At 53.3% G+C, this 57,671-nt stretch carries 49 protein-coding genes (2 of these 49 running past the window's edge); 29 read left to right on the forward strand and 20 right to left on the reverse strand.

Annotation, left to right across the window (positions count from 1 at the left end; translation table 11 throughout):
* The 7 genes from RAC89_RS24080 to RAC89_RS24110 form a co-directional block, all read left to right on the forward strand.
* On the forward strand, positions 1 to 366 hold the 3' portion of the coding sequence (locus RAC89_RS24080) for a glycoside hydrolase family 88/105 protein (RefSeq protein ID WP_306616288.1). Its footprint begins 1,800 nt before the window's first position; only the last 366 of its 2,166 coding nucleotides appear in the window; its start codon lies off the left edge, out of view; the stop codon is at positions 364 to 366.
* A gap of 94 nt (positions 367 to 460) precedes the next feature.
* Entirely contained in the window at positions 461 to 2,758 is a 2,298-nt protein-coding gene (locus tag RAC89_RS24085) for a helix-turn-helix domain-containing protein (protein WP_306616289.1), read from the forward strand.
* A 38-nt stretch (positions 2,759 to 2,796) separates the two neighbouring features.
* On the forward strand, positions 2,797 to 4,848 hold the full coding sequence (locus RAC89_RS24090; protein WP_306616290.1) for a glycoside hydrolase family 65: 2,052 nt from the start codon (positions 2,797 to 2,799) through the stop codon (positions 4,846 to 4,848).
* A gap of 71 nt (positions 4,849 to 4,919) precedes the next feature.
* Positions 4,920 to 6,062 (forward strand): glycoside hydrolase family 88/105 protein, encoded by a 1,143-nt coding sequence (locus RAC89_RS24095; protein ID WP_306616291.1) that lies wholly within the window; start codon positions 4,920 to 4,922, stop codon positions 6,060 to 6,062.
* Positions 6,059 to 8,455 carry a glycosyl hydrolase family 95 catalytic domain-containing protein gene (locus tag RAC89_RS24100; RefSeq protein WP_306616292.1) on the forward strand — a complete coding sequence of 799 codons (2,397 nt, stop codon included), beginning with the start codon at positions 6,059 to 6,061 and terminating at the stop codon, positions 8,453 to 8,455. Before RAC89_RS24095 ends, RAC89_RS24100 begins: the two co-directional genes overlap by 4 nt.
* Before the next feature lie 81 nt (positions 8,456 to 8,536).
* Positions 8,537 to 9,865, forward strand: coding sequence for an ABC transporter substrate-binding protein (locus tag RAC89_RS24105; RefSeq protein ID WP_306616293.1), 1,329 nt, complete (start codon positions 8,537 to 8,539; stop codon positions 9,863 to 9,865).
* Between the two features lie 78 nt (positions 9,866 to 9,943).
* Positions 9,944 to 12,418: a glycosylhydrolase-like jelly roll fold domain-containing protein gene (locus tag RAC89_RS24110; protein WP_306616294.1), complete on the forward strand. Its 2,475-nt coding sequence runs from the start codon at positions 9,944 to 9,946 to the stop codon at positions 12,416 to 12,418.
* 61 nt (positions 12,419 to 12,479) lie between these two features.
* Here the strand turns inward: RAC89_RS24110 and RAC89_RS24115 are convergent, their stop codons facing one another.
* Positions 12,480 to 14,657 carry an Ig-like domain-containing protein gene (locus RAC89_RS24115; protein WP_306616295.1) on the reverse strand — a complete coding sequence of 726 codons (2,178 nt, stop codon included), beginning with the start codon at positions 14,655 to 14,657 and terminating at the stop codon, positions 12,480 to 12,482.
* A 149-nt stretch (positions 14,658 to 14,806) separates the two neighbouring features.
* On the opposite strand from RAC89_RS24115, the gene RAC89_RS24120 reads away from it, so the two are divergent.
* On the forward strand, positions 14,807 to 15,697 hold the full coding sequence (locus RAC89_RS24120) for an AraC family transcriptional regulator (RefSeq protein ID WP_306616296.1): 891 nt from the start codon (positions 14,807 to 14,809) through the stop codon (positions 15,695 to 15,697).
* Positions 15,698 to 15,711: 14 nt separating this feature from the next.
* Here RAC89_RS24120 and serS read toward each other — a convergent pair whose 3' ends face one another.
* The 3 genes from serS to RAC89_RS24130 form a co-directional block, all read right to left on the reverse strand.
* The gene (gene serS / locus RAC89_RS24125) at positions 15,712 to 16,995 is read right to left on the reverse strand and encodes a serine--tRNA ligase (protein ID WP_306616297.1); all 1,284 of its coding nucleotides are present in this window, start codon (positions 16,993 to 16,995) and stop codon (positions 15,712 to 15,714) included.
* Between the two features lie 165 nt (positions 16,996 to 17,160).
* Positions 17,161 to 17,313 (reverse strand): hypothetical protein, encoded by a 153-nt coding sequence (locus tag RAC89_RS31860; RefSeq protein WP_483874693.1) that lies wholly within the window; start codon positions 17,311 to 17,313, stop codon positions 17,161 to 17,163.
* Positions 17,313 to 18,110 carry a polysaccharide lyase gene (locus tag RAC89_RS24130; RefSeq protein ID WP_306616298.1) on the reverse strand — a complete coding sequence of 266 codons (798 nt, stop codon included), beginning with the start codon at positions 18,108 to 18,110 and terminating at the stop codon, positions 17,313 to 17,315. The genes RAC89_RS31860 and RAC89_RS24130 overlap by 1 nt, the downstream gene beginning before the upstream one ends.
* 230 nt (positions 18,111 to 18,340) lie before the next feature.
* On the opposite strand from RAC89_RS24130, the gene RAC89_RS24135 reads away from it, so the two are divergent.
* From RAC89_RS24135 to RAC89_RS24150, 4 genes are all read left to right on the forward strand, one after another.
* Positions 18,341 to 19,213: an AraC family transcriptional regulator gene (locus RAC89_RS24135; RefSeq protein ID WP_306616299.1), complete on the forward strand. Its 873-nt coding sequence runs from the start codon at positions 18,341 to 18,343 to the stop codon at positions 19,211 to 19,213.
* A 107-nt stretch (positions 19,214 to 19,320) separates the two neighbouring features.
* Entirely contained in the window at positions 19,321 to 21,303 is a 1,983-nt protein-coding gene (locus RAC89_RS24140; protein ID WP_306616300.1) for a glycoside hydrolase family 36 protein, read from the forward strand.
* Positions 21,304 to 21,306: 3 nt separating this feature from the next.
* Entirely contained in the window at positions 21,307 to 21,687 is a 381-nt protein-coding gene (locus tag RAC89_RS24145; RefSeq protein WP_306616301.1) for a hypothetical protein, read from the forward strand.
* A gap of 210 nt (positions 21,688 to 21,897) precedes the next feature.
* Positions 21,898 to 22,917, forward strand: a complete 1,020-nt coding sequence (locus tag RAC89_RS24150; RefSeq protein WP_306616302.1) for an NAD-dependent epimerase/dehydratase family protein — start codon at positions 21,898 to 21,900, stop codon at positions 22,915 to 22,917.
* A gap of 61 nt (positions 22,918 to 22,978) precedes the next feature.
* Here the strand turns inward: RAC89_RS24150 and RAC89_RS24155 are convergent, their stop codons facing one another.
* Positions 22,979 to 23,998 carry a ParB/RepB/Spo0J family partition protein gene (locus RAC89_RS24155; protein WP_306616303.1) on the reverse strand — a complete coding sequence of 340 codons (1,020 nt, stop codon included), beginning with the start codon at positions 23,996 to 23,998 and terminating at the stop codon, positions 22,979 to 22,981.
* 171 nt (positions 23,999 to 24,169) lie between these two features.
* Between RAC89_RS24155 and RAC89_RS24160 the strand changes: the two genes are divergently transcribed.
* A complete protein-coding gene (locus RAC89_RS24160) occupies positions 24,170 to 25,159 on the forward strand; it encodes a glycerophosphodiester phosphodiesterase family protein (RefSeq protein ID WP_306616304.1) in 990 nt (329 codons plus the stop codon).
* Between the two features lie 9 nt (positions 25,160 to 25,168).
* On the opposite strand, the gene RAC89_RS24165 is transcribed toward RAC89_RS24160, so the two are convergent.
* The gene (locus RAC89_RS24165) at positions 25,169 to 25,297 is read right to left on the reverse strand and encodes a hypothetical protein (protein ID WP_284645495.1); all 129 of its coding nucleotides are present in this window, start codon (positions 25,295 to 25,297) and stop codon (positions 25,169 to 25,171) included.
* 98 nt (positions 25,298 to 25,395) lie between these two features.
* On the opposite strand from RAC89_RS24165, the gene RAC89_RS24170 reads away from it, so the two are divergent.
* The gene (locus RAC89_RS24170) at positions 25,396 to 26,373 is read left to right on the forward strand and encodes a D-2-hydroxyacid dehydrogenase (RefSeq protein WP_306616305.1); all 978 of its coding nucleotides are present in this window, start codon (positions 25,396 to 25,398) and stop codon (positions 26,371 to 26,373) included.
* A gap of 21 nt (positions 26,374 to 26,394) precedes the next feature.
* Positions 26,395 to 26,991 carry an AAA family ATPase gene (locus RAC89_RS24175; protein ID WP_306616306.1) on the forward strand — a complete coding sequence of 199 codons (597 nt, stop codon included), beginning with the start codon at positions 26,395 to 26,397 and terminating at the stop codon, positions 26,989 to 26,991.
* A gap of 63 nt (positions 26,992 to 27,054) precedes the next feature.
* On the opposite strand, the gene RAC89_RS24180 is transcribed toward RAC89_RS24175, so the two are convergent.
* Positions 27,055 to 27,342, reverse strand: a complete 288-nt coding sequence (locus RAC89_RS24180) for a hypothetical protein (protein ID WP_306616307.1) — start codon at positions 27,340 to 27,342, stop codon at positions 27,055 to 27,057.
* A gap of 207 nt (positions 27,343 to 27,549) precedes the next feature.
* Between RAC89_RS24180 and speD the strand changes: the two genes are divergently transcribed.
* Entirely contained in the window at positions 27,550 to 28,365 is an 816-nt protein-coding gene (gene speD, locus RAC89_RS24185) for an adenosylmethionine decarboxylase (protein WP_306616308.1), read from the forward strand.
* On the opposite strand, the gene RAC89_RS24190 is transcribed toward speD, so the two are convergent.
* The gene (locus RAC89_RS24190) at positions 28,359 to 30,113 is read right to left on the reverse strand and encodes an ABC transporter substrate-binding protein (protein WP_306616309.1); all 1,755 of its coding nucleotides are present in this window, start codon (positions 30,111 to 30,113) and stop codon (positions 28,359 to 28,361) included. The two genes, speD and RAC89_RS24190, sit on opposite strands and share 7 nt — an antisense overlap.
* Before the next feature lie 123 nt (positions 30,114 to 30,236).
* Between RAC89_RS24190 and RAC89_RS24195 the strand changes: the two genes are divergently transcribed.
* Positions 30,237 to 31,196, forward strand: a complete 960-nt coding sequence (locus RAC89_RS24195; RefSeq protein WP_306616310.1) for a D-2-hydroxyacid dehydrogenase family protein — start codon at positions 30,237 to 30,239, stop codon at positions 31,194 to 31,196.
* Between the two features lie 83 nt (positions 31,197 to 31,279).
* On the opposite strand, the gene RAC89_RS24200 is transcribed toward RAC89_RS24195, so the two are convergent.
* The 3 genes from RAC89_RS24200 to RAC89_RS24210 form a co-directional block, all read right to left on the reverse strand.
* Positions 31,280 to 31,501: a hypothetical protein gene (locus tag RAC89_RS24200; RefSeq protein WP_306616312.1), complete on the reverse strand. Its 222-nt coding sequence runs from the start codon at positions 31,499 to 31,501 to the stop codon at positions 31,280 to 31,282.
* Entirely contained in the window at positions 31,501 to 32,685 is a 1,185-nt protein-coding gene (locus RAC89_RS24205) for a Ger(x)C family spore germination protein (RefSeq protein ID WP_306616313.1), read from the reverse strand. The genes RAC89_RS24200 and RAC89_RS24205 overlap by 1 nt, the downstream gene beginning before the upstream one ends.
* 79 nt (positions 32,686 to 32,764) lie before the next feature.
* Entirely contained in the window at positions 32,765 to 34,357 is a 1,593-nt protein-coding gene (locus RAC89_RS24210; RefSeq protein WP_373430053.1) for a spore germination protein, read from the reverse strand.
* A gap of 212 nt (positions 34,358 to 34,569) precedes the next feature.
* On the opposite strand from RAC89_RS24210, the gene RAC89_RS24215 reads away from it, so the two are divergent.
* Positions 34,570 to 35,658 carry a GerAB/ArcD/ProY family transporter gene (locus tag RAC89_RS24215; protein WP_306616314.1) on the forward strand — a complete coding sequence of 363 codons (1,089 nt, stop codon included), beginning with the start codon at positions 34,570 to 34,572 and terminating at the stop codon, positions 35,656 to 35,658.
* A gap of 98 nt (positions 35,659 to 35,756) precedes the next feature.
* On the opposite strand, the gene RAC89_RS24220 is transcribed toward RAC89_RS24215, so the two are convergent.
* From RAC89_RS24220 to RAC89_RS24250, 7 genes are all read right to left on the reverse strand, one after another.
* The gene (locus RAC89_RS24220) at positions 35,757 to 35,918 is read right to left on the reverse strand and encodes a hypothetical protein (protein WP_306616315.1); all 162 of its coding nucleotides are present in this window, start codon (positions 35,916 to 35,918) and stop codon (positions 35,757 to 35,759) included.
* 27 nt (positions 35,919 to 35,945) lie between these two features.
* Positions 35,946 to 36,581 (reverse strand): bifunctional 4-hydroxy-2-oxoglutarate aldolase/2-dehydro-3-deoxy-phosphogluconate aldolase, encoded by a 636-nt coding sequence (locus RAC89_RS24225; protein WP_306616316.1) that lies wholly within the window; start codon positions 36,579 to 36,581, stop codon positions 35,946 to 35,948.
* Positions 36,582 to 36,711: 130 nt separating this feature from the next.
* A complete protein-coding gene (locus RAC89_RS24230) occupies positions 36,712 to 37,614 on the reverse strand; it encodes a Gfo/Idh/MocA family protein (protein ID WP_306616317.1) in 903 nt (300 codons plus the stop codon).
* 38 nt (positions 37,615 to 37,652) lie between these two features.
* Positions 37,653 to 39,242 carry an extracellular solute-binding protein gene (locus RAC89_RS24235; RefSeq protein ID WP_306616318.1) on the reverse strand — a complete coding sequence of 530 codons (1,590 nt, stop codon included), beginning with the start codon at positions 39,240 to 39,242 and terminating at the stop codon, positions 37,653 to 37,655.
* Positions 39,243 to 39,312: 70 nt separating this feature from the next.
* Entirely contained in the window at positions 39,313 to 40,188 is an 876-nt protein-coding gene (locus RAC89_RS24240) for a carbohydrate ABC transporter permease (protein ID WP_306616319.1), read from the reverse strand.
* Between the two features lie 40 nt (positions 40,189 to 40,228).
* Positions 40,229 to 41,176, reverse strand: coding sequence for an ABC transporter permease (locus RAC89_RS24245; RefSeq protein ID WP_306616320.1), 948 nt, complete (start codon positions 41,174 to 41,176; stop codon positions 40,229 to 40,231).
* Between the two features lie 192 nt (positions 41,177 to 41,368).
* Positions 41,369 to 43,648: a helix-turn-helix domain-containing protein gene (locus tag RAC89_RS24250; RefSeq protein ID WP_306616321.1), complete on the reverse strand. Its 2,280-nt coding sequence runs from the start codon at positions 43,646 to 43,648 to the stop codon at positions 41,369 to 41,371.
* Between the two features lie 167 nt (positions 43,649 to 43,815).
* Between RAC89_RS24250 and RAC89_RS24255 the strand changes: the two genes are divergently transcribed.
* The gene (locus RAC89_RS24255; protein WP_306616322.1) at positions 43,816 to 44,892 is read left to right on the forward strand and encodes a glycoside hydrolase family protein; all 1,077 of its coding nucleotides are present in this window, start codon (positions 43,816 to 43,818) and stop codon (positions 44,890 to 44,892) included.
* Positions 44,893 to 45,083: 191 nt separating this feature from the next.
* Here the strand turns inward: RAC89_RS24255 and RAC89_RS24260 are convergent, their stop codons facing one another.
* On the reverse strand, positions 45,084 to 46,022 hold the full coding sequence (locus RAC89_RS24260) for a DUF4434 domain-containing protein (RefSeq protein ID WP_306616323.1): 939 nt from the start codon (positions 46,020 to 46,022) through the stop codon (positions 45,084 to 45,086).
* Positions 46,023 to 46,319: 297 nt separating this feature from the next.
* On the opposite strand from RAC89_RS24260, the gene RAC89_RS24265 reads away from it, so the two are divergent.
* The 10 genes from RAC89_RS24265 (at position 46,320) to RAC89_RS24310 (ending at position 57,482) form a co-directional block, all read left to right on the forward strand.
* Positions 46,320 to 47,453: a mandelate racemase/muconate lactonizing enzyme family protein gene (locus tag RAC89_RS24265; RefSeq protein ID WP_306616324.1), complete on the forward strand. Its 1,134-nt coding sequence runs from the start codon at positions 46,320 to 46,322 to the stop codon at positions 47,451 to 47,453.
* 35 nt (positions 47,454 to 47,488) lie between these two features.
* Positions 47,489 to 48,349, forward strand: a complete 861-nt coding sequence (locus RAC89_RS24270) for a MurR/RpiR family transcriptional regulator (RefSeq protein ID WP_306616325.1) — start codon at positions 47,489 to 47,491, stop codon at positions 48,347 to 48,349.
* A 160-nt stretch (positions 48,350 to 48,509) separates the two neighbouring features.
* Complete coding sequence (locus tag RAC89_RS24275) at positions 48,510 to 49,856, forward strand: ABC transporter substrate-binding protein (RefSeq protein WP_373430103.1); 1,347 nt, start codon at positions 48,510 to 48,512, stop codon at positions 49,854 to 49,856.
* Between the two features lie 60 nt (positions 49,857 to 49,916).
* Positions 49,917 to 50,849, forward strand: a complete 933-nt coding sequence (locus RAC89_RS24280; protein ID WP_306617756.1) for a carbohydrate ABC transporter permease — start codon at positions 49,917 to 49,919, stop codon at positions 50,847 to 50,849.
* Positions 50,846 to 51,676, forward strand: a complete 831-nt coding sequence (locus tag RAC89_RS24285) for a carbohydrate ABC transporter permease (RefSeq protein WP_373430054.1) — start codon at positions 50,846 to 50,848, stop codon at positions 51,674 to 51,676. Before RAC89_RS24280 ends, RAC89_RS24285 begins: the two co-directional genes overlap by 4 nt.
* Positions 51,677 to 51,709: 33 nt before the next feature.
* A complete protein-coding gene (locus RAC89_RS24290; protein WP_306616327.1) occupies positions 51,710 to 53,410 on the forward strand; it encodes a DUF4855 domain-containing protein in 1,701 nt (566 codons plus the stop codon).
* A 24-nt stretch (positions 53,411 to 53,434) separates the two neighbouring features.
* The gene (locus RAC89_RS24295; protein ID WP_306616328.1) at positions 53,435 to 54,445 is read left to right on the forward strand and encodes a zinc-dependent alcohol dehydrogenase; all 1,011 of its coding nucleotides are present in this window, start codon (positions 53,435 to 53,437) and stop codon (positions 54,443 to 54,445) included.
* 267 nt (positions 54,446 to 54,712) lie between these two features.
* Positions 54,713 to 55,771 (forward strand): Gfo/Idh/MocA family protein, encoded by a 1,059-nt coding sequence (locus tag RAC89_RS24300; RefSeq protein ID WP_306616329.1) that lies wholly within the window; start codon positions 54,713 to 54,715, stop codon positions 55,769 to 55,771.
* Positions 55,768 to 56,628, forward strand: a complete 861-nt coding sequence (locus RAC89_RS24305; RefSeq protein ID WP_306616330.1) for a sugar phosphate isomerase/epimerase family protein — start codon at positions 55,768 to 55,770, stop codon at positions 56,626 to 56,628. The genes RAC89_RS24300 and RAC89_RS24305 overlap by 4 nt, the downstream gene beginning before the upstream one ends.
* A complete protein-coding gene (locus tag RAC89_RS24310; RefSeq protein WP_306616331.1) occupies positions 56,625 to 57,482 on the forward strand; it encodes a sugar phosphate isomerase/epimerase family protein in 858 nt (285 codons plus the stop codon). The genes RAC89_RS24305 and RAC89_RS24310 overlap by 4 nt, the downstream gene beginning before the upstream one ends.
* Positions 57,483 to 57,547: 65 nt before the next feature.
* On the opposite strand, the gene RAC89_RS24315 is transcribed toward RAC89_RS24310, so the two are convergent.
* Positions 57,548 to 57,671: the 3' end of an AraC family transcriptional regulator gene (locus RAC89_RS24315; RefSeq protein WP_306616332.1), read on the reverse strand. It continues 734 nt past the right edge of the window; 124 of the gene's 858 nt are visible here — the last part of the coding sequence; the start codon falls outside the window, past its right edge; its stop codon occupies positions 57,548 to 57,550.

Here is a 57,671-nt window from a genome sequence, read left to right on the forward strand (position 1 = left end):
CGCAAGCTGCAAGGAAGGCACGGCTTGTGGCATCAGGTGCTGATCGACCATGAGTCCTACGAGGAAGCTTCCTGCACCTCGATGTTCATCTACGGCTTCGCCCTCGGTGTGCGGCATGGGTGGCTGGAAGAGCAGGAGCCGTACGTCGAGGCGGTGCTTGCGGGCTGGCAAGGCCTTTGCGAGCGGGCCATTGACAAACGGGGCAATCTGTACGGCGTATGCAAGGGCTCCGGCTGGTCCCACAGCAATGCCTATTACAAGCATGATTTGGGCTGGAACTTGAACGATACGCACGGGATCGGCATTGTGCTGCTGGCCGGCATTGAGACGGAGCGCATGATCGGGGAGCTGGGAAGGAAGAGCTGACGAAGGCCGGGAATACTTGTCCGGGCGGGGTGTCTTGGGGACCAAATCGCGATATAATGAGAAGATACTCGGCATAAGGTGGGAACAATTCGTTATGCAATCCCTCAAGAAATGGATAAAGTACAATTTGGCTCATACCCAGGCCCGGCTTGTATTGATTTTGACCTTTTCCGTATTCCTTATTATTTTGGCCGTGAGCATGACCTCCTACTATACGTCCAAGTCGGTGCTGCAGGAGGAGCTTAGCGGTCCGCAGCTTCAGATGCTGCAGCTCAATATGAGCGTGATCGACGAATCGATCAAGGAAAGCGACCAGGTGGCCATACAGGTCGGTTTGAACAAAAGCGTTTATCAATTTTTTACAAGCGCGGACCAAAATTCGATTGTGAACATTTCCGACATGTATCAGCTGCTGTCCACCTTGATCAGCAATTCCAAGTATGTCAAGAGCATTTATATTTACGATATTCAGAAAGGCAGCTTCGTTGCAATCCCGCAGGGCTACAGCTCCAGCAAGCTGAACTTCATCGATTCGGAATGGATCGGCGTCGAGAAGGAATTCGGGGATAAGATGACGGTGATCCAGAAGCGGGATGTACCGGAGGGCGCAGGCCGAAACGCTTCCGACGTGACCTTGTTCCGCAAAATTATGATTCAAGGCGAGTTCCGCGGCATTGTGGCGGTCAATCTCAAGGATGAGGAATTGTTCGCGAAGCTCAGTCCTCCTTCGATCAATAATGTCAGCCGTATCCGCCTCATCATCGATACGCAGGACGATGTTCTCTACTCCTCCTCGAATTACGATTTTGACCGCGAGGCCATCCGGGAAGCGCTTACGGTTCTAAAGGAGGAGGGCAGCGGCGATCTGACCTATCATAACCGTAAGCTGCTCGTCAATCAGTTGGAATCTCCCGTCACTGGCTGGAAATATGTTTCCATCGTCGAGCAGGACAGCTTGCTGGCGAAATCCAAGAAGGTGCGGGATACGGTGCTGTTGGTCTCTATCGCAGCGCTTGCCGTGGGCGGAGCGACCATCTTCTATATCAATGCTGCAGCCTTCCGTCCGGTTCGCCGCTTGAAGCAGCTCTTTAGCGTATATGACCGTAAGGGTGTAGCCGGCGCGGAGGGAATTAATCTGGAGAAGCTCGCCGGGGAGCTGGTCAGCAATCACGCCCATTTGTCCCAGCTCGTACGGGAGACGATGTCGGAAGCGGCCTCTAAGCTGTTATATGACATCTATACCGCGAACCTGACGGGAAAACGCGACATTCAGGAAAAATGGAATCGTTATTTTACGCAGTGGAGTTCAGCCCCGATCCAGGTAGCGATTCTCTCGATCGACCGGTATGAGGCATGGTCGCGTACCTATACCGATGCGGACCGATCTCTGATGAAATTTGCACTGGCCAATATTGTTGCCGAGCTATTCGAGCCGCAGTGGCGCATCGTTTGTGCGGACTTCGGCAAGGACCAAACGGCAATTCTGCTTCAGTCCCGCGAGGACATCCCGATAGCCAAGGCCAAGGAGCGGATGGAGCGTAAGCTGGCCGAAGCGATTCAAGTCGTCTTTCATTTGTTAAAATTTAGCGTTTCTGCCGGGATCAGTACGCCGCTTACCGAAATGACCCGGCTGAGGCAGGCTATGCTCGAAGCGGAAAACGCACTAGCATACCGCGTGTACCAAGGCTACGGACAGATCATTCAGTTCGAGAAGGTATCCGCGCATGAGGTGGGAGAGCCCCTTCCGGCGGAACAGCTGCTGGAGGAGCTGACGCTCGCGATTAAGGCCGGCGACGAGAGCGCGGCGCAGGCGACGCTAAACGCGGTGTTCGAACGGCTGCGCAAGCAAGACGCTTATCCGTCTACTGTCGTTTCCTTCCTGGAAGCTGCTGCCGAGCGCATCGAACAGCTTCGTCCGGCTGAGGAGACGGATGCTGAGCCGTTTGTGGAGCAGTTCGATACGCTGCGGCTGGAGGATATTCAAGAGGAGCTGCAGCGACGGGTCGCGGCGCTGGTCCAGCGGTTTTACCGGCTTGCCCAGAGCAAGGACTTTATCATGTGCCAGCAAATGATCGATTACATGCAGCAGCGGCTTGACGAGCCGATCGGCATTCCGGAGATCGCCGAATCGATCGGCATCAGCAGCAGTCTTGCCAGTCAGGTGTTCAAACAGGAAACGGGAGAGACCATCTACAACTACCTAACGCAGCTGCGCATGGAACGGGCGGCGGAGCTCCTTTTGAAGACGGATGCCCGTATTTCGGATATTGCCGCTATGGTCGGCTATCAGCATGAGAACAGCTTTATTCGCAGCTTCCGCAAATTCAAAGACATTACCCCGGGAAAATACCGGGATGTAATGAAAACCCGAATCGATTCCCCCTTAGAGTAAGGAATGGGGAATCGGCCGGTTCATACAAAGGAGGAGCCATGGACAGACAAAATATAGTAGAGCGCCATCATCCCGAACTGACCAAGTGGGATCCGCTGTCCCCTTTCACCGTAGGGAACGGAGAGTTTGCCTTCAGCTGCGATATTACCGGCTTGCAGTCCTTTCCCGAGCAGTATGAAGTGCCTCTTGGCACACAGTCTCATTGGGGCTGGCATTTCACGGGAGGCCATAACCGGTTCACCGAGAAGGATGCCGCCTATCAGATGTTTGATACGTATGGCCGTCTTGTAGGCTATCCGATGAAGCCCGGCGACAAGGCGGAGGCGTACCACTGGCTTCGCCAAAATCCGCATCGCCTGCATCTCGGCCGAATCTCCTTCCGCTTTCTCGGGGAATCCGGGGAGGAGGCACAGGCGAGCGACGTGACGAATATTCGTCAGAAGCTGAACCTTTGGACAGGAACGATTACCAGCGAATATACCGTGCAGGGAGTACCGGTTCGGGTTACCACAGCGTGTCATTCCGAGAAGGATACCGTCGGCGTCCATGTGGAGTCGCCGCTGATTGGGAAGGGCAGGCTGCAGGTGTTCGTACGCTTCCCAGGCCCTGACATGATTCATACGGCATGGGCGAAGTCCGTGTTCCCGGATTGGGAGAACGACGACAGACATTCTACGGAGCTAGCGGAGGTACAGGAGCATCGGGCGCTGCTGAAACGAAGCATGGATGAGGACGGCTATGAAGTAGCGTGGGAATGGAGCTCCGGCCGTTTGCTCAAGACAGGCGCTCACGAGGTTACCTTACTCCCGGGAAGTGAATCGGATACTTTGGAGTTTAGTGTCGGTTTTGCAACACAGTCTCCTGAAACGCCATCCTTCCGAGATATTGAAGCATCCAGCGAGCGGTATTGGGAAAGCTTCTGGATGAACGGAGCGGCTATCGACTTCGCCGGCAGCTCCGATCCCCGAGCCTTCGAGCTGGAGCGACGGGTTGTGCTTTCGCAGTTCCTCTGCGCTATGCACAGCGGCGGCTCCTTGCCTCCGCAGGAAACCGGGCTGATGTACAACAGCTGGTTCGGCAAGGCGCATCTCGAAATGCACTGGTGGCACGCATCTCACTTTCCGTTGTGGGGCCGCGAGCAGTACCTGCAGAAGAGCATGGGCTGGTACCGCGACATTCTGCCGATTGCGCGCGATCTGGCTGCCTCCCAAGGCTACGAAGGCGCGCGCTGGCCGAAGATGGTCGGCTTCGACGGGAAGCCTTGTCCGTCGGCGGTCGCGCCCGGCCTAATCTGGCAGCAGCCGCATCCGATGGTCATGGCGGGTTTGCTCTATGAGGCGAACCCGACTCGGGAAACGTTAGAGCATTATCGGGACATTGTTTTTGAATCGGCCGATTTCATGGTGTCTTATGCTCATTTGGACGAAGAGAAACGCGTGTACGATCTGGGCCCGCCGTTAATTCCGTCTCAGGAGTGTCATCCGCTAAGCGGCAGCAAGAATCCCCCTTACGAGCTGGAATACTGGAAGCACGGACTGGAGCTGGCCATTCAATGGGCTGAACGTCTGGGTGTGGAAGCGAACCCCCGCTGGGCCGAGGTAGCGGCATCCATGGCACCGCCTCCGCAGGAGGACGGCGTGTATTTGGCGCACGAGCTGTGTACGGATACGTTCACGGAGAAGAACAGGGATCATCCGTCCATGGTGGCAGCCCTTGGTGTTCTGCCCGGTACGCTGATCGATCCGGAAGCCATGCGTCGGACACTCCACAAGGTGAAGGAAGTATGGATGTGGGATTCCGCGTGGGGCTGGGATTTTCCGATGTGCGCGATGACGGCGGCAAGACTGGGAGAGCCGGAGCTTGCCATCGATTTCCTGCTGATGGATGCAACGAAGAACACCTACTTGACCAACGGTCATAATTACCAGCGTCCCGGCCTGACGGCGTATTTGCCGGGGAACGGCGGAGTGCTTACCGCAATAGCCATGATGGCAGCAGGATGGAAGGGCTACGAAGGCGAGCCGAACCCGGGCTTTCCGCGCGACGGCAGCTGGACGGTGAAGTGGGAAGGGCTTAAGCCTTGGATGTAGCTAGGTAACCTGACTTGATATCGGTGCCTCAAGCTATAAACGATACAGTTTAAACAGGAGGAATTCACAAGATGCAGACCGCTGCGCAAGCTAGGACGGATCAGCGCTTATCGGTGCGGGTGGCGGAGTCCATCCTGTCCCGGTGCGAGGAAGGGCTTCATCCGAATATTGCTAACAAATGGGGGTATGTCGCCGGGATGGCGCTTACCGCGTTCGGCTGGCTCGGCGACCATACGGGTGAGTCCCGCTACCATGACTTCGTCAAGCGGCATATGGACATCTTTGTTCATGAGGATGGCTCCATTCAGGGCTACTCCGTGGAAGAATATAACCTTGATCATATCAACAAAGGGAAAAATCTGCTGCGGCTTTGGAGAGAAACCGGCGATGCCAAGTATGAAAAGGCGGCACGCTTGCTTACCGATCAATTGGCCGGGCAGCCCCGCACGGACGAGGGCGGCTTCTGGCACAAGAAAATTTATCCGTTCCAAATGTGGCTGGACGGCTTATATATGTCCTCGCCGTTCATGGCGGAATTTGCCCGCACCTTCGGCGAGGAGAGCTGGTTCGATGAGGCGGCGCATCAGCTGCTGCTCGTGGAGCGTCGCACCCGCAACCCGCAAACGGGCTTGCTTCACCACGCCTGGGATGAAAGCAAAGAGCAGCGGTGGTGCGACGGCGCCACAGGCCGCTCCCGCCATGTGTGGGGCCGGGCAATGGGCTGGTACGCTATGGCGCTAGTGGATGCGCTGGAGCACTTCCCGGTCCGGCATCCGAAGCGCGGTCAGCTTGCCGGCATCTTTGAGCGAATGGCGCAAGCTGTCGTCCGCGTACAGGATCAGGAGAGCGGCGTGTGGTACCAGGTTATGGACTGCAACGGCCGCGAAGGAAACTATCTTGAGGCGTCAGGCTCTTGTATGCTGACCTACGCGATGGCCAAGGGGATTCGACTCGGTTACTTGTCTGAAGTAAGCCGCAAGTCGGTCGAACGCGCCTATGAGGGCATCCTGAGCCGCTTCGTGACGGAGGATGAACAGGGCGTTCATCTGCATCAGATATGTCAAGGCGCGGGTCTCGGGGGACGCAAGTACCGCGACGGCTCTTACGCCTATTACCTTAGCGAGCCGGTCGTCAGCGACGTGCTTATGGGCGTAGCGCCGCTGCTGCTTGCCAGTACGGAGATTGAGCGGCTGCGGGAGGGCGCAGCAAAATGAATGAGGGAAGCACGGCCAATCGGCTGGTGATGACGTATCCCGCCTCATGGTGGCGAAACATGTGGCGGGAGGCGCTCCCTTCGGGCAATGGAGTCATAGGAGCTTCGGTGTTCGGTGGAGTGCAGGAAGAAACCATAGTGCTCAATCATGCCAAGCTATGGCACTGGGGGCACCGCGATGAGCTGCCGGATGTAAGCGCTACCTTGTCCGAAACACGGCGGCTTATGGATGAAGAACGATTCCTTGAGGCCAGCTGGCAGCTGGCGAATGCACTGAAGGAGCAGGGATATGCCACAAGGCTCGCTTCCCGGTTTCCCCTAGCGGCGATTCGGCTGAATATGCCGTGTAAACACGCTTTTCGTCAATATCGCAGAACTCTCGACATGGAAACCGGAGAAATCACGGTTGCTTGGAAGGACGGGTCGAGGTCGTTTGAAAGAAAGCTCTTCGTCTCTCGGGCGGATCAGGCTGTAGTGTATCGGTTGTCGGGAGCGGACGGCACGGTCTCCGGAGAGATCGGCTTGCAGCTGCTGCCGAGCGATCGCTTCGGAGATACCGAGCAGTTCAAGGAGCTGGCCGGGACCGTGGAGATCCATGCAGACGATCAAATGGTCTGGTACGCGGCAACCAACGATGACGGTACGGATTTTGGCGCGGTAATGAAGGTGCTGCCGGATAAAGGCGTCTCAAGCGGGGCGTCGGAGGTCATTCGCTTCGAGCAATCGTCCGGCGTGCTTATCGTTGTCAAGACGTTCGTGCTCGGCGACCGCAAGAAGGATTGGCCCCGGCTCATGCAAGAGCTCCACGAGCTGACCGGGACGTACTCCACATATGATCAATTACTGGAGAGGCATACCGAGCTTCATGGCCCTTTGTTCCATTCCGCTTCTCTTGAGCTAGGGAATGGGCAAGAGGGTACACAGTCGAATGAACGGCTGCTGCTCGATGCTTACGAGGGAGAAGCTCCGGACAGTTTAATCAGCAAAATGTGGTCCTACGGCCGTTACCTGTTCATTAGCGGCACCTCCGCCTCGGCGGATGCGGAGCCCTTCGGGCTGTATGGACTTTGGGGCGGCGATTACAAGCTTGTCTGGTGCCATAACATGGCCAACGAGAATATCCAGATGATGTATTGGCATGCGCATGTCGGAGGGCTGGAACCGCTGGTGCCGACCTTATTCCGCTATTATGAAGGGCTGATGGACGATTTTCGAAGCAACGCTCAGAAGCTTTACGGCTGCCGGGGCATATATATTCCGGCGGGAACGACTCCGGGCGTAGGGGTGCCGAACCAAATTGTCCCGGTCATTCTGAATTGGACGGGAGCGGCCGGCTGGCTGGCGCGGCATTATTACGAGCACTTTCGGTATACCGGCGATGTGGAATTTCTCAAGAAGACAGCGCTGCCGTTCATGCTGGAGACGATGCAGTTCTATAAGGACTTCCTGGTTACCGATGAAAACGGGCTTTATAAGATATACCCTTCCGTCTCGCCTGAAAATACGCCGCAGAACTATATGCCGACCGACGGTAAGCCGCTGGCGCATCCAATGCCGACAACGATCAATGCTACGATGGATGTGGCCATTGTTAAGGAGCTTCTGCAGCATCTGATAGAAGCGCACGACGCAATAGGCGTCGAACCGGCTGCTGCAGCGGAATGGAAGCGGATGCTGGAGCTTCTGCCAAACTACCGGGTAAATGAAGAAGGGGCTGTCTGCGAGTGGATTCATCCCGCTTTTTCGGACCGTTACAATCACAGGCACTTGTCCCATCTATATCCTGTTTTTCCCGGCAATGAAGTGACGCGCGAGAACGCTCCCGGCTTATTTGAGGCCTTCGATACCGCGGTACGCAAGAGGGAAATTGGCGCTCAGAGCGGCTGGTCGCTCGTGCATATGGCCGCCATCTACGCGCGGCTCGGCGACGGCGACAGTGCTCTGGATTGCCTTAACACCCTAACCCGGTCTTGCTTGCTGCCTAACCTCTTTACACTGCATAACGACTGGAGAGGCATGGGGATCTCCATGTCGATGCCGACGGCGCCGGTTCAGCTCGACGCGAACCTGGGCTGGGTCAATGCCGTTCAGGAGCTTCTGCTGCAGGTATCGCCGGGGATGATCAAGCTTCTTCCGGCACTGCCGGGACGCTGGAGCCGGGGAAGGCTAACCGATTGGAGATTCCATACCGGCCGCGTCTCGATGGAGTGGAATCGGGAAGACGGCACGCTGCGAGCGGAGCTCCAAGCCCACAGGGACACTCAAACCATAGTAAAGCTGCCCGATTGGGCGCAATTGCATAACCAAACATTAGAACAGCTGAAGCCATCTACGCTCGGCCCGTCTTACTACGAACTTCGACTGCACAGCGGCGACCGCCTGAGCTTGTTTTAACCGACCGATATCCTATGCTCGATCCGCCGGAACGCATCCGTTCCGGGATAAATCGATAAAATCATGGTGGGGGATGAAAGCATGAATTGGAAAAAGGTAATTAGCTCAGCCGCGCTGGCAAGTGTAGTCACTGCGGCGCTGACCGCCTGCGGAGGCGGCGGGGAGGCCGTCAAGCCTGCGGATGTGAAGCCTGCGGCGGACGATCCGAACGAGAAGGCGGAGCTTGTCATTTACTCCAATAGCGGCGACTCGCAGGAGAGCTGGAATGAGCGCTTCGGCAATGCGCTGAAAGAGAAGTTTCCCAATTACACAATTACCTACTTGCAGAAGCAGCCTAATAACGGGTTGAAGGAGCTGCTTACAGCCGGCCAGACGATCGATATTTATTGGGATTCCATCGGCGGCTTCATGGACGGTCTCATTAACAACGGGATGCAGCTGGATATGACCGATCTTGCCAAAAAGCACAACGTCGATATGGGGCGCTTGGAGCCGGTTGTAGCAGATTCCATCAAACAGATCGACAGTGCGAAGATGTACGGCATCCCGGTGTTCAATAACAATATGGTGCTGTATTATAATAAGGACATCTTCGATAAGTTTGGCGTTCCCTATCCTAAGGATGGCATGACCTGGACGGAAGCCAATAAGCTGGCGAAGGAAGTGACGCGCTCCGAAGCCGGAAAGCAATACGTGGGGCTTTCGTCCTCGCAAACGCACATGCTGCCGATGAACCAATTCTCTATACCGTTCGTCGACAGTGCGAATAAACCGACGATCTTCTCCAACGAGAAATGGAAAGAATATTTCGAAACCGTATTTGTCGAGCCGGCCAAAGCACCGGGCTACCGTGAATATATGAGGGCGCATAAGGACGCGATGCCTTACCGGAACGAGTTTTTGAAGGATCGGGAGCTTGCGATGTTTGCTTGGCTTTCTTCCATCGTGTTCGTATTCCCGGAGGATTTCCAAGCGATGAACTGGGATATGGTGTCGCTTCCAACCTTTGAAAGCTTGCCGGGCGTTGGCTCGCAGCCGTATCCGACGTACTTTGCCGTCACCTCCATGTCGAAGCAGCCGGATCAAGCGATGAAGGTCATTAAACACCTTATTTCGGATGAGGTTCAGATGAAGCTGTCCAAGTTGGGGGTTATGCCTGTTCTGAAGAATGAAGAGGTCAAGAAGGCTTACGGACAGGAAAGCAAGTTTAAGGACAAAAATCTCAAGGCTTCGTTCTATAACAAATTTGCTCCGATGGCGACCCAAACGCTGTTCGATAAGACGCTGCTGACCCCATACGCTAAAACGGTGCCGAAGCTGATGCTCGACCCTGATTACAATACGGTCTTCCGTGCTGCGGAAGAGGAAACGACCAAGAAAATCGAAGAAGCCCAAAAGGCGACCAAATAACTCAAAAGCGCTAAGCTCGCCCTTCTGCCGTCCAATCCGTGCGGGGGCGGGCTTTCGTCCCCTAAAAGGAGAAGATGTATGAGTCGAATGACATGGGAAGAGCAATTCCTTCATCCGTCGGAAGAGTACACACCGATTCCGTTCTGGTTCTGGAACGATAACTTGACCGAGGAGGAGCTGCGCAGACAAATTCACGATTTTGCGGAAAAAGGCGTCATGGGCTTCGTGATTCATCCTAGAATCGGCATCCCCGAATCGATCCCTTACTTGTCCGACACGTACATGAATCTTGTGCGGTTCGCGGTCAAAGAAGCGGCATCGCTTGGAATGAAAGTGATTTTGTACGACGAAGCGATGTATCCTTCCGGAGCGGCTAAGGGGCTTGTTGTTCAGGGGAACCCCGAGTACGCCAGCCGAGGCTTGAAAATGGTCGAGAAGTCCGGAGCGGAACGCTTGGTATTGTCCGATGCGCTGGGAGAGGGGGACGTACTCGTTTCGGTGCAAGCGGTAAAGAAATCCACAGAGGGAAGCATCGATCCGGCGGACTCCGTCCTCCTGTATCCGGTGGAAGACACCGTTTCCTTGGAGCAGCTGGAGGGGGAAGCGCCGGAATGGACGATTCTCCTATTTATCGAGACGTTCTCCAAAGGAACGATCCGCGGGATCCACTTCGGGGAGGATGACGGAGAACCGAATGTCCCTGCCTCCGCCGACCTGCTGAACCCGGCCGCGACCGTCAAGTTTATTCGGCTCACTCATGAGCGATATTACGAGTGGCTGAGGGATGAATTCGGCACCACCGTCATTGCTATGTTTACGGACGAACCGGAGATTATGGGACGCAGACATATCAAGGGCCTGAAATCTTGGACGAAGGACTTCTTAGCCGATTTCATCGCGGAAGGGAACAAAGAGCAGGAGCTGCCGCTGCTTTGGCTTGACAGTACCAACGGGTCCGCTTCCGCGGTGCGTGCGAAATACCGCAAAGCGGTTCAGAAGCGGATGACGGCATCCTACTATAAACCTCTGAGCGAATGGTGCGAAAAGCACGGCATTGCGTTGACCGGTCACCCTGCGGCAAGCGATGATATAGGATTGCTGGAGCTGTTCCAGATTCCGGGACAGGATGTCGTGTGGCGGTGGGTCGCACCGGAGAACAACCTCGGGCTGGAGGGTAGGCACAGCACGGCGGCCAAGTGCGCCTCCGATGCGGCGAGACACCGGGGAAGACGCCGGAATTTAAATGAAGTGCTGGGCGTATGCGGTAAAAATAACGACTGGAACCTGAGTGCAGGGGATATGAAATGGTACCTGGACTGGTTGTTTGTCCGAGGCTGCAATCTGATCAGTCCGCACGCCTTCTATTATTCCGTCGACGGACCGCGCCGATTTAACGAGAGACCGCCCGATGTAGGGCCGAACAACATTTGGTGGCCGCATTACAAAACGATTGCACAGTATATTAAGCGGATGAGCTGGCTCATGACGGATAGCCGCAACCAAGCCTCCATCGCCGTTGTATGTAAAGAGGATTCACTGCCTTGGCGTATGGTGAAGCCGCTTTACGAGAATCAATGGGAGTTCAATTATTTGGAGGAGAAGCTCCTGACGACGGCCGGCATCGTCCTTGACGGAAGCATTCGCATTGCCGGGTACGAATATACCATGGTGCTGCTAGAGGAAGGAGACGAGCTGGAGCCGGAGACGGTGCGTTTCCTGAATAAATTTAAGGAACAGGGTGGAGCGATCATTTGTCTCGCTGCTGAAGATGGTGCAAAAGGCCAGGTCGATGCGACTGCGGTTGTATCCGATGTGAACGGGCTGGTGTCCGCGATAGAGCCTTACGCAGCTCCAACCGTACGCTTAATACCGGGCCACGCTGATATAAGAGTAACGCATGTGATTAAGGAGAACCAGCATTTTATCGTTGCAGTCAATGAAGGGGAAGTATCCTATCAAGGCAGCTTGGAGACCGTCGTCACAGGGTACACGGAGCTTTGGGATGCTTGGGCGGGCACCGTCCGTCCGGTCCATCCCTTGCCGTCGGAAGCCGGACAGCGGGTTCAGCTGGACCTGGAGCGCCGACAAAGCGTTGTGCTTCGTATTGATCCGTCCAGAGCATCCGGATCGGATCAGGCTCCGAAGCCGTTACGTGCACGTAACGCCTATGTTCTATCGGAGGGCTGGAGTGTCCGGGAGCACTCGTTACCGGCCGAACCTCCGGCGATCGGCTCGTGGTCGAATACGGCCGGGCTGGAGCATGCGTCCGGTACGGTTCGTTACAGCTGTGCATTCGAATGGGATACGGATGTGCTGCCTGAACGATTGGTCCTTGATCTGGGCGAGGCTTATGAGATTGCCGAGGTCAAAGTAAACGGGAAGGAAGCCGGCGTTGTCATGTGGTCGCCTTACCGGTTTGACGTGACTCCTTTTGTGATCAAGGGAGAAAACGTGCTTGAGGTGACCGTTACCAATAGTTTGGCGAACCGCATCGACCGGCTGCAGCTGCCGTCGGGCTTGATCGGTCCGGTGACGCTGACGGCATTTGAGTAACGGAATAGCAAAGCAAAGGGGACTTATTTGCTCCCGCAAATAAGTCCCCCTTAGGCTGCGGCTATTTTTTCAATGAGCCGGTAACCGTCACATTTGAAAATTTCGACGTGTTATAGTTGTTGATCAGGTTGTTCTCTCTCGCGGCTTCCACCGCCATCCCGATGTAAACCTCTCCAAGCCCGGACAGCTGTGTGGACGATACTTGTCTCCATGTGGTGCCGTCTTGGGAGATGGAGCCGGTAAGCGTGTCTCCCGCCTTGGTCAGCTTTAACCAATAAGGCGTGTGCAGGCCTGCGATCGGCGGTGTTTCGGTAAGCGGCGATCCGGCATGATCCCGGTTGTAGAAGACGGCGACATACGCCTCTCCGCGTACGGACAGAGCCATCATCGCTTCCCGCGCGCCCGGCTCCAGACTTTCACGGATCATAAGTCCTGCCCGGTTGTGCGGTGTCACATCGGTGATGTGGTCCACACGGGCAACGATCTCTCCGTCACCGGTCAGCTTTCGATAAGCGAAGTGGAAGGAATCGTCCTCCCGCCAGTTACCGGAGCCTTTCAGGGTGTAAACATCATCCGTCACAGAGGTGTGTCCGGGAATAGCCGGATTGCCTACATCGGCAGATACCCACGGTGCCGTGCTGCCGTTAGTATTGACATGAACAGGCACCGCCGTCGAGTCCGCCTGCGTCCCGCTGTTGTCGAAGGCTCTGGCCATGACGAAGTAGGTACCGTCCGCTACATGGTTCCAAGTCATCTGGAAGGGGGCCTTGGTGTCCTCTCCGATTTTTTGGCCGTTGGCGTAAAACTCTACCTTATCCACACGTCCATCCGGATCCGTTGCATCCGCTGCGATCACAACGGTTCCTTTGCTCTGGAACTGCTGATGCTGCTCGGGCTTGGTCAGGCGAACGATCGGGCTCAATGTTCCGTTGCCGACGAGAGAGTTCAAGTAGCTCTCCAAATTCGTATATCCGTCGGCGCCGGTCCCATTACGGTCCGCAGGATCTGCAGGGTTCAGCCCATGACGAAGCTCCCACTCATCGGGCATACCGTCGTGATCCGTATCCACAGGGGCAGGCAAGCTGGTAAGAGCAGGCCAGCCTCCGACCTCTGTCTGAGAGTTGATCTGCCGGCCAGTACGATCCCGAACGTCGTTCACGAGGCGGGCGTCAACGGAATCTCTCTTCGGCAAAATGGCACCTGCTTGCTGCAATACAAGCTCATAAGCCTCCTTTGGTGTATGGGTCGTGACCGGATAGGCCGGCACCGGTTCGGTTCGCACCTGTTTACCGGCGTCCAGAACGACGCCGAGCATGTTGTTTGCGGTTACTTCCGGGTTGCCGTCGACATAGTTCCCGGCAATATATACGGAGCCCCGCGAGCCTGTCTGCTCGTGCAGGCGCGCCCTTTTGTCAATCACGGTGTCCGGTCCGTACTTAAAATAGTTGTTGATCATATTCAGCTCGGAGGCATCTCCGCCATAGGCGGATTGATAATTCCAGTTATAAATGACGTTGTTGCGGAAATCTAGTGTCGGGTCTTCCTTCACCGTGCCCTTGAAACGGGCATTCCGGCTGGCGTTATGAATCAGCAGGTTGTGGTGGTAGGTGGAGTTTCCCGCGCCCCACAAGCCGCCGAAGCCGTGCCGTCCTTTCTTGTGCTTGGACATATGCAGCGCTTCCCCTACGATGGACCATTGTACGGTTGTATGTTCGTTCTCGTATGGGGAGAGCACTTCATCGATCGCCCAGGTGAAGGAGCAATGATCGATGATAATTTGCTTGTGCTTGCGTATGGACATCGCATCCTCTTCTCCAAGAGGGATGTCGCCTAAACGGAACCGCAAATACCGGACAATGATGTTGTCGGCTTCAACAATAACAGGAAAATGATTGATGCTGATGCCGTCCCCGGGGGCCGTCTGACCGGCGAGCGTCAGGTTGGAGGAGCGTATAATCAGCTTTGATTTCAGATCAATGTTCCCCGAAACCCGGAACACGATGGTCCGATTGCCTTGGCTGACCGCGTCCCGCAAAGATCCGGGACCGGAGTCATTTAAGTTCGTGACCTCATATACCTCTCCACCACGTCCGCCGGTCGTATACATGCCTCCGCCTTCGGCCCCCGGGAATGCCGGCAGCTGGCCAGCCGGATCCGATGCGAAAGCGTCAGGTTGGATCAGCGTGGCCGCAAGCAGGGGAGATAGCAGCAGGGCGGTCCACTTTTTCACCTTCTTCATCATTCACAGCTCCTTTGTTATTGAATGGGATAACAGGGATATTATGACATGAAGGCACTTTCATAAATATAGGCTTCGTTTGGTTTTGTATAGGTCAATGCTCGTTCCTGCGCAGTACAAGAGGAAATGATTCTGGAGGTGTTGCGATTATGGGTATTCAAGTATCGGAAGTTTTCCGCTTCAGCCCCCGTTTCCGTCCCGGCATGCATATTTTTGTGAATTATGCCCTCGAAGCTTTCCGTACCCCACAGCATTCTCACGACGCATTCGAAATGAACTATGTCAGCGAGGGCAGCGGCTATCAGTACATTAACGATCGGGTTGTTCCCGTGAAACGCGGCGATTTGTTTCTGCTGCCCATCGGCACCAGCCATGTGTACCGTCCTTCCACGTCCACCGAAGACAACAGCCTGACCGTGATCAACTGCGTCTTTCGATTGGAAGCGCTTCCTATGTTCCAGAGCTTTCCGCCGCCGGGTTCGCTGCTTGAGCGGGCACTCTACCGACCTTCCAGCTTGCCTCATCCTTGGCTGCAATTTCATGATAAGGACCATGTCCTGTACGATTTGTTTCTCACCCTGCTGACCGAATACCGCCAGGCATCGCCCGGCTACCATGTGATCGTCCAGTCGTTGTTTCATCAGATTGTGGCGATGCTTCACCGCATGTCCGAGCAAGAGGATACCGCTCTGCCGGGCCGGCAGAAGATTGAGGAGGCGATCCGCTTCATTCGCAAAAGGTATCATGAGGATATCACTCTCAAGGAAGTCGCAGGCCATAACTATGTAAGCACAAGTCATCTGCATAAGCTGATTAAGCAGGCAACGGGCAGCACCTTCACGCATTACCTGCAGAACTTGCGTATCCAGCGCAGCTGTGAGCTTCTCCGAACAACAGATATGACGGTACAGCATATTGCCGAAGCCGTCGGGTACCGCGATATGAAATTTTTCCATCGTCTTTTTCGGAAGAAAACCGGCATGACGCCGAATGAATACCGCAAACATGGAGTTCCCCTCCTGGGGGTAGGAGGGGAGTAGGGGGCTTACCGGAATTACCCCAAAGGAGTAATAAGCTCAAGTCCGTTCATATAGGGCCGCAAGGCTGCAGGGATGCGAATCGAACCGTCCTCCAGCTGATGATTCTCAAGCAAGGGAATCAAGATTCTTGGGGAAGCGACGGCGGTATTGTTCAAGGTGTAGCAGTAGCGCAGCTTTCCCTGTTCATCCCGGTATCTGATATGGGAACGCCTTGCCTGAAAATCGAGCAGGCTCGACGACGAATGCGTTTCCCCATAGGCGTTGCGGCTGGGCATCCAGGTTTCGATATCGAACTGCTTGTAGGTTTTCTGCGACATATCTCCTGTGCATACGGCCATGACCCGATACGGCAGCTCCAGCAGCTGAAGCAGCTCTTCTGCGTTTGCCGTAATTTCTTGCAGCAGCTCTTCGGAAGCTTGGAGGCTCGCCTCGCATAAGATCACCTGCTCGACCTTGGCGAATTGATGGACCCGGTACAGTCCGTGGACGTCTCTTCCCGCCGAGCCCACTTCGCTGCGAAAGCAGGTGGAGACGGCAGCCAGCTTGATAGGCGCCGATACATCCACCACCTCCTTGGCATAGTACGAGACGAGAGGAACCTCGGAGGTGCCGACCAGCCAGGCGTCGTGTCCTTCCAGACGATAGACTTGATCTGCGCCGAGCGGGAAAAAGCCGGCACGGGTTAAAGCTTCTTCTCGCACAAGCAAGGGAACCTCCAGCAACGTAAAACCCTTGACGAGAAGGAGGTCTAACGCAAGCTGCTGTACGGCCCTGTGCAGTTGTGCTCCCACGCCCCGAAGATAGTAGTGCCGTGTCCCCGACGTCTTCACCCCGCGGGGGACGTCAATCATATGATGAAGCTCGCCGAGAGCTACATGATCTCTAGGGTTGAAGGGGAACAGGGTAGGTTCGCCTACGCGCCTCACTTCGACGTTATCTTCGTCGGAGGTACCGACCGGGGTGTCGTGCGATACGATGTTCGGCACCAGCAAAGCCAGCTCATTGAGACGGTTTTCGGCCGCGGCAAGCTCTTGTTCCAGCTCACGCAGCCGAAGGTTCAGCTCCTTTACACGGCGCTTCAGGTGGTTGCTCAGTTCCGCATTGCCAAGTTTAATAAGATTACTAATATTATTAGTATTCTCATTTCTCTGCTGCCTTACCTGATCCACCTCTTGCTGAAGCTTACGCCTCCTGACTTCACAATCCAGCAGTTCCTTGATGGAGACCGAAATTCCCTTCCGGTCGGCCGCCGTTTGCACCTCTTCCGCATGTTCTCTGATCCACTTGATCTCCAGCATCACACCGCGCTCCTTTTTTGTAAAAATACAAAAAGCGCCCTCATCCTTATGGGACGAGGAGCGCTTGTCTCGCGGTGCCACCCAAATTGATTGAACGGTGTCGCCCCTGCCGGGACTACCCTTCAATCCACTTTCGTTCCGCGGTAACGGGCGGGTCCGGTTAACTTAGGGGCAAGGAAGCCCTTGGCGAGAACGCCTCCGAGTTGGATGCTCTTCACTGGCATGATATCGGTGTGTGATTTTGTAGTAGTATACCGTATTCCGGAGGAAACATTCAAGTGTCGGATCGCAAGATGGGCAAATTCTTATGTGCCTGATTAATTCACCTTTTGAATAGAGAAGTTGTCAAATCGGGCATAGTTGGTGCTGCTGGGCGCAAAATCCGAGGTGCTTCCTCCGTAGAAGGTGGAGAAGTAGAACGTATCGATTTTCTTCGTGGAATCGTTCATGTAACGAAGATTCGTCCGGTTGATTTTACGCGTGCCGTTGATCCATACCTCCAGTATGCCGTTGTTGTTGTTTGCCGTATTGAGCTTGACTCGGAGCTTAATGGTAACCCAGCTTCCGGCGGGTGCCGAAAATCCGGTCGAAATATCTTCCCCGTAGGTGCCGGACTGGTCCAAATGATACACGTATGCCACCAGTTCTCCGTTTGCTCTCCACATCATACGGGTACTGAAGCCTTTGCCGTCAGGAACATCTCCCCCGGTATTACATTCGCCTCCGCAGATCCCCGGCAGCTTTCCGCCTTTCACCCATTGAAAGCCGCTGTCGAATTTCACCCGGTATTCCGCCGTATACTCCGTACCCGGGTCGAGCTGCGCTTTAAAGGAGCCTCCCGAATTTTGGGAGCCGATTTGGCCCGGAGGGTAGGTAATCCGCAAATGCCGATCATTTTCCCCCGACACGAACAGTCGGCTGCCGCCGATAAGCCAGTTAACGGCACCGAAATCGGTATTGGCCATCGATTGCGAGTAGGTCTCTCCGTAGTTCCAGCGACTGAAGTCAACATTGACGCTGGAAGGGGCGGCGGACACGATGCCAAGGCAGGTGGTCAAAGCGAGAATAAGGGCTAAAGGCATGAGCGTTTTCTTGGTGAGAAACCATGATTTCATAATAAACATTCCTTTCTTTTGTGGGATGGTGAAGCGCTTACGGGGCTTATTCTATCACCATTCGCTCCTTCGTAATTTTGCTGCATTGCACGCTTCTTTTGTTGTGTTGCTCGATTTGACCGCAAGAAGGTTCCGTTCTTGATTCGGGTCTTGTATTCCGGTTCGGAACCGCATACACTGAAAATGGTAGTAATTGAAATCGATTACAAATAGCTGCCGGAGGGATCGGAGTGAGGGTATCTCATAACGTCAATGTGGGGCTAAAGCCGTTTTATTTGTTTCACAAAAATAAGACGGTTGGAAGCGTGTTTGAGAACTTCCATGCGCATCAGGGGATGGAGTTTTTATTTATCTATCACGGTCAAGGTACGCTGAAGCTAAGCGGCCGTACATACCAGATCCGGTCTGGATCGATTCTGATTTTTCAGCCGTTCGAAGTGCATCGTTTGGTCCTCGAACGCGATGATCATATCGGATATGTACGGAGCATCATTATTTTTGACGCGAATGTCCTGAATCATTACCTGATTCCGTTTCCTGCACTGCGTCGTTTTTTTCAGCATCTATGGAAAGGGAAGCTGGAATCCCCCGTATTTGATGTTTCGGAGCAGCTATGCGAGTTTACCTTCCTTTACGAGAACCTGCACCGGAGTCTGAAATCCCAACCGAAAGAAGAGCATAACGAAATTTTCGTCCTGTTTATGATCGCCTTTCTGCAAAACCTGCGTCCTTACAGCACTCGGACTCCAAACGGAGAGGGAACTGTCGAGCAAAGGAAGCAGCACTATGCGGAGTTGATTATGCAGTGGATTGAGGAGCATTATACGGAGCCGTTCGTACTCGAGAAGCTGGCGGCAGATCTGCACTTAACGACCTACCACACATCCCGCTTGTTCAGGAATGCAACCGGCAATACAATTACGGATTACCTTATCGCGCGCCGGTTAAAGGAAGCCTGCCTGCTGCTGCAAACGACCAAGCTTTCGGTCGAAGAAATCGGCATTCGAGTCGGCATACCGAATCCTTCTCATTTCTGTACCATCTTCGGTAAAAAAATCGGTCTTACGCCGGCCGGATTCCGCAAGATGATCCTCCATACTTGAACGGAAAGGGCAGCATGCCGAATACCCGGTTGCTGTCTTTTTTCGGTTGTTTGATAAGGGTTATAATAGAGATAGGAAGGGTATGCGAGCATCGAGAGGGGAAGAGGATGAAAATGGAAACGGAAAATCATCAGTGGAACCTGAATGTAAAGCCGGAGGCAATGGGGCTGTACTGGGACGGGCCTGATTTTAGGCTGACCGCGGGAATGGATGCAGACTGGGAGGGCGCCGATTCTGGGAAGGAATGGGTATTCCAAGAGCGTATTCAAACGGAGGTGCCGGGGACGCCAGGTACGGCATCTTCACAGCTGGTTTCGGATCGCTTTACTTGTGGTTCGCTTGAATGTATTCGGCAAATAAAATATCGGCAAGCGGATGCGTCTTCCATCGAGCTGCGCTTGATCGCACGAAACATCGGTGAAAGCATTTTACGGCTTCACCGGTTGACGCCGCTGGTTATTCATGATCAGCATCATTTGTGGTTGGGAAATCGTGATGCTGCGGATTGGGTTTTCTATCGGAGCGGACGGCAGAAGAACGATCTCCCCTCCGTTTGTGTGCTGGGCCGCAATGATGGAGCCTATATGGACGCGCTCGTCGGCCTGAGCGAGACAGGCAAATATGCCGCATCTACTGATAAGCCGCTGAACGAGATTGTCAGTGACGAGCTGAGCGTAATTGCGGGTGGCACGAAGGCCGGTTCGGCCACTCTGTTAATCGGGTTTGTAGAGGGAGTGCGCCAATTGTCCGAATGCCGCATCCGCTTGGATGAGCGCAAGCAATCGCTGGAGCTGCTGGAAGCCTCCTGCCTGCTGGATGGAGTGCCGCTTGAGCCGGGCGAGGTGCGGGAAGGGGAATGGCTCCGCCTGGATACAGGCGAACCGTTCGAGGCAACGAATCGCTACGTGCAAGAAAAGAAAGAAAAGACGGGATCCTGTGCGACGCCCAATCCGCCATCCGTCTTCTGCACATGGTATTATTACGGCGATACGGTGAGTCAGGAGGATGTGTATACGAACCTCCAGGCGTTACGGGACCGGCAGTTTCCCATCGATGTCGTTCAAATAGACGAGGGATGGGAGCAACGCTTCGGCAACTGGGACGGTAACCACAGGTTCCCGGACGGCATGGAGAAGGTTGCCCGGGAAATTCAAGCGGCAGGTTACCGTCCGGGGATCTGGACCGCGCCCTTCTTGGTCGAGCCGCGCAGCGACATGCGGTTCCATCACGATGATTGGCTGCTCAGGGATAAGCATGGCGACCCTGTCCTATTTTATATGAATAACACGGATAATCTGGTGTGGGACGTTACCCATCCCGAAGTGCAGGCTTGGATCGAGGGTCTGTACCGGAAGCTGACGGCTTGGGGGTATACGTACCACAAGCTTGATTTTACCCGCGCGGTTGCTTTGGATGCTGAGGTTCAATACTATAATCCGAAAGCGACCCGGGCCGAGGCCTACCGGATGGGTATCGAGGCTGTACGCAGAGGGATCGGCGAAGAGGGATATCTGCTGATCTGCGGCGGGCTGTTCAGTGCGCCATCAGGACTGGCGGATGCTCATCGCACCAGCTCGGATGTGCTTAGCATGTGGTCGGAGTGGAAGGGGAAGCAGGGCGGCAAGGTAGCTCCCTTTACCATTAAGCAGAACGTGCTCCGCTATTGGATGAATGAGCTATGGCATAACGATCCTGACGCATTGATGGTTAGACGGCAAGAGCACAAATTCCGTTCGCTTGATCTTAGTCTCGGCCTCTTGAACGATGAGGAGGCACGTACGACCGCGCTCAATCAATACTGGGGCGGCGGCTTGGTCTGCTTCACCGAGCCGATGGCCGAGATCGATCGCGACAGAATCGGTTTAATGCGCCATCTGAGTCCGGCCCTAGGAAGTGCTGCCGTTCCCCGCGATATGTACGAGAGCAAGCAGTACAGCAATCGGTTCGACGTGAAAGTGGACAGAACCGAAGCGGGCCTTGGCATATGGCACACCGCCAGCATCGTGAATTGGGAGGATGTGCAGTCGGAGGTCGACGTTAGGCTAGATGAGCAATTGGTGGGACATTTTGCGTCAACGAATGATAGCTAAACTGTGGCTGATTTCTGGAGCGGAAGCATCTGGAGGAATTTGAAATACGGTGACCGGATCCCGCTTGGAGAGCTTGCCCCGCATGCAACGCACCATTTGCGAATTACGCCTGAGATGACTGCAGAACCGCAGCTCGTCTACACCAATGGCCATTTCTCCATGGGTGGTACAGAGGTGGAGAGCTTGCGTTATTTCGGTCAAAGCGTCGAGCTTCGCATCCATTGGCCTTGGGACTACCCGGTAACCATGGTCTTGCGCGCGCCACAAGGGAAAGCATGGAGCAACGGGCAGCAAGGACCCGCGCAATGGCTCGCGGAAGGGGAATACCTGCGTATCCTGCTAAAGGATCGATTTGCCGGGCGGCTGAGGCTTGAGCTTATATAGAAGCATGACATTGGAAAGTCTGTCTGGCCGTTCATTCGGCTTGGGCGGACTTTTTTTCTGAGATGGAATAACCATGAGTACGTTGTACTTTCCCGATGTTCCGGACTATATCAAGCAATAGCCGGTTCCCATCCCTGACCTTGCATGGTACAATAGAAGGAGAGGTTTGCACACGTGTGCAAATATATCCTAAAGATGGGTGGCGAGCTAATGAAAGTGTTGGTTTTGGGCGGTACAGGTGTCATCAGCAGTCAAATCTCGCAGCAGCTGCTTGATGCCGGGCACGAAGTGACGATCTTCAACCGCGGCTCGAAGAGCCTGCCGCAAGCGGAGCGTTACGAATGGCTGGTCGGGAGCAAATCGGAACCGGAGGCGTTCCGCACGTTGATGTCGGGACGAAGCTTCGATGTCGTGATTGATATGATCAGCTTTACCGAGCAGGATGCCCGCCTTACTGTGGATACCTTCCGCGGAAGTGCTGTTCAGCTCATCTTTTGTTCCACTGGAGCCGCGTATAAGCGACCTTTCCGTACCACACCGGTTCGCGAAGACGACGAGCTGCTGTTCGACGATCCGGGCTTCCCTTATGCCTATGAGAAGGCTCAAATGGAGCTATATTTGAACGGACTCAGCCAAGAGGATGGACCCGCCGTAACCATCATCCGGCCTTCATTAACGTATGGCATCGGAGCGGCGAACCTGGGCGTATTAAGGCAAAATTACAACATTGTTCATCGCATTCGCAATGGTCTCCCGCTGGTGATGTTCGGGGACGGCAAGCTTCCATGGAGCTTTACCTTTGCCCCGGATTTGGCGAAAGCCTTCGTGGGAGCAGTGGGGAACGAGCGCACCTACGGTCAGGCGTATCATGCCACGAGCGAGGAGAACCGGATATGGGACGATTTATATCTGGAGTTCGGACGCATTCTTGGAATCGAGCCGAACATCGTCCACTTGCCGACGGAGCTGCTGATGAAGGTGGATCCCGGGATGTTTGCCCATCTTCATTACGAGAAGAGCTACGCGGGTCTGTTCGATAACTCGAAGGCGAAACGGGATATTCCGAATTTTCAGGTGACGATTTCGCTGAATGAGGGACTGCGGATGATGCTGAACTGGTATGAGAGCGAAGGACATACCGTGGATGCTGATAAAATGCGGCTGGAGGATCGGCTCGCGGCAATCCATGCGGACTGGAGCCGAACCATGGGGTCGTTCGGGGCACAGTAGACGTCATGCAAATAGGCGGGGTGGCTACCTATTAGGGGTAGCTCCCGCCTCTTTTATTGAGTTATTTCATCAGCTCCCGAATGCTTTTCCACTCCGCAAGGTGTTGTTCCAAATCCGTAATCAGCCGGTCGACTCCGGCCACAAACTCGTCTCTATGCTGCACCCGGGCACAGGACTGCGCAACCTCTTCCAGCAGGGGACTATAAGCCGGGAGGGCGGTAAGCAGCTGCTGCAGCTCGCCTTCGATAGGCGTGACTGCCGGTGCTTCGCTCTGAAGGGCAGGCGGGGCTTCCAGCTCTTTAACGCCCCGCTCGGATTTTCCCTTCTTCGCCGCCGCGGGCTTCGGCTCCTGCTGGGATCGGGCCCGTTCCGCCTTGTTGTGCTCATATACCGACCAGGTCTCCAGAAGTCCCGGACCTGATTTCAACAGAAGCTTGTCCTTCGTGCCGGCGGCAATTTCCTTATCCTTAAAAAGCTTCGCAATCTTCTTCACATCGCTTACGGGCAGCTCGTCCCTTGCGATGATCAAGGCCAAAGGATCCCTGTGCTCGAGCGGCAGATCTTTGATCGGCAGCAGCTGATCCTCGGTCAGCCTGTCTTTCCGTATCTCCGTCCCGCTGACGACCAGCTTGCGGACCGCCGTGCCGAACTTGAGTAAATCGAGCTTGTTCTTTATGTACGATTCCGGCTTGCCCAGCTTGCTGGCCAAAAACTTGGTCGATGCCGTAAATTTCGGATCGTTCAGCAGCTTATGGAACGCCTCTGCCTCCTCGATGGGGGTGAAGCCGCTTCTCGTTAAGTTCTCGGCAATTTGCTCCAAATAAATTTCCACTTCATCCGTAACGTTCGAGACGATGCAGGGGATCGTCGGCAGGCCCAGCGCGAGGCAGGCTTTGTACCGCCGGTTGCCGTAGATGATTTTATAACGTCCGTCCTGCGTCGTTCTTACCTTAATCGGAGAAAGCAGTCCAAGCTCCTCAATGCTCTTGACCAGCTCCTCGAGAGATTCCTCGTCAAATTGATATCTCGGCTGATCCTTATCTTCCTCAATAAGGTCAATACGTATTTGGGCGATGTCCATTCGTCGATCTCCTAATCTCTTGAATCTCTTAACGTATCTATCAAGCACTATTATAGCTTACAAGCCTGTGAAGGGGGAAGCTTCGATCAACGTAAGGGATCTATCAGGGATCTATCAGTACTTCCGCCTGACGAGATCAGCTACAATAGGTATAGAAGAAGGAGGGAGAAGATGAACTTCATTTATCTTTTGTTCAAAAAGAGGAGCTTTCAGATCGTACTGCTGCTGCTTCTCCTCGTTTATTTGAATAACAGCTCCTTGCTGGCTCCGGACCGTGAGGGCACGCCTCTGCTGCTGGCTCACCGGGGAATGGCGCAAACCTTCACCATGGAAGGCATTACGGGGGATACCTGTACGGCAGAGCGCATCTATCCGCCGGAGCATTCTTACCTGGAGAATACGATTGCTTCCATGGAAGAAGCTTTTAAGGCCGGAGCGGATATTGTGGAGCTGGACATTCACATCACCAAAGACAACCAGTTTGCCGTATTCCATGATTGGACGCTTGACTGTCGGACGAACGGGAAGGGCACAACCCGGGATTATTCACTGGCTGAACTGAAGCAGCTGGATATCGGCTACGGCTACACGGCTGACGGCGGACAAACATATCCTTTTCGCGGAAAGGGAATCGGGCTGATGCCTTCCTTGGATGAGGTGATGGAGCATTTTCCGCGGCATTCGCTGCTGCTGCACGTCAAAAGCAACGATCCCGAGGAGGGTAGACATCTGGCGCGGTATTTGTCCATCTTTCCGGAGGAACGCCGAGAGCTGATAACGGTGTATGGCGGAGACCGGCCGATCGCCTCGCTTCACGAGGAGCTGCCCTCCGTACGGGCCATGTCAAAGCAAACGATGAAGGCTTGCCTCATCCCGTATGCCGCCATGGGCTGGACCGGATACATACCGAAGAGCTGTCAGGGGACGCAGCTGCATATACCCGAAGATATCGCTCCGTATTTATGGGGCTGGCCTAACCGCTTCCTGCAGCGGATGGAAGAATCCGATACTCGTGTTATTGTCACCGGAGGGAACGGAACGGAATTCTCCTCCGGCTTCGATTCCCTGGAGGATGTCAAGAGATTGCCTAGGGGCTTCGACGGGGCCATATGGACGAATCGGATCGATCGGCTTGCCAGGTGGGATCGCGTCATTCGATAGGTGCAGCTGCTAACCGCGATCCCACTTCCAATAATATACTTTCGGCAGATGAAGCTTGGGTGTATGATGGAGATAATCAGCAATAAGTGTCATTGAGACGAAGGAGACGAGATTCCAATCCACGGCTTGCTTAAACATAGGCACATCCCCTTTTATCCATATATTTCTAATGTATTCGGGGGAGGAATGTCCTTATGCTGATTCGAATCCATGCCTTTTGATGAAGGGAGCTTCTTATGACATCGATTGTCGTCTTGGACGGTTACACCTTAAACCCTGGGGATCTGAGCTGGGATGAACTAAAGCAGCTGGGAGAGGTGACTCTATACGATCGGACCTCACCGGAAGACATTCCTTCCCGGGCAGCCCATGCGGAGATCGTATTAACTAACAAAACGCCGCTATCCGGCGAGACCTTGGCGAAGCTCCCGAAGCTTCGTTATATCGGTGTGCTTGCTACCGGCTATAACATCGTCGATATTCATGCTGCAAGAGAACGAGGCATTCCTGTAACGAATGTTCCTGCCTACAGCACCCAATCGGTCGCCCAGCTCGTCTTCGCATTGCTCCTGGAGCTGTGTCATCGAGTGCGGCTGCACAGTGATGCGGTCCATTCGGGCGAATGGACGAACAGTGCCGATTTCAGCTTTACCAAGTCGCCGCTGGTGGAGCTGGCCGACAAGACGCTCGGGCTTATCGGCCTGGGGAGAATCGGGCTGCAAACCGCCCGTATCGCACAAGCCTTCGGTATGAGGGTCATAGCCGTAGGCAGCGGAAGAAGTCAGCCTGAGGCCTATGAGGGGATCGAGCGGGTCGATCGGGAGACCTTGTTCCGGACTTCCGATGTCGTAAGTCTGCATTGTCCGCTCACCCCGGAAACGGAACGTATGATTAACGCGCAATGGCTCCGGCAAATGAAGCCGACAGCGATCTTGATCAATACGTCGCGAGGAGGGTTAATCGACGAATCGGCGCTTGCAGAAGCTCTGCATAGCGGAGCTATAGCAGGAGCCGCACTGGATGTACTCTCGACGGAGCCCCCGGGCGAAGACAATCCTCTGTTGAATGCACCGAATTGTATCATCACCCCGCATATTGCCTGGGCCACAAAGGAGGCGCGCTCACGGTTGATGGATGCTGCAGTGGAGAATATCCGCTGTTATCTTGCGGGGCAAGCGGCGAATGTCGTCAACGATGTGTGTGAAGTAAAATAAACGAGAGCAAGGGTGAAGGCTTTGATCATTTGGATCAACGGTGCGTTCGGCTCGGGGAAAACCCAGACATCGTATGAGCTGCATAGAAGACTTCCCCAATCGATGGTCTTTGATCCTGAAAACGCGGGCTTTTACATTCGAAAAAGCATACCCCGCGATATCGCCAAAAGCGATTTTCAGGATTATCCGATGTGGAGAGAAATTAACTTCAGCATGCTGAAATATTTATCAATGGAATACAGCGGCTGTATCATTGTACCGATGACGATCGTGAATCCCTCGTACTTTCAGGAGATTGTCGGAAGACTAAGAGCGGATGGAGTGACGGTGAAGCATTTTACTCTATGCGCTTCCAAGGAAATGCTGCTGAGGCGGCTTCGCAGCAGAGGCGAAGGGAGGCAATCGTGGGCGGCACAACAGATCGACCGATGCCTGGCAGGGTTGTCCGACGAAACCTTCCGGCATCATCTGGACACCGAGCATATGACGGTTGCGGCGGCGGCCGAATCGATTGCCGCGATGCTGCAGCTCCCCCTTCGCCCGGACCCGAGAGGTAAGGCTGCCAAAGCAAGGGACCGGCTTCTCACCCAAATTAGACATATCCGGTTTTTCAGCTGACCGAAGGGCTGTCCCGAGGTGGAGATCATCCGCTTCAGGACAGCCCTTGGTTGTATCAATAGCCTACTTGATCACGATCGCTCCCTTCGGTAACGGTACGTCCTTGGCTACCACCACTAGCCCAACACCACCTGGAACCCATGCCACCTTGCAGTCTTTAACCGAAATGTACTTCCCCGGAACCTTAACGCCGTTCACTTCCGTGACGGGAATGGACACGGTTGCCGCCGGCTTGGTCGCAGCAGTGGAAGTTGCCTTCGGATCAGCAGTAGTGGCAGCGCTTACAATGCTGGGAAGTAAAAGAGCAGAGCAGACGAACAGCGCGGATACTTTTGTTTTCAAGCTTTTCACGGCCATCTCTCCTTTGACAATGGGTTAACACGGAACAACCATGCTGCGCTTTAATCGCTAGTTGCTACATCGTATTCGCCGCGAATGCGTCCTATGATCGGAAAAGCGGCTGCAAGTTATTAAATTAGCATCAAATTGTGTTTTTATGGGAATAAGAATAGATGAGTATCGGTACTGAACATTGGAAAAATAAGGGGAAATCGCATAGTGAAACTGACTCCGGAGCAGCGCATCACGCTGCATGGCTTTAACAATCTGACGAAATCGCTGAGCTTCAATATGTATGATATTTGCTATACCAAGGATGCGGAAGAGAGGGAGGCCTATATTGCGTATATTGACGAGCAATACAATGCGGACCGGCTTACTTTCATTCTTAACACGGTTGCCGATATTATCGAAGCCAATGTGCTGAGTGTAGCCAAGCAGGACTATGTCCCCCAAGGGGCGAGTGTGACCATGCTCGTATCCGAGGGGCCGGTCGTCGAGGTGCCGACGGAGTCGTTCGAGGAATCTCCGGGACCGTTGCCGACCGCCGTCACGATGAGCCTGGACAAGAGCCATATTACGGTACACACGTACCCCGAATACCATCCTGACGAAGGGATCAGTACGTTCCGTGCGGACATCGATGTCTCAACCTGCGGAGAAATTTCACCGCTGAAGGCGCTGAATTATTTGATCCATTCCTTCGATACCGACATTATGACGATTGACTATCGGGTACGAGGCTTTACGCGGGACATCAGCGGCCATAAGCTGTTTATCGACCACGAGATCAGCTCGATTCAGAACTATATTCCCGAGGAGATCAAAGCGCTGTACGATATGATTGATGTCAACGTATATCAGGAAAATGTTTTTCATACCAAGTGCAAGCTGAAAAATTTCGATCTGGATAATTATCTCTTTGGCTATACGAAGGAAACGTTGACGCAGGAAGAGCAGGAGAGCATTACAGACCGGCTGAAGACGGAAATGGACGAAATTTATTACGGCAAAAATTTGTTGTTCTATCACTGAGTCTCCCGTGGGGAAAACCATACGTCTTTGAATTGCAGCCAACCGCTGGAGGATAGCTTCACCCCGCGCAAGCGGCGGTGAATTACAGTGGATACGATGTTATGGTACAGACAAAGAACGGCATGCTGCTCCTGAAGAATTACATCCATTTGCCGAATGGCTTCTACGTTAAAAATGCCGTCCGGATTCATTAGCACCTGCTCCAGAAGCTTCTCCAGCTCTTCCTTGGTATGGGCAGGCAGATACGATTTCCAAAGCCCGATATCGCTTCGTATCATTTGGTGCAGGAATAAACCCCAATCGTCACCTGCCACGACGCCCATCAACAAGAGCTCGGCATCCGCTGTACTGGAATGAAAGACTTGTCGGCTGCTGATCTCCGCCTTCATGCGGATCCCGAAGGGTTCGCATTGCGCCGCAATGGCTTGTGCCGACCGCTCATAGGCGCCATCCGAAACGAAATAGGTGCGCAGCCGCAAGGTTTCGCCCCGGTAGCCCGCTTGGTTAAGAAGCCCTTCGAGCTCAAGTAAGTCGGGAGCTTCCCAAGCCTCCTCGACCATGATGCTTGGGTGAAAGCCGGTTGCCGGAGCAAAGCGGTCAGAGCCCAGTGATTGCACCAATCGGGCGCGGTCCAGAATCAGGGCAAGCGCCCGCCGAAAAGCAGGATGCTGCTGGGGACCGGTTTTTCGGCTGTTGAACAGCAAGTAGCATGCACCATTTTCCTTACTTCGGATGCACTTATATTCAGGTTGCTCTGAAGCGGCCGCCTTGAGCGGAACATACATAGAATCATCAGGTACGCTGTCCGTGATCCAAAGCTCAATGGTATCCAGCTGGGGGCGTCCTTGAAAGTACCCGGCAAACGCCTTCAGCACGAAGCGCTCCTTGGTCTGCTCCTCGATAGTAAAAGGGCCTGAACCTATGAGATGTTTGTGGTCCTTGGCAGCGATAGAGAACCGTGGGGAAGCGAGGACATGAAGGAATAGCGAATTCGGCTCCTTTAATGTAATGGAAACCGCCAGTGGGCCAAGAGGAGCAATCTCCCGGATCAATAGGGCCCAATAATCCGAACGATCACCGCTCATTCTAAGCCGATTCAAAGAATAGACAACATCTTCTGAAGTCAATTCAGCCCCGTGATGAAAATGAACGCCTTTCCTTAAATAAAAGACCCACTGCCTGCCGCTTTCATCACAGTCCCACTCCAGAGCCAAGTGGGGGACCGCTTGATGCCGCTCGGCATCCCATTCCACAAGCGTATCGAATACCTGCTTGACCCAATGCGCGTCCGTGCGGAGCTGCGAGTTTAATGGGTCCAGTGCTCCGATCGGCCGATAATAAGGGAGCCGGAGTACATCTTCATTCCCGCCATCCGTGACTTCCTGCCGCCACCCGAATTGGGTTGACATCCAAGCGGTCCATGCCGCTTTGAAGCCGTCCCGAGCTCCGTATTTCCTTACGAGATCATGTGCCGACTGGATGTTGCCGCTGCGAATTTGTCTGATAGCAAGCTCCATTAGGTGCTCCCGGAGCTGACGGTGGAACCGAATCCGGGAATAATGCCCGCGTCCGCGGCCCGGATACCAGGAAACCCAGCCTTGGTCACTCCATTTATGGAGCAGCAGCTTCACGTTCTGGCGGGTGCATGTCAGCAATCCGCACAGTTCATCTATCGTCAGTGCGATTTCCTGAGGCAGCCGATCCGGAAAGTGGGCTCTTACAAGCAAATATGCCTCTTGATGTGTCACGCTTTCATCTCCGATACTCAGGTCATAAAGGGCAAGTTAATGAGAAAGATTATAGACTTTTTCTTTCCCTTTTGACAAGGTAGTATAGAGGAAAAGACGAACACTAAAGGAGAGAGCTGTAATATGAAGCTGCGCTGTGCGATTCTGGACGATTATCAGAAGGTGGCATTGGAGGTAACGGATTGGTCCGTGCTTCAGGACCGGGTCGAGCTGGAATCGATTCATGAGCATATCCAAACGGAGGAGGAGCTGGTACGGCGGCTGGCATCGTACGACATTCTGGTCATTATGAGGGAGCGTACGCCTTTCCGGGCTTCTCTGCTGGCACGCTTGCCGCGGCTTAAGCTGCTTGTAACTACGGGATTGCGCAATGCGTCCATCGATCTTGCTGCCGCAGCATCCCATGGCGTGACGGTGTGCGGTACGCCCGGCCATTCAGAGCCGCCTGTCGAGCTTACATGGGCATTATTACTTGGACTGGCCCGGCATGTCGCCGATGAGCATCAAGCCCTGCGCGCAGGAGGTCCTTGGCAGACCACCGTCGGCACCGATCTATACGGCAAGCGCTTGGGTCTGCTGGGGCTTGGGAAGATCGGAAGCCGGGTAGCCCGGATCGGACAAGCGTTCGGGATGGAGGTCATGGCTTGGAGCCAAAACCTGACCGAGGATAAGGCGGCGGAGCAAGGCGTAATGCTGGCCGGCTCCAAGGAGGAGCTGCTGGAGGGCAGCGATTTTGTTTCGATTCACGTAGTCCTAAGCGACCGGACGAGAGGATTGGTGGGGGAGGCCGAGCTGCAGCGGATGCGTTCCACCGCATACCTTATCAACACCTCGCGTGCTGCGATCGTGGATCAGACAGCGCTGGCCAAGGCGTTGATGAACGGCTGGATTGCAGGGGCAGGATTGGATGTGTTCGATATCGAGCCGCTGCCGCAGGATCATCCTTATCGATCGCTGCCGCGTGTGCTGACAACACCGCATTTGGGCTATGTAACCCGAAGAAATTATGAGACCTTCTACCGAGGGGCTGTGGAGGATATTCAAGCGTTCCTCGAGGGGGCGCCGATCCGGATGCTAAATTAATTTCCGATAGAGGAAGCCTTCATTTTGATGATGAAGGCTTTTCTTAGCGGAACTATTAGCCGGAAGGCCCGACACCGATAAACCTATTTCTCAAGCAGCTTTCCAAGGGGGCTATATAGGGCATCGATGAGCTCTGTCGGCCCTGGCATTTCGGGAAAAAACATGAGGAGGATGGAAAGCTGCAGCCCTAGTAGTGTGAGAATACTGTAAGTCCATTTTTCCCTTTTCCCCTTGATTCGAGGCCATTCATACAGCGTCATCAACCCCACAACCGCTAACAATCCTATCACATTCAGCCACTTCATTACTTCTTCACCTCTTCCTTTGGTAAACTGCCCCCGGTGGTGATCATGCCAGGTCGGAGTACCTTTGCTTTTGCCTCTACATTGACCTCAATCGTCGGGAATTTGTCCTCCCATTGATGCTTCAATTGATTCCATTGCTTTGAGTATCTGCTGTGAAACACTTGATTGAAACCGAAGATATCGGCCTTCAGCTCCTGTTGCGCTTTACGCAATGCCAAATGAACCCGGTCTTCAATGTCCTTCTCTAGGAGCTTCCCAAGCTGCCGGGTAATTTCCGGCTTGTTGATATCCAGTCTCGTTGTGTTCTGTATGATATCGTCTTCCGTTTCAATCTTTACGGTCATGCTCCATGCATCTCCGGTAATGTTAGGGATAAGCTGCGTGCTGCTTTTGAGCAGCAAGAACGACACGTGGCCTCCGTCTTCTCCGTCAGGGGCTACGGTTACGACGGCTCTGTCCATCTCATTGCGAAGCCAAAGAACCCCGCGCGTCGACTGCTGGTCAAGCATACCGACCATCCGGTCATCCTTGAAGACGGCGGAACCCTTGATATAGGGGATCGGCTGATGACGTTCGTTTCCTTTAGCGTGAAGCATCTCAACCCAAGGAAGCACTGCGGCATTCGAGTCTCCGGATAACATCTGAGCGAGCTCGTTAACGGTAATATTCAGACCTATTTTGGATTTTACCATTTCCTTCAGCACCTCGGCGGAGAAACGTTCCAAGGGGGGGATGGATTCCACCACTTGTTTGGCTTCCCCGTTGCTGATGAAGAGGTTCGAACGCTCGCGCATTAGCGGGAAACGCAGGATAAAGTCGACTTGCTTTCGTATTCCCGTGGCAGCAAGCTTCTCGCCGATGATAAATACTTCGGTATGGCCCCAGAACAGTCTGCGGGGTAATACCTCCTGGACCTTCGACATAGCATCGGCTATCGTGACACCGGTCCCCGTCCTTACGATAGATTGGCCGCCGCCGCCACCTTCCGGCTTGCCCCCACTCATGCTTTGCCCCCCGCCACCTCCCGTTCGGGGAATAAATACCTGGACGGAAAGCCGGATCTCATCGCCGCCGCTTTTATCAATAGCAGCAGCCGTAACCAGGGCTAGGTCATTCACTTCGACCCTGTCCCAGCACCCGCCAAGCGAAAGCATAACCAAGCTGCAAATAACAATACGCGCCATGTAAGCCGGGTTTCTCCGCATACAATTCTTTCTCTCTCCCTCGCATTAGTTGCACTTCAGTCTTGCATCGATCAAGGGTTTATTCGGTTCCCTTCCCGGGATCAGGCTTATTACCGTAAGACTGCCGGTGGGGATTGTATTCTCCGGTAAGGTGCGGGCGTGCCTGCAAAGACCACCATGGAGCACGCAGCAATACATCCTTCAAGTCACGGAGTTTCAATGGTGCCATGGGAGATAAATACGGGACCCCAAAGGAACGAAGCGTGCAAAGATGCACAAGGATCGTGATAATCCCCAGCATAATCCCTAGTAAGCCAAGTGTGCCTGCAAGGAACATGACGGGAAACCTCAGGATTCTAAGGGCGGTACCGGCGGCATACCGGGGAATTGTGAAGGAAGCGATCCCCGTTATGGCTACAACCATAACCATGGGAGCGGAAACGAGCCCTGCCGATGTGGCCGCTTGTCCGATAACCAAAGCACCCACAATGCTGACGGCTGCACCTACCTGCTTGGGAAGTCGGACACCTGCTTCCCGCAGAGCTTCGAAAGAGACCTCCATTATTAGCGCTTCTATTAAAGCCGGAAAGGGAATTTCCTCTCTTGATTGCGCAATGCTGAGCAGCAGAGCAGTCGGGATCATTTCTTGATGAAAGGTTAGAATGGCAATGTATGCCGAAGGCATAAGCAAGGAGACAAGAATAAACACGTAACGCAGCCAGCGAATGGCCGTTCCGATAATAAATCGCTGATAATAATCCTCCGCCGATTGAAACATCGAATAGAGGGTGATCGGAGCAATTAATACAAATGGAGTTCCATCTACCAAAATGGCTGCACGTCCCTCCAGCAGTCCGGAGGCAACCGTATCCGGACGTTCTGTCGCCAGCAGCTGCGGGAAAGGGGAGTAAGGGTTATCCTGGATCATCTCTTCGATATAGCCGCTTTCCAGCACCCCGTCGATTTGAATCCGCTGCAAACGTGCTTTAACTTCCTTGATCAGTGTAGGGTCGGCAAGCCCGTCCACATAGGCAATCATCACTTGGGTTTGGGAGTACCGGCCGATCTTGATCGAATGCATTTTTAGCTGCGGGCTCTTCAGCTTGCGCCGCAGTAAGGTAGCATTCACACCAATGGACTCGATAAAGCCCTCCCGCGGACCCCGAATAACGGATTCTGCGGTAGGCTCCTCAATACTCCTCATTTCCCACCGGGCCATCCCTAAAGCCATCGCTCGGGGACTTCCGTCCACCAGAAGAAGCGGCGCGCCGTTCGATATTTGATCAATCACAGCGGAATAGGAATCCAGTTCCGTCACCTTGGAGACAGGAAGCTTATGCCGCATAAGCGATTGGAGGTCGGCCCATTCCGCTCCGTCAGCCTGCATCAGCGGTTCGAATACAAATCGATCCAGACTCACCGTGTCGGTTAATCCGTCTATGTAGATGACGGCAGCCTTGATTTGCCCTCCAATAGAAAAACTTCGGAAGATGACGTCGTCACAATTTGCATACAACTGGTGAAGCACCTCCATGTTATCATCCAGCAAGGATGACAACGGTTCCTGCAATGAGGAAGCGTGTGAAGAGCCGGCCGGCTGCTGATTTGCATCCGATTGTAATGTGCGTTTGAACCATTTTCCGATGTGTCTCAATTTCCTTCCCCTTACCATCCATTTTTTAAGATCATCAGGTCATAAGTATCGGCAGTAGCTTTTTACATTATTTGCATTGAATTTTCTTCTTATGTAAAATACCAGCTATTTGGTTGAGGCAGCCTTCCAGTAATGGGGAATAGTAGCAGGCGATGTTGCAAATACTGGTGACATCATTTGCGATATCAACGGGGCGGGGTACAATGGTGGATAGAGGAAAAATATCAGCTATGCAATTGGCCTTTCTTATGTATCCTGTCATCATTGCCACAGGCGATTTGACGGCTCCTGTGCTGACTGTGAAGTTTGCGGGACGGGACTTGTGGATTTCTCCCTTCATCGCGTCCTTTCTCGGATTTATAATCGTCTTCATCGTGAATCAGCTTCATAAGTGGTATCCGGGAAAAACGATGATCCAGTACATGGAGGATATTCTAGGAACGGTGTTTGGAAAGCTGCTTGGGGCCTTGCTAGTCATGTATTGTTTATACTCCGGGACAACGGTCCTTCGGCAATATTTTGAATTGATTGCGGGCGGATTTCTGCCGGAGACGCCTGTTATTGTTATTTCGGCAAGCATGGTGCTGGTTTGTTCCTTTGCCGTAAGAGGGGGAGGAGAGGTGTTAGCTAGGTTATCGCAGGTGATCGTACCCGTGATTTTCCTCTCCTGGATCATTATCTTCGTGTTACTCTTGCCGGACATGAAGCTGATTCGAATGCTGCCGGTCATGGAGAAAGGCATCCAGCCTGCATTGATGGGAGCCGTACCTTTGCTCACTTGGTTTGATCATTTCTGGCTTCTGTCGTTTTTTCTTCCGATGCTGAACGAACGGCAAAAGGGGCTAAAATGGAGTCTGATTGCCGTAGTCGTTGTCACTCTCGTATTGACCGCTATTAATCTCATGGTTCTGCTCATCTTCGGCAGCCTTACCTCGTCACTAACGTATCCGGCTTTCGCCGCTGTAAGGTACATAAGCATCGCCTCATTCTTGACCCGGCTCGAGTCGGTCGTCATGGCGCTCTGGGTTGCCGGCGCTTTCTTGAAGCTTTCGATCTTCTATTACGGACTAACGATGGGTGCCGCTCAATGGCTGAAGCTGAGAGATCATCACTCGCTTATTTTTCCGATGGGTATCCTGCTGGCCTTATATAGTATTTGGATTTCCCCCAGCCTGCAGGAATTTGCTCACTTTATGAGCACATCGAATATATTTTTTAATTACTCGATTGAGATGGCCATACCTATGTTCGTGTTTGCCGCGGCCGTGATCCGCAGGATTGCTGCCAGGGACGGGCAAGCCGCGCTTCGACGCACCTAAGTAAATGCGGGTAAGGAGTTCCGTGGGGACCCGGCGGATTAAAAAGAAGAGGCCATCCGGTTCTCAGCAGTGTGAGCCGGACAGCCTCTTCTTTTGCATTACTTCTCATCTCGGATTTCACGAAATACGCGAAGCTTACTGCCGCAGAACGGACAAAATTGAATGACACATTCCTGATCGTGAAAGGAGAGCCTCCAAGCATCCTCACGAAGAACAATGGTGCTTCCCTCAGCCAGCGGCTTGCAGCTATGCATTTGCATAACGTCTCCTCCCGTCATGACTAAGTTTTATTGTCGGCTGCCGGATACTAATCTGGCGGCCTTGTCCTTCACCCAGCCGTAATTGCCTGCGTTAATTTCCTTCAGGTTTACCAGCGAACCGCCGATGCCGACGCCATAACAACCGATACGCAGAAATTCTGCGATATTGTCCTCGTTCACACCGCCTACGGCTACCATAGGGATATGGTTCAGCGGTCCCATCAGCTCTTTAATGTACCCGATACCCAGGCTGGCTCCCGGAAAAATTTTGATCGCCGTCGCTCCTGCCTTCCACGCTTTGACGACCTCCGTAGGCGTCATCGCTCCGGGGAAGATCGGAATGCCGCGTTCCGCTGCGAAACGGATGACCTCTTCATCTGTGTTCGGTGTCACAAGATAGCCTGCTCCAGCCTCCAGCGCACGCTCTGCATCCTTCAAGTCTAACACGGTACCGGCTCCGATATACATTCTATCGCCGAATTTTTCCTGGAGCAGCCCTATCATTTCTTCGGCTCCAGGGGTATTCAACGTGACCTCCATGACGGGAACACCGCCATCGAGCAGTGCCTGCGCAACCGCTTCAATGTGCTCTGGCCCAACGCCCCGCAGAATGGCAATAATACGTGCCTGCTCGATTAACGCTAATCCTTGTTCACGATTCACCCAACAAACCTCCGCTTCAGTCAGCTTATCGATTCAGACTCTATTATACTATGTCAGCGGACAAAAGAAACCTCTCCCTGGTCAGGGCGCTTGATTCCGAACTTTGACCAGGGAGAGGACCATATCTGGTTTACAAGGTAACCGTTTTGCCGGACTTCACACTATCGTTCGCCGCTTCGATGAAACGGATGATTTCCAACGTTTCGTCCAATGGTACATCGGGGATCCCTGTGGCGAAAAACTTTATGACTTTCTCCAGTAAACCGGCATAGAAGGGCTGTTCATCCTTCGTAGTATCAATGAGCTCGGTATGGCGCTCCCGATGCAGCAGAGCACCGAACCCCATGACGCCGCTGCGGAAGCCCCGAATGGTACCGATGCGTCCGTCATTCCATGCTCCGATGATTTGATCATGATCTCCTCCCGCATGTACAGTCACCTCCCGACAGCCGGGGCCCATGATGCGGAACAGCATCTCCGCCGTATGAATACCGTACCAGAAATAGCCGGGCTGGGAGGGCTCTATGTACATCGGGCCATAACAGCTGACGCCGGAGACGGCTTCCTCGGTGCTGGACAGCACCTTATGCAAACCCGACGAATACCGAAGGGCAGATGAGCTCATTACCGGTACATGATACTCTTTCGCCAGACGCCGGATCTTCAGGGCATCCTCCAAGGAAACGGCCAGCGGCTTGTCGATAAAGATTGGCTTACCGAAAGGAGCCAACCGGGTGAACTGCTCCCAATGGACACGGCCGTCAGCGGATTCCAGGAGAATGGCGTCTACTTCCGAGGCAACTTCCTCGATGGATTGCTTGATCTCCACGCCGTATTGCTCTTGCACGATTCGGGCATGGGAATCGAGGCGGCCGTACTCGAAGGAGACATCCGGTGAGCCGCCGGGATAGGCGCAGACGACTTGCCCGCCTGGGACGTGATACGGATGTTCTATGTCGTTAAGCAATTCGGTAAAAGCGGTAGCATGGGAGGTGTCAAGTCCAATCATTCCAATTTCAAGCGTCCTGTTCATAACGGCCTCCTTAACATGGTTTTGCCCGGATCATGCTGTCATTTCCACAAAGGAGCTGTAGCGCCGCTTTCCTTCAGGGCTTCGTTCACTTCCTTGATGATCTGTTCGCCGCCCTTCTCAGACCATTCCTTCACCATTTTGTCCCAGTCGGAGACCGGCTTCTCCCCGAAAATCATCTTGGTTTGTTCCGTGTACAAGTATTTGTACAACTCGGAATCCTTGATTGCACGAGTTTCCGAGAAGACGGAGAAGACCGGATTCACGTAATGCTTCGTCTCGGAGTGCATTTTCTCCAGGTCACCGGCGAGTTTCTGCAGTAGAGGAACGGTATATTCCTTGGAATAATTGTTGGCTGCGTCATTCGGAGCCCACATCCGGTTGTCCGGCAAATAGTTAAACGGCGCTAAGCCCTTTTCCTCAGGCTCCCTCTGAATATTGCCGTTCACAAGCTTGTAGCCTTGGCCTTCCTTGCCATTGATCCAATCAAAATCGGTGTTTGACGCATTTCTTTGCTCAAATGGAAGAAATTTGCGTCCATAATTGATCATATCCATAATTTTCTTTACCTTGGCGGGCTCCTTGGCCAGCTTGGCACTCAGCATTACCATCCCGTAATAGCCGGGGGAGGATACGAAGCCTTGGGAGCCGTCCGGTGCCTTGAAAGGCGGAATCGGAACAATATCGGCCTTAGGAACGATTTCCACCAGACCCTGCATGAAGGTTGGGTTCATTCCCCGCGGGGTACCGATGAAAATGCCTGCTTTGCCGGAGTAGAACTCCTTGTTGGTTTGAGCCCAATTCAAGAGAGCGAAGTCCTTGGTGATCGCGCCTTCCTTATACAGATCGGCAAGCCAAGTGATATGCTCCTTTCGGGCATTGGAGATGATGCCGGGAATATATTGCCCGTCGTTCCGCTTGTGATACCATGCCTCGAAATCCCAGTAGGCACCCATCCCGAAGTGGGGGTTAATGTTTTGGGACATGGCAATGCCGTAGGTGTCATCTTTGCCGTTGCCGTCAGGATCATTCTTGGTGAAGGCCAGTGCGACCTTTTTCAGCTCATCATAGTTTTTCGGAACCTCAAGTCCGAGCTTATCGAGCCAATCCTTCCGAATGACAGGAGTGAGCTGGTAATTTTCCGTTAGATACTTCTGCACGGCGTATAGCTTCCCGTTGACCGTGACCGCTTTCTTTACGTTCTCCGGGATCAGCTTCAAGGTATCGTATTTATCCGTGTATTCATTTAACGGCAGGAAAGCGCCTTGCTTCGCCCACTTGTAAAAATTGGAGTCGGGAGCTTCCATTACGATGATATCCGGAATTTCCCCGGAAGCTATGATAGCGCTTAGCTTCTGATCGTAATCCGATCGTACGGCGTAGGTCGGCTTGAAATCGACATTGAACTTTTCGTTAATCATCTCAATGCCTTTGCCGTTGGACGGAGGAACGGCGTTATAACGGTAATCGATCATGGTGATGGTATGCTTTTGCTTGTCCTCCTGAGGGGTTGCCTGCTGAGCGTCATTCTTTTTCTCAGGAGATGGCGAGGTGCTGCTGCAGGCTGCCGCACTAACGGCGACAGCCGTCGCTAGGCCGGCGGAAATGACGGATTTCCAGGTCTTGTTCATGGACGATCCCTCCTCTAATATGGATGTTACCTTCTTCTTATCGGGCAATCAAGTGATAGGGGGATGGCAGTCAGCCTTTGACCGAACCCAGCATCACCCCCTTGGCGAAATGCTTTTGCAGGAACGGATAAACGATCAGGATCGGAGCTGTTGCCACGATAATGGCGGCCATTTGAATCGTTTCCGCCGGCGGGGCATGTTCCAGCAGATTTTGTCCTCCTCCAAGCGTGTTTTGCGCTTCGCCCACAACGACAATTTGCCGCAGGATCACTTGTATCGGCCATTTCTCCGGAGAATTGAGATAGAGTATGCCGGTAAAATAATTGTTCCAATGCGCCACCGCATAGAATAAGGCGAAGGCGGCCATAGAAGGCTTGGATAAAGGCAATATGATTTTTATGAATGACTGAATCTCGTTGGCACCGTCAATGACGGCTGCTTCATGAAGCTCGGCAGGAATGCTGAGGAAAAACTGTCTCATCACAATAAGGTTAAACGGGCTGATGGCCACCGGTAAAATAAGCGACCACAAGGAATCGATGAGCCCGAGCTCTTTCACGACAAGGTATGAGGGGATCATGCCTGCCGAGAACAGCAGTGTAAACAGAACCAGCAGGAGAACGGGTCTTTGTCCGAAGACAGGGCGTGCTAAGGAGTAAGCGAACGTGGATGTGAAGGCCAGATTCACCAGAGTCCCCATAACCGTCACATAGCTTGTCACCCCGACGGAACGGACAAAGGACGAGGAAGCGAAAATATAATCGTAGGCGCTCAGCACCCATTCTCGCGGGAACCATATGATCTCCGATTCAAGAAATTCCTTGTAGGAGGCAAAGGAAACCGCCAGCACATACCAGAAAGGTATGATCATGACGATTGCGATGAGAGCAAGCAGTACGACATTGATGCCGTCAATCGCATAGTTTCCTAGCGTACGTTTGTGCATATTGGTCCAAATCCTCCTTTTCGGCGAAGCTTCGATGGGATTAGTAAATACCGTCTTCTCCGAACCGTTTGGCTGCATAGTTGGCTGACATGACCAGGATCAAGCCGATGGAACCCTTAAACAGTCCGACGGCGGTAGCAAAGCTGTAATCCGATTGCTGAATTCCTTTGTAAAAGACATACGTATCGAGGACGTTCCCAGCCTCCATGTTGAACGGATTGATCATGAGAAAAATCTGCTCGAAGCCGCTGTCCAGCACATGTCCGAGACGCAGGATCAGCAGGATTACGATCGTACTGCGTATCGCAGGCAGCGTGATGTGCCACATTTGGCGGAAGCGTCCCGCACCGTCCATTACGGCCGCCTCATACAATTGCGGGTTGACCCCGGCAAGGGCGGCAAGAAAAATGATCGTCCCCCAGCCGGCTTCCTTCCAGATCACCTGAAGTACAACAAGAGGCTTGAAGTACGAAGCGTTTGTAAGAAAAGGTACGGCCTCCCATCCGAACCACTGATGCAGCAGATCGTTAATCAGTCCGTCCCCCCTCAAGAAGAGAATGCAGATCCCGATGACGACGACCCAAGACAGGAAGTGGGGGAGATAGATGACGGACTGAATGATTCGTTTGTACACTTGATTGCGAAGCTCATTGAGCATTAAGGCTAGAAGGATCGGGACCGGGAAAGCAAAGAAGATCTGCAGGAACGAAATGCTTAGCGTGTTCCATAAGACGCGAACGATTTCTTTGTCCTCGAAGATCCGTTCGAAATGCTGCAGGCCTGCCCACGGACTTTCCCAGATTCCCATAAACGGGCTGAAGTCGACGAATGCCATATAAAGACCAAGCATCGGGACATATTTAAAAAGAAGGAAAAACAATAGCCCGGGGAGCCCAAGCAACAGCAAGTAACGATCCTTCCATATCCGCGGCCAGAGCAGCTTGCTTCGCCGTGGGTCAGAAAGAAAGAGTTGAGGCGTTTTTTTCAATGGCAAGCCTCCCTTCAAGGGTTGATGTGATTGTGGTAAGGTCATTATCCGGCAGTCTGTCTTCAGCGGCAATTTTCTATTTTTACTGCAGAATAAGAAAGGATAAGGGTGTGCAAATAAAGATAAGAGGGCTTAAAAGCAACGGCAAAAAGCCCTGCTCACCGTTGTTTCTACAAGAGGCAGGGCCTTGGTTTATGGTTGTCTTTGCTGTTTGCGGTATTCGCCCGGGGGCAGATGGACGATCTGCTTGAAAATACGAGTGAAATTCGGAACGGAGGTATAACGAAGCCGGCCGGCAATTTCCTTTATCGGCATGTCCGTTTGGGCAAGCCATTCCTTGGCTCTTTCCATCCGATATTCGATCAAGTAATCGATGAAGTTCATGCCGGTTTTTTCTTTAAACATACGGCTCAGCTGAGAAGAGGATAAGCCGAACTGCTCCGACATTGCCTGCAGGGAGATGTCCGTGTCATATTGACGCTGGATGTATCGGATCATATCTCCTGCGATACGTTCCTGTTTGTCAATGAGAAGCTCATCCATTCGGGCTGCTATCTCGGGGAAAAGCGCCGTCTCCAGCCAAAGGCAAAGCTCATGGAGAGAGGTGGCGGAGTAAAGTCTCCGATACGGATCATCACCGAACGCTTCGGCCGGATTTAGACCCCGTTCTTGAAGCTGGATGATCAGTTCCCCAATCAAGTGAGCCAACTGTCCGAGCACGGCCTCCGCATTGGCGGCATGCATGGATATTTCATCAACCCAAAGACGGAGGCTGGAGGAAGCCTTCTGAGTATCCCCTTGAAGAACAGCATCAATGATTTGCCGTTCGCCCTTCACCAGCTCGCTTCCGAATTGCTTCACCGAAGGCTCGACCTTCTCGGGCGTGAGCAGCTGACCGTGTCCGGTCAACAGCCGATAACCGAGCAGCTCCCTGGCGTCCTGATACGCGTCGCTGCACTGCTTGAAGGTCAAGACCGGAGTGCTGCAGGCAATCGTAACCGTGAATTGAAAGTGCTGCCTGGTCGTTTCCCGGAGCCACTCCGCCGTTTGAAGCAGCTCATTCCACGGTTCCTCTCCTTGAGCCAAGCAAACGATTAAGGCAATTTGCCCCGGCATGGAAATGCAGGAGAGAGATGGAAAACGGTCTGAAAAGTGCTCCTCCGACAGCTTGCGAAGGGCATACATCATTAGCGAACGATCCTTCTCACGGTATTCGCTTTGGAAGGAGCCGTAATCGTCGACTTCCACAAGAATCACGGCATAGCGGGGACCGGGAAGCTCGATGCCCAGTGCGCGCTGCTTTTCTCCGAACTCATGGTTAGAGATTTCTCCTCTAAGGAGCTGTTGAACGAACGTTTCTTTGATATAGGGCGTTTGTTCCTGCAGCTTCCGATGTAAACTTTCATTTGTTTTAACGATATGATCCGCCCATGAGCCCAGTGTACTCCATTCGTCACCTGTGAATGGCATCTCCGGCTTACCGGTTGCGCCGGCCCGGTGCAATAAGCGCTGCAGCGGACCGTAAAGCCTGACGGAGCCCATTTTGGCGACATAAACCCACACAGTGGCAAACAGCACGATGACGCCCCAAGTGAGGGTTTGAATCCAGTTCGCTTGCCGGGTCAATTCTTCCTTCGGGGTTAGTGCCAAATAAGTCCACCGGTTGGCGAGGGAGTAATGGGAGGTCATCTGATACCTCTCGCCATTCCACATAACCTCGTTGACGTGATTCTCCTTCCACTTGTTTAGCTCGGAAAACAGAGGATCCTGCCGATTGCCGATTTCCGTGCCTACACCGCTTATGAGGACGGTGCCCTTCTCATCGAATACATACAGCTTCCGACCGCCTCCGAGTGGGGCGTGGGCGGCGAACGACTCCAGCTTATCTTTATGAATATGCAGCATCAGAATGCCGTTGCCGCGGGAGTCCGAGAACAGGGGAACAGGTCGGAGAAACAGAAGCTCCTCTTGGCCCGGGTACGTGTTCGGCGGGAACATTTCGGATCGGAAGTAAGGCGGAATGCGATCCACTACCGAGCGGTAAGGGAATTCAGCCAAGTCGATGAAGCCGAGCTTGGTATGATAAACTTTTCCATATTGAAGGAAGATGATGGAAACATCGTAGGGTACGGTGGAAACGCTGCGCTGCTTTTGGATGACGTCGACCATTTCATGCATAAGGTCGAAGGTTTTGGCGGAAGGGCCTGCAGTTACGGATTGCTCCAGAACCTGGTGATTGGAAAGCTGGATGCTTGCCTTATCCATGGCGGACCAGAAGGCGTCCACCTGCGTTTCCACTTCCTTGAGGATCAGCTGATGGTTGCGATCAATCTCCGTTTGAATCATGTCAGCTGCAATTAGTGAGGAAAAGTTGCCGACAAGAATAACGGGGATAAGGCTGATAACGATGGAATACAGAAACAGCTTTCTTTTAAAAGATAACGGCCGAAGCCATGGAATCTCCAATCGCATCTTATCCCCCCATGTATGAGATGTAAAATAATCCTAGCCCCCCTCGTGCCAGGATGTCAAGAATCTTTGATGGAATGAAACTCCAATAATGAAATATAAAGAGGAAATATCCTCCAATATATGATATAGTGTTAATGTTATTCTTTCATGGGTAGGAGGTAATTTTGTTGAAAAGGATCGTTTCTTCGATTGTACACAAGCTTCGGCCTTATTTTGATCGTTTGTTGGAAGAAATGCCGGATGGTTCGTTAAGCCTGTACGATACGGAGCTGGCCCGTGCAGCAAGCTGCTGTACCACGGGGGAAGCGGCGGCTTTTTATGTGCTGGATCAAGTCTTGCACGGAGGCGACGGTTTGGTGGTGGCCCGCCGGCTTGCACAGGATGTAGCCCGAAGACAGCTTCCAGACGGTGCCTTCGGTCAACCCTTCTACGTGAAGAAGGGGGAACCGGATACGGTGGATCTTGCGGAGGTGGGAGCGGTAGCGAACAGTCTTTATTGGGTTCACCGAACCGCGGGTTCAGGAGAGGCTAAGGAAAGCCTGCTTCGCTCCGCCCGGTATTTGCTGACGCAAGCAGTGCCGCTGCATCCGGGAGCGTTCTACAAGAACTCGAATGCCCTGGGGCATGACGTGCTGAACGGCGACATGTATGCTGCCCATTCGCTTGCAAGGGCGTTCGAGTTAACGCAGAAGGAGGAGTATCGCCGTGCAACCGTATCGGTGTTTGAGCATTTGATCAGTCGCTTCGGTCAGCATGAGCAGGGCTGGTGGCCTTATACGGAGCTGTGGGACGGACGTGTAGGCATGGGCAATAGCGTAAGCTATCAGGCGATTATCGTCGGGTTTGCCGTCACGGCGATGCGGATCCTGCCGGAGCCGCTTCAAGCGGAATGGGAGCGCACAGCGGGCCAGGCAGCCAAAGTCATACTCCGCGAGCTGCAGGCAGGTCCGGGTGAAGGGAACGAAGCCCCATGGTGGTGCCGGAATTGGACTCAGGTTTGGGAAATTGATTTGGCCTTATCGCGTTTTCCTCATTTGCCCGGAGCCAAGGAATACGTTAGCAAACGGCTAGAGTGGGCGGAGGAGAGGCTGGAGCGGGAAGGAACAGGCCTGTTCACTCCGGCTGCGGCAGTGGAGGCTCCTGCGGATCGCTCTCCTGTAAGCACAACGTTCCGTAAAGCAGCTACCTTCGCAGGAGTTTTAGCTTATATGATGCTGGACGAATCCTATTATGGAGGGAACTGAAGGCGTCTACGGCGGGTATCGCCAGCTCAGTGATGGAGTGTTTCATGTCAGGATTTCGGCAGGCGATGTAACGTTGAATGGAAAAGGCTTGCTCCTAACGTAGGATAGTACCTGTTAGGGGCAAGCCTTTTTTGAAAACCTAGGGAGTGCCAGGATGCAGAGTAAAACGCTCCAAGCGCTGGATTGCACTGCTACAACAGTCCCTTGCTTCTCACATAATCCATATACCCTTGATACAGTTCGATAGAGGACTCATGTCCGGCATGTGCCTTGCTTCCGGGCTTGTTCATCAGACCATGGTATTGGTAACAAAGCGTTTTGTCCACAAGCGGTGAGACTACTTCGATCTGACGGATGATGCGCTCTACGGATCCAGGATAGAGCACCTTCCCCTGGAAGCGGAAGAGCTCGATGTCGGCCCACAGGGGCTTATCGGCCAGATCATGGGCTTCGCGCAGCCGGAGGAACGTTTCGCGAACCGCCTCGAAGGTCGTACGGCTCACTCCGATTTCATCCTGATAGGCAATATAATCGACATCCAAGAAACGCAGCTGCGTGATGAAGGCGCTGTCTCCCTTCACCGAGCGTGTGCCATAAGGGGCAATGAGCACCTTGGACGGACCTAATGCACGCAGAAAATCGGACATTTGATTAGCATAGTAAATATAATTTTCTGGGAAATAGCCTCCGTAAATCGCCGCTTCCACTGGCAAATACCAGCCTGCAAAGGACGTATGCCGGCCGTATCGGCTCGCCAATTCCTTAGCCATCTCACGGGCGATCGGAGATGGGTCTCCTTCCAAGGACAAGCTTCCCATAATCGGTGTAGTGAAGAAGCCCAGCCCTAAATAAATGGAAAGGCCAAGCCGGTCTCCCGCCGTAAGAACAGCCTCCAGCGGGTCGGGGCACAGCATATCCCACCGCAGGGGCATGACATCGGAAGGATAGAATGCCTTGCCGTGCAGGGCGACACTCAGCAGAATTAAGGTGTCCATTCCAGCTTCAGCCATTTCGGCGATTTTGGCATCCCAATCATTAACGCTGAACTGCTGCGTGGCGGCATTCCAAGTATCACCCTCGTAGGGGTTGCAGTGATAAAAATCAAACCAGCTGCCGGTTATTCGCTTCATAGGGTGCGCCCTGCCGAAGCGTGAAATTGCAATGCCTGACGACACGGGTCGACTTGCTCGTTTTCCAAGGTGTCCGTTCGGTGCAAGTGAAACATCCCCTCTCTAACTTACCATCATTAATTAATGGAGTTATTATCCTTTATTCCAGTTAATTATGGATAATATATCCATTATAGAGCGGCTAAGAAGCTGTGTAAATACAAAAAGGAGAAAAACTCCCTTTAAATAATGATATGATGGAGATTCTCTCTAGCTTGTGTAGTATACTTAAAGGAAAAGCACATAGGAGGCTCGTGAATGCTTACTATTTCTGCAATTGACGTAATTTCCCTTCGTTTGCCAATGAAACAAAACTTCGTGATTTCGGGTGGATCCGTCGGCTCGACCGCGTCAGGGGCACCTCATATTTATGTCCGCATCACGGGGAGCAACGGCATATCCGGCTGGGGGGAGGCCAGACCCAGTCCCCGCTGGAGCTATGAAACGCCCGAAACCGTTATCGCGGCGATCGAAAGCTATTGGAAGCCGAGGCTGCTTGATCAGGGGGCAGAGGACATAAACCGCCTTCACCGATTGATGGACAAGGAGCTTGCAGGAAGCATGCATCCAGGACATCCCATAGCAAGGGCTGCCGTAGATACGGCGCTTCACGACCTCCTTGCGCAATCCCGGCAGCTCCCCCTCGCAGCATTGTGGCAGTCCGTTCCCGCAAGCCCGCTGTACCTGTCTTACTTAATATCTACCGATAGCCCGGCGCAGGCGGCTCAAAAGGCAAGGGAAGCTAAGGCTCAAGGCTATCGGGGCGTCGATGTAAAAATCGGCTTACATAAGCTTCGAGACGTGGAGATTCTTGAAGCTGTGAAACAGGAAGCACCTGACTTATTCTTTAGGGTGGATGCGAATCAAGCCTATACCTTGAAGCAAGCGGCAGCTCTGGCAAGACAGATGGAGCGGATTGGTGTGGACGTCTTCGAACAGCCGATGCAGGCAGGTCAATTGACTGCGCATCGGGAGCTGCGAGGCAAGACTTCAATCCCTATCGCGCTGGACGAGAGCATTTGGTCGCCGTCCGGCCTGCTGGAGGCGATTCGCACCGAGGCTTGCGATACGGTGGTGATTAAGCTGACCAAGATGGGCGGTCTGCGCAATGCGAAGCTGTGCGGCGAGCTGGCAAGAGAAGCCGGACTCGGCTTGCTTGGAGGGGGGCTGACGGAGTCCAAGCTGGGTTTCACCGCATCGGCGCATTTATTTAAGTATCTGGAGATAGCGGAGCCGGTGGATCTCAACGGGCCATTCTTTCTGGCCGACGACCCAGTGGAAGGGGAGTGGCCCGTCACAGAGGGGGAGGTAATCTTACCCGAAGATCGGACGGGACTCGGATGCCGGATCGATGCCGATAAGCTCAACCACTATGGTGATCAGCGCCGCTAAACTTCACTAAACATAAAGGCTTGGGGTGAATATTGATGAGTTTACAATCCACGGGGAGCAAAGCTATTCTTTGGATCGAAAGCAACTATAATTTCCTGACCAAGACGGAGAAGAAGGTCGCCGATGTCGTTCTCCAGGAGAAGGAGAAGGTCGTGTACAGCTCCGTCACCGATCTGGCGGAGATGGCAGACACTGGCGAAACGACGGTGCTGCGATTTTGCCGCAAGCTTGGATTTCGCGGTTTTCAGGAATTCAAGCTTGCGGTTGCGCAGGATTTGGCCAGCAGCGTGGAGGAGGTGCACGGTCTGCCCAAGAAAGGGGATACCATCGCGGACATTGCACTGAAGATCACGGCAACCAACACACAAGCGCTGAAGGATACGATGGGGTTGCTGCAGCATCAGGAGCTGGAAAAAGCGGTTGATGCGCTGGTGACCAAAAAGAAAATCCATTTCTTCGGAGTCGGTTCTTCGGGATTTACCGCTTTGGATGCACATTACCGCTTTATGCGTCTTGGATTTCAAGTGAACAGTGCGATCGATGCTCACCTGATTGCTATGAGCTGCGCGCTGGCAGGACCGGATGATGTCGTCGTGGGCATATCGACTTCGGGGAGCACGAAGGATCTCGTTGACGCGATAAGCTTAGCCGCTGCCAATGGGGCGACGATTATCTGTTTAACAAACCATGCCCGCTCCCCTATCACCCAGTATGCGCACGCGATTCTTCTGGCCGCTTCGAAGGAAACTCCTTTGCAAGGCGGGGCATTCTCATCGAAACTGGCGCAGATTCATCTGCTGGACATTCTTTCGACAGCGGTCGCTCTAAAGCATAGCGAAACGACAGCGGCCGCTATTGAAAAAACGGCTAAGGCAGTGATCGATAAATTGTATTAAAAAATATATTCTCCAAATAATAAATAAAAAGAGGATAAATCCTCCATTTTGTTGTATAGTAATATTATACAGCGAAAGGAGGGATTTTTTTCTGTTACAGCATTAGTCAGTCTCGGTGAAGGCACTCGACTTCAGCGGAAGGGGAAATGGATTCATGGAGATGATGGCATGGAACCAAACGGGGAAGGTCGCCTTGGCTATCATGACGGCGCTGCTCTCCGTTTTGGCAGGATGTTCCTCGGATTCAAAGGCTGTGGAGGGGCAGGAGACTAGAGCCAAACCGGCTGCTGCCGAAGCCTCGAGGGAGAAAAAGGAAATCACCTTTTGGCACGTATGGACAGAGAAAGATTCAGGTCCTATCGAAGCTCGTGTAGAAGCATTTAACAAAAGCCAGGACAAAATACATGTGAAGGTGCTTGGAAATCAAGACGCTACAAAGCAATTAACCGCCATTTCCGGAGGAAATCCCCCGGATGTCGCATTAACCTACTGGAACAACATCGGTCCCTGGGCGGATGCCGGGGCTATTCTCTCCCTCGAGCATTTTTTCAAGAAGGACAATTACCAAACCTCGGAGTTTCTACCTGCTGCGATCGAAAGAATGAAGGTGAATGGCCAGTATTACGGACTTCCGTTTACTGTAAGTATGGCAAGCACGCTTATGTATAACAAGAGGGCATTTCAGGAAGCGGGCATAACGAAGCCGCCGGAGACGCTTGAGGAGCTGTTCGAGACGGCCAAGAAGCTGACGAAGAAGGACGCGAGCGGCAATATGGGGCAAATCGGCTTTATCCCGGATTACCCATGGATTGATAATGTATTCTGGCCTGTAATTTTCGGTGGCTCCTGGGTGGATGCGAACGGTAAAATCACGGCCAATCAGGACGCTAATGTCAAGGCTATCGCTTACCAGCGCAAGTTCTACGAGGAGTTCGGAGCCGATCAAATCGGAAAGTTCCGTTCCGGAATGGGCCAAAGGGGAACCCCGAACGATCCCCTGTTAACCGGAAAGCTCGGCATGATGATCGGCTGGGAGTACAACTTCACGGAGGAGCGGAAGCCGGATGGGCCGATTGGAATCGCTCCATTTCCGTATCCGGCGGATCGTCCTGATTTGAAGGGCTCCGGTATGGTCGGACCACGGGCCGTGTTCATTCCGAAAAAGGCGAAGAACCAGGACGAAGCGTGGGAGTTCATGAAGTACTTGATGGGACAGGACTCCCAAGTGGAGTTCTCCATTGAATCCAAGACGATTCCGAGCCTATACAAAGCTTTGGATGATCCGAGGCTGCGTAACAATGAGAAGCTGGGCGTCATGACGAGTTTCTATGACAGAGCCAAGAGCCGGACATTGCAAGGCTTCCCGAACAGTGTCTATATCAATGAGTACCTTCAGTCGTTGACGGAGGAAACGGAGAAGGCACTGAAGGGGCAGCAATCCCCTAAGGAAGCGATGGATAAAGTAGTCAGCAAGATTCAGCCGCTCGCCGATAAGGCGAAAAAATAATGACCGGGTGCGAGAGGCCCGAACCCGAGCCTCTCTATGACTCCCGTGAATCGGAGGTTGATGGCTATGGCGGCTGCGTCCCCCACGGTCGGCATCCGTCGCAGAAAGAGAAGAGCCTTTGTGACGGGCATGCTTTTTATAAGCCCCTGGATTGCCGGTTTTCTCATCTTCCAGCTGTATCCTATCGTCATGTCCTTTTACTACAGCTTATCGGAATACAATCTGTTCTCATCTCCCAAATGGGTCGGAATGAAAAATTACCAGGAGCTCTTCGCCGACGAGAAGTTCTATCTGTCCTTGTATAATACGGTCTACATTACGGTGCTGGGTCTCGTTCCCCATCTGGCCTTCGCTCTGGCCATGGCGCTGCTGTTAAACATGAGCGTGCGAGGACAGTCTCTTTACCGGACGATCTACTTTCTGCCTACTCTGGTTCCCGCCGTTGCAGGCTCGCTGCTTTGGATGTGGCTGCTTAACGCGCAATACGGCATTGTTAATCAACTGCTCGGTTCCTTAGGCTTGCCCGAGCCGAACTGGCTGGTAGACCCGTTCTGGACGAAGCCGGCCATTATTTTGATGGGCTTCTGGGGAACCGGTACGACGACGGTGATGTATCTTGCGGCGCTACAGGATGTACCGAAGGTATATTACGAAGCTGCAGAAATCGACGGAGCCGGTGCGTTTCGCAAGTTTCGGCATATAACGCTGCCGGCCATTTCACCGGTAACGCTGTTTCTCCTGATCATGGGCCTCATCGGATCGTTTCAATTTTTCACACAGGGTCTTATATTCGCTGAGGCTTCACAATCGGTCGGGGGGCCGGAGAATTCCCTTCTGTTTTACGCCATCTATTTGTACCAGAGCGCGTTTTCCTTTCTCAACATGGGGTATGCCTCCAGCATGGCATGGATCTTATTCGTTGTGGTGCTGGGCTTGACCCTGCTGATCTTCCGCTCATCCGCACGTTGGGTGTACTACGGAGGTGAAAAATGATGCCGATCCGGCGGGTGCGCGGTATTCTCTTCCGGCATGTATCTCTAGGCTTGACCGGCCTGTTGTTTCTCGGTCCCTTCGTCTGGCTGTTCCTGACCTCCGTGAAGTCGGAGCAGGAAATCTTCGCCATTCCGACGGTCTGGTGGCCCGAGTCGCTACAGTGGTCCAATTATGCCTCGGCGGTCGGACAAATTCCTTTCGTTCGTTATACATGGAACACGTTGTTCATCTGTCTTTTGTCGGCGACTGGCCAATTTCTATCCTCTCCGCTCGTCGCCTACGGCTTCTCAAGGATATCGTTCAAGGGCAGAAATACATTGTTCTTCATCATGATGGCGACGATGATCCTTCCTTTTCAAGTTACAATGGTGCCGGTATACGTCATGTTCAATCAAATGGAAATGCTGGACACCTACTGGCCGCTCATCCTGCCGAACTTTTTCGGTTCCGCATTTTATATTTTTCTGCTCCGTCAGTTTTTTTTGGGCATTCCCTACGAGCTCACGGAATCGGCCAAAATGGACGGTGCCTCCGAGTTCCGCATCTACTGGCAGCTCATTCTTCCCTTGTCCAGGCCTGCGCTCTATACTGTAGCGCTCTTTACCTTCCTGCATGCTTGGGGAGATTTTCTGGGGCCCTTGATTTATTTGAACGATCCGGACAAATGGACCTTGTCTGTCGGGCTGCGGGCTTTTATAGGAGAGTACAAGGTATCCTGGGGGCTGCTGATGGCGGCATCGACTTTATTCACGGTACCTATTATCGTTTTGTATTTTTTCGTTCAACGTCAATTTATTCAAGGAATTACCTTAACGGGCTTTAAATGATGCATTCATTCCCTATATGGAGGTTGACGATTTATGAAAAAAAACAAGTGGATGGCAGGTCTCATCGCCGTAACTTTGGCAGGAGGAATACTTCCGGCAGCCAACGCGGCGCCCGAAGCAGGGCAGGGGCAGTCTGTTCAAGAAAATTTGGCTCTAGGCAAGCCGTACCAGCTGACTTCTCCCTATCCGAGAGATCTGCATTTCAGTAAAACAGAGGATGTTCACGGAGATGATACGGGAGCGCAGCTGACGGACGGAGTTTTCGGAGGGACGGTTTTCTCGGATAAGGCTTATGTCGGTCGATTGTGGCAGGGCAGCAGGGAAGTGACTATCGATTTGGGCGAAACGGCGAGCGTGAACGAAATTCGGGTCAGCGTTCTGCAAGACAATCCTGTGGGCATCTTCTTCCCCGACGAGAATTCGTACTCCATTTCCGTGAACGGAACGGCTTGGAAGGAATTAGGCACGGTGAAGAATTCGCTGCCAAGCACCGAGAAAGGGCCTGTGAAGCAAATCTATGAAAGATCGTCCGTGGATACGCAAGCGCGCTACGTGAAGGTGAATCTTCCTGTTGAATCGTGGCTGTTCATCGACGAAATTGAAGTGATTGGTACGAAGGATGCCTCCGGCAAGCAGCTGATTCCTGCTCCTCGCGGTCCGAAGCCGGAGAGCGGCTATCCGCTGCAGGGCTCCGCTCAAGCAGGCGGAATCAAGCATGAGGTCTTGATTTTTACCGGTGAATGGCAGTATCAGCCGGCGGATTGGATTTCTTTTACCAAAGACGATTTCAAGCCGTACGTCTCCTATGTGGATACCGACATGAAGCGCAAGGATTTTATGTTCGACGGGTTTCTTTTTATGCCTTATGCTCCGCTTCCGGATGGTGCCAATTATGGTCCGACAGCAGGTAAACCGACGAATAAAGGTCATTTTGAGAAGCTGCTGGATCGGCTGTTCCGGGATGATTACGAGCTTGGCGCCTTGAACGAAGCGGTCAAGGAAGCCAAGGCCGACCTGCCTGACCGAAATTACGAGGCGAAGGTAGTGATTCCGATTCCTTATCCGCGGGTTGATCAAAGCGACTTCGGCGATGTGGACGGAGACGGCGTCAGCGAGAACCTGAAGGTAGCCGAGGTAGGGGAAGCGGAGGCCTACAAAAACCGTCTCAAGGTAGTGAAGTGGTACATAGATGAGGTGTATAAGCGCTGGAATGCGAAGGGCTTCAGTGATCTGCAGTTGGTCTCCTTCTACTGGTACAACGAATTTGTGGCTAGGCAGCTCAGTGATATGGAGGATGAATTGCTTCAGGCTACAAGTGAGTACGTGCATTCCAAGGGCGCAAAGTTTCAGTGGATACCGTATTATTTTGCAAGAGGATGGGAGGATTGGAAGAAAAACGGGTTCGACGCCGCGCTCATGCAGCCGAATTACATGTTTCACTCCAACGCCGGTACGGACCGGGTAGATTCGATTGCCAAAGCGGCTTTAGAGAACGGAATGGGTGTGGAAATCGAAATGTCGGACGCCGTGCTCACCGATGAAGCGATGCGGAACCGGTATTATACCTATCTGGACAAAGGCAAGGAATACCATTATATGCAGCAGTCCTTCAGTGCATTCTATCAGCAGGTTAAAACACTGTGGCGCGCCGCCCGATCCGAGAACCCTGTCCAAAGAGAAGTTTATGACAGGACCTATGAGTACATTAAGGGCACTTATAAGCCAAGACAATAAAAGAGGAGACAGGTGCATATTTCCATGAAAACAATCGTGAAGAGCGGAGCGGGAGTTGCGCTTGAGGTGAAGCCGGTTCCTTCGGTAAAAGAACATCCCAAGCGAGTTCTGGTGCGAGTGTTATATTCGTCGATCAGTCCGGGTACGGAGCTCGGTCTCATCGGCAATCCGAATATACCTGACGGTTTTGCTCTTGGCTACAGTGCATCGGGGGTAGTGGAGGAGGTGGGCGAAGAGGTCACCGGGCTTGTTCCCGGTGATTGTGTCGCCTGTTACGGCGGACCTTATGTATATCACGCGGAGTATTTATCGGTACCGGAAATGCTTTGCGCCAAGCTCAGCGGGCCGGAGAGTCTGAAGCTTACGTCGTTCGTAGGTCTTGGCTCGGTAGCTGTCCACAGCGTCCGGAGGTTGTCCAGGCAGTTCGGGGAAACCGTGTGGGTGGCAGGGCTCGGAGTGTTAGGCCTGCTCATATCGCAGCTGGCTGATCGGGCCAACTATCGCGTGTTTGCTACCGATATGAAGCAGGAGCGTCTGCGGCTGGCAGCGGAATGCGGCATCGCGGAGGTGCATAACGCCTCCGATCCAGAACTGGCGGATCAGATTGACCGTTTCACAGGGAAACATGGCTTTGACAGCATTGCGCTGTGTGCTCAAACCTCGAACTCTTCCATCATCGAAGCATGCATGCAGCATCTGGCTTTCCGGGGCACGTTCGCGCTGATCGGAAACATTCCCATTCGGTTTTCGCGGGATCTGTTCTTTGCGAAGGAGGCCGATTTCGTCATCGCCCGTGGAGCGGGCCCGGGACGCTATGACCGCAGCTACGAGGAGGAGGGACACGATTATCCCCAATCGTATGTGCGCTGGACGGAAGGACGGAACATGGAAGAATTTGTCCGCAACGTGGAGAACGGGAGGCTGGTCATGAGTCCGATGGTAACGCATGAAATTGCGCTTTCCGAGGCAACGGAGGCGTATGCATCGCTTCGTCAGGATGTTTCCCAAGCGCTGGGGGTGGTAATCCGGTACTAGCTGGCATTAAAGGCGTCCCCTGAGGGCGCTTTTTTTCGGACTATCGTCAAGGATGACAAACATAAAATGATTATGTGTGTTCTGCAGGTGAGGTGTTTTTTGCTAATCAATGAATGGTGGCTGCGCTTTCAATCTATCGCACGTGAATGAAAAATCGCACATTTGTACAAATGAATAGCATACCGCTTCATGGGGATGAGCCGCCTGGAACTTTATAATACAGGTAGAGTACAGGATCACCCTCAATTGTGAAGGAGCTGGAGCTACATGAGTCAACTGAACGTGGCAGTAATCGGTGTTGGATCCATTTCAACGCATCATTTGAAGTCGTATCAACGTAATCCCCATGTCCGTCTCTACGCCGTTTGCGACCTGAACGGGGAGCGGGCACGCGCCAAGGCAGAGGAATACAAAGCAGAAAAGGCATATACCGACTATCACGAGCTGCTGGCTGATCCGAAGGTGGATGCTGTCAGTATCTGTACCTGGAACAACACGCATGCGGAGATCAGCATTGCGGCGTTGGAAGCCGGTAAGCATGTGCTTGTAGAGAAGCCGCCTGCCATGACGGTCGAGGAGGCGCTGCGTATGCAGGATGCCGTAGAGTGTACGGGCAAGCTTCTGCAGATCGGTTTCGTTCGCCGTTACGACGCCAATGCCCAGCTTCTGCGCGAGCTGGCGGAGCAGGGCGAATTCGGCGAGCTTTACTACGCGAAGGCTTCGGCGCTGCGCCGTCTCGGCAATCCGGGCGGCTGGTTCGCGGATATTGAACGCTCCGGCGGCGGTCCTTTGATCGATATCGGGGTCCACATGATCGACCTGATCTGGTATTTGATGGGCAAGCCGAAGCCGGTATCGGTTAGCGGCAACACGTACCGGAAGCTTGGGAACCGTTCGTCCATTCGGAATCTTAACTTCTATAAAGCTGCCGATTACGATCCGACCCACAATACCGTTGAGGATATGGCGAATGCGCTGATCCGCTTTGACAATGGTGCCTCCTTGCAGGTAGACGTAAGCTTTACGCTTCATGCCAAAGAGGATTCGATGATGTCCCGCCTCTACGGAACGCAGGGCGGCTTCGAAATCGACCCGGCCGTGGTCATCGTTACCGAGAAGCATAACACGATTATGAATATGACGCCGCAAGTCAACCATCCCGGCTTCCATTTCGAATCGGCCTTCCAGAACGAGATCAACCACTTCGTTGAATGCGTGCGCAATAACAAGCAGCCGCTAAGTCCAGTTGCGGACGGCGTGGAGATCATGCGCATCCTTCGAGGCATCTATGATTCGGCAGCGCAAGGCCAGGAGGTGCGTCTATGAAGCTCGGCGTCAGCACCTACAGCTTATATCAGGCGATTCGATCCGGCGAGATGGATGTGCTGGACGTTATAGACTATATAGCTGAAATCGGCGGTCAGCATGTGGAGATCGTTCCACTGGGTTTTACCTTGATAGACAACGATTCTTTGATTGAAGCGATCAAGGAAAGAGCGGCCTCCAAAGGATTGGAAATCTCCAATTATGCCATTGGAGCCAATTTCGCGGATAAAAGCGGGGCGGAGCTGGAGCAGGAGATCGAACGCGTCATGCGTGAGGTCGACGTTGCGGCTAAGCTTGGGGTCAAGCTGATGCGTCATGATGTGGCCAGCGCCCAGGATACCTCGTTCCGGCATTTCTCCGAGCAGCTCCCGAGGCTGGCGGAGGCGTGCCGCCGCATCGCGGATTATGCGGCGGACAAGGGCATTACAACCAGTGTTGAGAACCACGGAAGGTTCATTCAAGCCAGCGAGCGTGTTCAAGCGCTGATCCTGGCTACCGATCGTCCCAACTTCAAGACGACGCTTGATGTAGGAAACTTCCTCTGTGCGGATGAAGACCCCGTCATTGCCGTCTCCAATAACATTTCGTATGCTTCCATGGTACATATAAAAGACTTCTATATCCGGCCGGAGGACAGCACGCTTAACGAAGGCTGGTTCCGTTCCATCAACGGGCGATATCTCCGGGGTGCCATTGTGGGGCAGGGTGACATCAACATGCGGAAGGTGCTGGGAACGATCAAAGGCTCGGGGTACGACGGCTACGTTTCACTGGAATTCGAAGGCATCGAGCCCTGCAAGCTGGGGGTACGCCTCGGCTTGAACTACATTCAAACCGTATGGAGGGAGCTTCCATGAACAATAAGATCGGCGTCATCGTTGACAGCTTTCGTGTCGGCGTAAGGGAAGGGCTGCAAAAGGCCAAGGCGGTAGGAGCGGACGGAGTGCAAATTTATGCGGTGTCCGGCGAATTCGCTCCGGAAGCCTTGTCAACCGAGGCTAGGCGAGAATGGAAATCGTACATTGCTTCTCTCGGCTTGGAAATCTCCGCACTCGTAGGCGACCTTGGCGGTCACGGCTTTCAGGATGCGAATGCAAATCCGGTCAAGATTGAGAAATCGAAGCGAATCCTCGACCTTGCCGTAGAGCTGGGCACCCAAGTGGTTACTACGCATATCGGTATCGTTCCCGACGATGAGAACAGCCCGATCTATGCGGCAATGCACAAGGCTTGTGCCGAGCTTAGCGATTACGCGGCCGGCATGAATGCCTACTTCGCCATCGAAACCGGACCGGAGACGGCTCAGCATTTGAAGAAGTTCCTTGACGGAATCAGCTCCAAGGGGATGGCGGTTAACTTCGACCCCGCGAATATGGTCATGGTAACAGGCGACGACCCGGTTCAAGGTGTACACACGCTGCGTGATTACATTGTGCATACGCATGCGAAAGACGGTATCCGTCTGCGCGAGGTGGATCCTCGCGACATTTACGGCGCAATCGATCATGAGAAGCTTGCGGACATGGCTGCGGACGGCGATGCGTTCCGTGAGGTGCCGCTTGGTGAGGGCGGCGTGGACTGGCCGCGTTATTTGCAGGCGCTGAAGGATATCGGCTACGGCGGATATTTGACGATCGAGCGCGAGGTGGGTACCAATCCCGAGGCGGATATTTCGAAAGCGGTACAATTCTTAAAGACCTTCAGAGCTTAACTTGGTATAAAAATAGGGCAGTTTCTCTCCGGCCGTCGGCCGGTTTGGAGAAACTGCCTTTTTGTCTAGTCCCGCACCTCGGAGGGAGGGATACCTCGGCATTTTTTGTACATGCGGCTAAAGTAATAAATGTCCCGATACCCGACAGCAAGCGCAATATCGGAGACCGTTTGCTGTGTGTTGCGCAGC

It is taken from the genome of Paenibacillus sp. GD4, assembly GCF_030846225.1.
Classification (GTDB): Bacteria; Bacillota; Bacilli; order Paenibacillales; family NBRC-103111; genus Paenibacillus_G; species Paenibacillus_G silviterrae.

Excerpts from the sequence above, each read along its gene's own strand:
- RAC89_RS24085 (WP_306616289.1), top strand. The coding sequence starts at position 461 with ATGCAATCCCTCAAGAAATGGATAAAGTACAATTTGGCTCATACCCAG.
- RAC89_RS24090 (WP_306616290.1), top strand. The coding sequence starts at position 2,797 with ATGGACAGACAAAATATAGTAGAGCGCCATCATCCCGAACTGACCAAG.
- RAC89_RS24095 (WP_306616291.1), top strand. The coding sequence starts at position 4,920 with ATGCAGACCGCTGCGCAAGCTAGGACGGATCAGCGCTTATCGGTGCGG.
- RAC89_RS24100 (WP_306616292.1), top strand. The coding sequence starts at position 6,059 with ATGAATGAGGGAAGCACGGCCAATCGGCTGGTGATGACGTATCCCGCC.
- RAC89_RS24105 (WP_306616293.1), top strand. The coding sequence starts at position 8,537 with ATGAATTGGAAAAAGGTAATTAGCTCAGCCGCGCTGGCAAGTGTAGTC.
- RAC89_RS24110 (WP_306616294.1), top strand. The coding sequence starts at position 9,944 with ATGAGTCGAATGACATGGGAAGAGCAATTCCTTCATCCGTCGGAAGAG.
- RAC89_RS24115 (WP_306616295.1), bottom strand. The coding sequence starts at position 14,657 with ATGAAGAAGGTGAAAAAGTGGACCGCCCTGCTGCTATCTCCCCTGCTT.
- RAC89_RS24120 (WP_306616296.1), top strand. The coding sequence starts at position 14,807 with ATGGGTATTCAAGTATCGGAAGTTTTCCGCTTCAGCCCCCGTTTCCGT.
- serS (WP_306616297.1), bottom strand. The coding sequence starts at position 16,995 with ATGCTGGAGATCAAGTGGATCAGAGAACATGCGGAAGAGGTGCAAACG.
- RAC89_RS24130 (WP_306616298.1), bottom strand. The coding sequence starts at position 18,110 with ATGAAATCATGGTTTCTCACCAAGAAAACGCTCATGCCTTTAGCCCTT.
- RAC89_RS24140 (WP_306616300.1), top strand. The coding sequence starts at position 19,321 with ATGAAAATGGAAACGGAAAATCATCAGTGGAACCTGAATGTAAAGCCG.
- RAC89_RS24150 (WP_306616302.1), top strand. The coding sequence starts at position 21,898 with ATGAAAGTGTTGGTTTTGGGCGGTACAGGTGTCATCAGCAGTCAAATC.
- RAC89_RS24155 (WP_306616303.1), bottom strand. The coding sequence starts at position 23,998 with ATGGACATCGCCCAAATACGTATTGACCTTATTGAGGAAGATAAGGAT.
- RAC89_RS24160 (WP_306616304.1), top strand. The coding sequence starts at position 24,170 with ATGAACTTCATTTATCTTTTGTTCAAAAAGAGGAGCTTTCAGATCGTA.
- RAC89_RS24165 (WP_284645495.1), bottom strand. The coding sequence starts at position 25,297 with ATGTTTAAGCAAGCCGTGGATTGGAATCTCGTCTCCTTCGTCTCAATG.
- RAC89_RS24170 (WP_306616305.1), top strand. The coding sequence starts at position 25,396 with ATGACATCGATTGTCGTCTTGGACGGTTACACCTTAAACCCTGGGGAT.
- RAC89_RS24195 (WP_306616310.1), top strand. The coding sequence starts at position 30,237 with ATGAAGCTGCGCTGTGCGATTCTGGACGATTATCAGAAGGTGGCATTG.
- RAC89_RS24200 (WP_306616312.1), bottom strand. The coding sequence starts at position 31,501 with ATGAAGTGGCTGAATGTGATAGGATTGTTAGCGGTTGTGGGGTTGATG.
- RAC89_RS24205 (WP_306616313.1), bottom strand. The coding sequence starts at position 32,685 with ATGGCGCGTATTGTTATTTGCAGCTTGGTTATGCTTTCGCTTGGCGGG.
- RAC89_RS24210 (WP_373430053.1), bottom strand. The coding sequence starts at position 34,357 with ATGGTAAGGGGAAGGAAATTGAGACACATCGGAAAATGGTTCAAACGC.
- RAC89_RS24215 (WP_306616314.1), top strand. The coding sequence starts at position 34,570 with ATGCAATTGGCCTTTCTTATGTATCCTGTCATCATTGCCACAGGCGAT.
- RAC89_RS24220 (WP_306616315.1), bottom strand. The coding sequence starts at position 35,918 with ATGCAAATGCATAGCTGCAAGCCGCTGGCTGAGGGAAGCACCATTGTT.
- RAC89_RS24230 (WP_306616317.1), bottom strand. The coding sequence starts at position 37,614 with ATGAACAGGACGCTTGAAATTGGAATGATTGGACTTGACACCTCCCAT.
- RAC89_RS24235 (WP_306616318.1), bottom strand. The coding sequence starts at position 39,242 with ATGAACAAGACCTGGAAATCCGTCATTTCCGCCGGCCTAGCGACGGCT.
- RAC89_RS24240 (WP_306616319.1), bottom strand. The coding sequence starts at position 40,188 with ATGCACAAACGTACGCTAGGAAACTATGCGATTGACGGCATCAATGTC.
- RAC89_RS24250 (WP_306616321.1), bottom strand. The coding sequence starts at position 43,648 with ATGCGATTGGAGATTCCATGGCTTCGGCCGTTATCTTTTAAAAGAAAG.
- RAC89_RS24260 (WP_306616323.1), bottom strand. The coding sequence starts at position 46,022 with ATGAAGCGAATAACCGGCAGCTGGTTTGATTTTTATCACTGCAACCCC.
- RAC89_RS24265 (WP_306616324.1), top strand. The coding sequence starts at position 46,320 with ATGCTTACTATTTCTGCAATTGACGTAATTTCCCTTCGTTTGCCAATG.
- RAC89_RS24270 (WP_306616325.1), top strand. The coding sequence starts at position 47,489 with ATGAGTTTACAATCCACGGGGAGCAAAGCTATTCTTTGGATCGAAAGC.
- RAC89_RS24275 (WP_373430103.1), top strand. The coding sequence starts at position 48,510 with ATGATGGCATGGAACCAAACGGGGAAGGTCGCCTTGGCTATCATGACG.
- RAC89_RS24280 (WP_306617756.1), top strand. The coding sequence starts at position 49,917 with ATGGCTATGGCGGCTGCGTCCCCCACGGTCGGCATCCGTCGCAGAAAG.
- RAC89_RS24285 (WP_373430054.1), top strand. The coding sequence starts at position 50,846 with ATGATGCCGATCCGGCGGGTGCGCGGTATTCTCTTCCGGCATGTATCT.
- RAC89_RS24290 (WP_306616327.1), top strand. The coding sequence starts at position 51,710 with ATGAAAAAAAACAAGTGGATGGCAGGTCTCATCGCCGTAACTTTGGCA.
- RAC89_RS24295 (WP_306616328.1), top strand. The coding sequence starts at position 53,435 with ATGAAAACAATCGTGAAGAGCGGAGCGGGAGTTGCGCTTGAGGTGAAG.
- RAC89_RS24300 (WP_306616329.1), top strand. The coding sequence starts at position 54,713 with ATGAGTCAACTGAACGTGGCAGTAATCGGTGTTGGATCCATTTCAACG.
- RAC89_RS24305 (WP_306616330.1), top strand. The coding sequence starts at position 55,768 with ATGAAGCTCGGCGTCAGCACCTACAGCTTATATCAGGCGATTCGATCC.
- RAC89_RS24310 (WP_306616331.1), top strand. The coding sequence starts at position 56,625 with ATGAACAATAAGATCGGCGTCATCGTTGACAGCTTTCGTGTCGGCGTA.